We start from the raw sequence: 56,480 nt of genomic DNA on the forward strand, positions 1-56,480 counted from the left end.
AAATACGATGAAAGGACGGTAACACAGCAGGATATACTTAAAGAGCTGCTATTGCTGCCTGATTCTTTTTGGAATACCAACCAGCGGTCTTTTCATAAATTGAAGCCTTTTGCAGAGACGAATAGTATCCATGCGAACCTGCCCCACAAAGTTGTGGCCCAATTTTTAGAATTCAGCCCTGAGCCAATTGTCTGGAGTAAAAAGGATATAGGCCAAATGGTATATCTGGAAGCAATGGGTGCATTAAGCCTGTTCCTTACAGCTATGGATATGCTACGGCAGCTTAAACGTGCGGTTGATGAGGGAATCAAGGCAACGCTGGACTGGGAGGGCAACACGTTTGATATCAACAATGTCGCGGATATAAGAGAACACATTCTTCCATTAATAACCGAAGACCCTGATTATCTTGAAGATTATGAGGAGGTTTTAGATAAAGAAGTAAAAATATGTTTTTAAGATATCCGTTTTCGATGCTGCTTATTACTTATGCCTTAGTAAGTTCTTGCGGAAAAAGGCCAGACGAAAAACAGCCAGCCATAGCAGCTGAGGAAAGCCAAAACCCATTTGAAGATAAGGATAAGGACATCCCTCCTTCAAATGGGGCTTCGCTTTGGGATTGCGGGGAGTATATAGACAGGGCCAATCCACCGGACACCCTGAAAATACCTAAATAAAGACCATACGGCACTGCCCGCCGTTTAATGGCATAACCAAATCTAAGATAATGAGCTATACAAAGCACACTGAAATAACCGGTATTGAGGCCCCCCTGCGGATTGATGCATCTGCGGACGGAAAATGGCTTGCGGTAACTTCTTTTGATAAAAAACTAAGGCTTTATGATGCCGCAACTTTTGAATTGGCGAAAACCGTGCACCTCGCGACTTCTTTTCCAAACATATTAAAGTTTACCACAGACAGCAGCAGACTTGTGGCAGGAGGAAAAAGCACCTCTGTTTTCGACCTGTCACCTTCCCCAAAAGATGGACTGCCAACCCTGAAAAAACTAGCCAGCTTTGCAAAAGTTAAACAGGACCCGCAAAACTGCATTCCCGACCACGATGGCCGGCATTTGTGGACTGTCGGTGGTGAGCTTTACGCACCTTCAGACCATTTTATAAGGAAATGGGATATGGAAACAGGTGAGCTGAAAGAAAAATGGCCGCTCAAAGATCGTACCGATGGAATAGATATATCTCACAACGGCCTTTGGCTGGTGATAAGCCAGAATTACGGGAACGTGAAAATGTTTGAGCTGGCTACAGGGAATCTTATGTGGGATCATGGATCGGGAAGATCTTCGGCACAATCGGTAGCTTTTTCCAACGATGACAATATCGTGTATATGGGAATGTCTTCGCTATTGGGTGGCCCGGCTGAAATATACGCGATCCGGTCGGCTACAGGAGAACTGATACAGCCAATGCTGGCACTTCCATTCGAAAAATATTCGGTAAACCAGGTAACCGTCATGAAAAGCGGCAATTTGCTGTTGAGCCTGTTTTTCCAAAGAGAAGATAAAAGCATGGTACTGATCGTTGACCCGGTCTCAGGAAACATTGTCTGGCAAAGCGATAAATATGAAAGATGGAACGGCCGCCATGCAGTATCAGCAGACGAAAAATATATTTATTGCACATGGAAAAAGCCGGATAAAGTTTTAATATTTAAAATCAGCGGAGAATAACAGCTAAGAATAAGAATTTAAAAAAATAGTTTTAAAAACAACATTTTCACCTGCAATTTTGTCTGTAACAAATGGGGAGGAAAAAATTAATTTAAATATGTTATTAAGAAATGGACATTAAACATCTTGTTTTCAATAAAAGCGATGATACCGCTTCGACAGATAAAACTGCGATAAACTATCCCGATCCCGCAGAGGTAATGACTAACACGCAGTATTTTGATCAGAAAATTATCTTGCCAAGATATACTTTCCCCGGACATTTAATCAAAGAAGAATACAACGGTCTGGCTTTTCACTATATCGCGATACCTTCTTTTTTGGAGTATGCCGACTTTAGGCTGACTGCCGATAATAAATATGAGCTTCTAAGTTTTGACGGCAAACCTGTTGAGGAATTCTCCGAAGAATTCCTTAAAGAGTGCGTAAAGGGAATGGAAGATAATTTTGAAGGTGCTAAAGATATACCGGAATATCAGTCGCTCACCGAAAATGAAAGCCCTTACAATAACGATACCCGGTTAATCATTGGTAAAATAAAATGGTTTAAGAACACCTACCTTAGAGAAGCTACCGAGGAAGAGAATGAGGAATTTGAAGAGTTTGAGAGCGGGAATGATTATAGTTACGATCACGATGCCTATAAAACAGAATCGGACGGTTACAGAACAGATTTTAGCCTGCCTATACTACAAGATGAGAATGGTGATGTTCTTGAATTTGTAGGAAGGTTGGTTTCCAGTAGCTTAACAGGTACTTATTACTTGTTTTTTTCTCCTAAAACCAGGTTGATACGCCAAATTTTTCAATGGCACGGGCGGGTAAGAAAATACATTAGCTTAAAAGAAACAAAAGACCCGAATGAATTTGCAGCAGCAGTTAAGGAATTAGACGATCCGGCAGCGGTATTGGAAAATGCAGCACTTTTTGAACGGAAGGTGATTTTGCCAAAATATACTGTACCGGGCCACTTTATTAAAAAGGAATATAATGGACTTGATTTTCACTTTGTCATCACCCCGATTTTTAGCGATTATATTGATTTCAGGCTGATGGCCGGCAATAAGTATGAGGTTATTGGCCTCGACGGTACACCGGTGAGTGAGATCACTGAAGAATATATAAAGGGGGCAATTGCCGAAATGGATAGTGATTTTGATGAAATGGCTACGAAGCCTGCCTATTTTGTGGTTGATAAAACAGACAATAAGAGTAATCATATAAATAGTTTGTGTATCTGTGTGGGCACCGACCCTTCATGGGATCAGGGAACTTTTGAAAGGGAAAAGACGGATGAAGAGGGAGAATGGGATGAAGACCTGTCTTATGTTGATGACAGTAATGAGGAGCTTTGGGATAATGATTATATAACCGATTACACTTTACCGGTGTTTAAGGATGAAAATGGCGACACGCTTGCGTTTGTTTGCAAGCTTTATGCCGGTAGTGTCTTTGGCACATATTACTTGTTTTTCTCCCCTAAGACAAGATTGGTACGCCAGTTTTTTCAGTGTACTTAGCTTACACTGGAGGATATCGCACAAATATAATTGTAAAGAGAGAATGAATGGGGATAAAAGCCCGTTAAACAAAATAAACCTAATAGTATGAAAAATATCAAATTAGCCGAACTCGACAAATATGACGGCAACTCAAATTTTGAACTTATAGAAGGCAACATTTATAAAGACATCGAAGAGGACCACTATGTATTCGCACTTAGCTACGAACTTGAAGACGAGGAGGATTCACAATATCCTTTGGAAGACATACTGGATAAATTTTACCTGCATGTATCCGATTTTATTGATGAGGAGCGCTACAATACTTCGAAAGACGTAACCCTTGAACTGGGAGGAAACCTTAATAATGTGAAAGAAGCAATTAGTATAATCATAGGCAAGAGGGTTTATAATGAAGAATATGATGATGAAAAAGGCGTTACAAGGGTAAGGCTGGTAATTGAGTAAGGAGAGGAGATGAGAGACAGGAAGATAATAGATAATAGACATAGAGATGACAGATAACAACGACGAACAATACATTGCACATTACAACCTGAAGCAGGAGGCATTGGAAAATATTTTAGGCCCTTCGGCAGATGTTATAGGCCATGCCATGATACCTTTCGGGGTAATTGCCGGAATGAAGATAGGATCGGTGGATATGCATTATTTCCCGAACCACATCGGAGGTACCGGCTTTACTACCATGGAACTCATCGGTACCGATGGCAAAGGACCCAAACCCAACAAAAAAGGAACCTACGAATTGGTGGCTTTTACAAAGCAGCCGTTCAACGACATTAACCTGGATCCTCCCACGCCATTCAATATAATGGAAAGGCGTATCTGCGAAACGTTCACTCAGATCGCAGGAGCAGCGCAGGAAAAGGCATTCAACCCCTATGAGATATGCCAGATAAAAGGAAGTGACGGCAAGCCAAGGTATATCATTTTTGATGTGTACAAGGAATTTAAGATCGGAAAGAGCAGGCACCACCTGTTGCTTTGCCTTGAAATATTCGAGGAAGAGCTGGTTACCGTGGAGAACTTTGGCCACAAGGGATTTGTAGAGATGCTAAAAATGATAAAAATATACCCCTACAGCGACCTCGACAGGAACTGGGTGGGCATTAAAAAATAAACCATGATACAATTATTGATAAACGAACCTTCTGAAAATATCATTGACGACACCAGTTTTGGCGGGCTTCCCGTGAAAGAAGCAGGAACTGTACCGTTATGGCCCGGATGTTCGTGCGGGGCGGAATTGCAATACCAGGGAAAAATTAAAACCGATATAGGCTACGAACTGATATTTATGTACAACTGTGATGATTGGGGAGATAGCCCGGTTGTTATCGTAGATGCTGAAAACATTGAGTTTTATAGTCCCGAAAACGCTGAAGTTGCACTCAGGGCAACAGAATATGGTGTCAAAATCATCGAAACGGATGAAGAGGACTATGAGACGGCAAGGGAAAACTGGGAAGGGAACAGAAGGCAGGTATTAGGGCAACTTTACGGCGAACCTTCCTGGCTGCAGGGGGATGAAACGCCAAAATGTAGCTGCTGCAATAAAAAAATGAGGTTTGTGGCCCAACTGGAAGAAGGGCCCGACCATAAAACAGCTATGAATTTCGGTGGCGGCTCCGGATATTTATTTGACTGTAAAGAAGGAAGGACAGCGAAGTTCCTATTTCAGTGTTAGTAGCAAGGCTTAAAGAATAAACGACTATGGATACCATGAAACGCGACTACGTAAAAGCCAATCTTTCGCCGCTAAACAAGCAGCTGAACAAACACGGTGGGCTAGAAAATAAGATCAAATTAACCAAGCTCACTCCGGGGCAGGTTGACTTCCTGTACGAACTGATGACAGAACATCTTGAAGGTTATATAGAATATGCCCGCGAAGACATATTTGATTTTCACAGGGAAGAGATGCAGCGATTTATCAACAACCCCCCTTACGAAGGTTGGAAGTTGCCGGTAGAGATCCACGGCATTATACTGCCCGAAAATTTTGACGGTGCGTTTGAATGGGAATTGCAGATTGGCAGGACATGGTTCGGAGGGACGCAAAAGGGGCTTATAATGAAAGGCTGGGAAATAGATGACGAGTATATTGTGTAATAAAAAAGCTGTCTCAAAAGGTTTTATTCAGGACTTTTGAGACAGCTTTATTTCTACCAAAACAATGCAGGTTTCCCTTTTCGGAATATTATCCTGAAGTCTTCATAATGGTTGCCGTTGCCTATGGTATGGGTATCCCGATGTCCTGCGCCCAGCCTCAGCTTGTGTACCATGCCCGAGTAGCTGCCCACCCATAGCGTTTTGCCATCGTCTGAAAGGCACATCCCATTGATGGTCGAGCCAAGGAAGTGGCGCCAAAGATTTTTACCCTGTTTGTCGAACGCCTTTATGTAGCCGTTGGCGTCACCCAGGATGTAATAACCATCGGCCGCTACACCGGCATATACCCTCATGCTTTCGTCAATATCCACATAATCTTCGCTGTCCTGATAGGTCTCCAGATTTGAGGTAGCTACACCTATGGTGACCCCGTTATAAAAATGGCATGAATTGGTAATGAGCTGGTCGTCATTCGAAGCAAAAAGGCAAAAATGGGGATAGCTTGATTCTGGCCCTATCTCGCCGATCTGCTCACCCGATGCGTTTAATACCCGATGCGAACCGTCCTGGTCGGCCACTACGATATAGCGGTTGTCATTGGATATATCGGCATTTTCCATTGACAGGCTGATGCCCGGTTCCTCATCCTCTTCCAGTTCCTCATCTTCATCCGGTTCCGGGTGGATGAGTTTTTCACCTTCGGCGGACAAAAGATAAATCCCCTCAGGAGCTACAAGCACTACCGTTTTGCCATCGTTGAAAGGCAATAGCTGTGTCATTGTTGATTCTTTGAGTGCATCGAGCGTAAAAGTGGCGATTACCTCTCCGTCCCATCCCTGCACTGTGGTGAGTACACCATCTGTAAGTACAGCAAATACATTGCCCTGCTTTGATTTGCCCACTGCCTTTACAGAAGGATCCAGTTCCATGAGTTTGTCACCATCAAGGATATATCCCTGCGGCTCCTGGTTATAGGCCCTTACAAAAAAGATTATTTTTTCATCGCCGATAAAACTGAACAACTCAATATTCTGCTGATTGTTTTTAATGTAGGCCAGTAGCGGGCTGTCCGACGGAGGGAATGCCTCGCGAAAGGCCGCTACCGTACCAGATTCATTCGCTTCGTGCAGCAGGCGCACTACTTCGTCAGCCAGGTGTTCGCGTTCATCCACCGGCTCTTCACCTTCCCATTTGTCCCAGCCGTGTGTTTCGCCAAAGGCTACCATTTCGTTAATGCCCGTCCCGTAGGCCGCGCCTTTTTCATTCCATTCTTTTTGTATATCTGAATGTAAATCCATATTTTGTTTGTATTAATTATTTAATATACATCAGTTTGCCGGCTCAACCACAAACCCATTCTTCGAACGGATGTATTCTATTAGGTTTGGAAAATTATTGTACGCATCAACCATAATCCCTACAGGATCTTCAGTGGGAATGATGCCCATTTCGTCAGCCATCCATTTCCGGAAAGGCAGGAAATCGGGATGATTTTTCGAGTAATCCTTGCTGATGCGTTCGCACCGTTCTTTATTGAAAAAAGTATAAGGGTCTGTCATATACGATTCCCAACCCATTTTTAAGCTATGCGCATTATCGGCTAAGATAAAACTAATCTTAATGACCAGCGCAAGGCAATGGACACTGAAGAAGTCATGCAGGTTTGCCGCAACCACAGAATGTGTCCCCTGCTTCGAAATTCCTACTACGGGCTGGTTTGCCAGGTCTTTGCCTTCAATGCTGTTCCAAAAACAATAGGTTTCATGTATACCGTTGAAATAAAACGGGATAAATTCATTCATCACATTACTGTTGATTACCGCCTCAAGGTTTTGTTTCCACTCCTCCGGAGTACTTGTATTGATGAAACGTTCTGTTTTAGGGTCGGGAAATTCCAGTGTTTTGGGAAATTCATAGAATTTCACCAGTAATTCCGGCAGCTCCCCATTCGGGAAATTTGATGCTGTTTTTTGTATGTCCATACACTTATTTATCATTTAGCAGGGCGATGATCTCTTCGTTGCCCGTTTGCAATGCCAGTGTTTTTGGTGTCACGCCAAAGCGGCCCTTACGGTCCGGGTCGGCACCCCTTTCAAGCAGCAGCTTTACAGCTTCTACGCGCTTTGATCCTACGGCATCAAACAATGGGGAACACTTGTCCGCGTTCAGCACATCCACTTTAATCCCTGCATCAATGAGCTTTACAACAACTGCATTACGCCCTCCGCCTGCCGCGGCATGAAGCGCTGTCCTTGTGTTGCCGTGTCCGGGGCGTTTAAGGGGTGCCTTCTCGGCCAGCAACAATTCAACCACTGCCAGATACCCGTTTTGGCTGGCGTAAAAAAGCCCTTCGGCAAGGCCTTTATCCCTGTCTTCCTTTGTTGTATTAAGTGTCAACAGGTATTCAAGCGTTTCCATATGGCCGTTTTGTGACGCAAGGGCAATTGCTTCACACAGCAAGTCGTTTTCGTTATAAAGTGTTTTAACATCTTCAAGCCTGTTTCCTGAGGCTGCATTATCCATAGCTATGTTCATGTTGTTTAAATTTTAGGTTAATCCTATTGCGCCATATTTTTGGCCTTAATATTTGCCGCTATTAGCGACAATTTTTAGTTTAACGGTCATACTTTACCGCGGGAAGTGTTACAGGCGTTGGATTAGCAAGAACCCATTTCACGCCAAGTTCAGCCAGCCTTCTGGTATTCTTGTCTGTTTTTCGTTTTACCTCGCTGACGATTCTGGACAATTCGCTGATATCTTCAGCAGATAATGGCTTGCCCTGTTGCACGAACCCTAAAAAAGCATCTGCCATAACTTTGTAATCATCATCCCAGTTTATTCCGCCATTGCCTTCCAGTTCGTCCAGAATACGTCCCGAAATGCGGGTCACCTCGCCCTGCATCGTTTGCGCGGGGCCACTCGACGGGACCAGCAGTTCCCATAGCTCATTGTGCTGCTTTTGCCACGTTTCTGCCTTGACAGTTATAGGTGATTTACCGTCATGCAAAACCCGCCTGGGTACTGGCGTTACCTCAAAAAGGCTATAAAGCTCATCCAGCGCATCACTAAATTCCTGTACATGATCGGCATTAAATCTAGGACGATGAAACTCAAATTCTGTCCCGATTTTAGTCACCAGCCCTTTCATCTTCTCTGTTTTCGCGGCACCTGCATTCAGTAGTATCTTTGCAATTTCAACCGTATTCACGATGTCGATATTACGGCAAAAGAACAGGGTGAACTCTAAAGGTGAAGAGTCGCTTTCATCCGACCCATAGCTGAATGGGTAAGATGTTAACGCATCAGCTTTTGCGCCGTGCTCCAATAATATTCTTACATTTTCAACAGCATGGTTCTTTGCCGCACAATGCAGGGGTGTACCATTTTTATTATTGATACTTATATCAGCGCCAAGCTCAAGAAGGCTTTTAATGTTGGCAATATTATATTCTGAACGGTGCTGCAGCGGGGTGTAGTCATATTGGTTAACCGCTTCAATATCCAACCCTTTTTCAACCAGCCATTTGGCTAATTCGTGCGGGCATTCCGTAAAAGCCAGGGCTGTCTGTTTGCCATAGCCGCCACGTGCATCAATTTCGCATTTGTCAAATACACCAATTATCTCCTCCATATCTCCTCTCTTCAGGATGTCTGAAAAGTCTGTTGGCAGGGTTTTTCTTTTTTTTGCCATTTATCGTTAAATTGGGTGGTACTTATACCGTTAAAGTCCGGCCATGTATGATATTATGTAAAAACGCCCGTTTTTAAAGGGCGTTTTAGGTATTATCTGTTAGCTTATTGCTTCAGTAGTGCAATATTCTTAATGTGCGATAAGCTTTCGTACTTCGTAGCTTCGCTACCCCATTCGTTTGGCCTGGAAAAGGTAAAGGAAAGGGAATCGATGTGTATACTCCTCCAGTTGTCCGGGTTGTTGAAATCTAGGTCCCTGTGACCGTTGATGTGGTTGATCCTGAAAAGGCCCACCCTGGTCGTGCCAAAAAGGTCATCGGTCATGCGCACCACTTTCCTGTCCATCTGGCCAAGGCTGTAAATAGCATACACTTCCATCCCTTCAAGCTCAAATTCTACATCATCATGGTTTCCGGAAAGGATGAGCTCCCTTTGCCCGGGCGTAAATTCGGTATTATCATCCTTACCTTCCAGTGCTATAACGGTATTGTAAATACTTGGGTTAGCCTCTTCTTCAACTTCTTCTTCATATTCAGGCTCCTCTCTGCGGCCATTGTCGTAAACGGTTATCTCCTGCGTAATGGATGGGTCGAAGAGATCGAGCGTTTCCTTAATGTCCACTTCGCATTCCAGGAAAAATGTAATACCATTCCTTTGTGCATTCTCGGGGGTATCACCGCCCCATTCAGACAACGCTGCGGGCACGTCCATATCTTTAACCCAGTAACCGTAAGAAACCTCACCGCCGCCTTCTACCGTGCAGGGGAATTCCTTTACCCATTCACCGTTGCGCTCTGTTGTGGCACACCTATCGGCAGTCCTGGTCTCAGTTCCCAACTCGATCTTCTCCTCAACATTGTTAACGGTGCGCTTGGCGTAGAAGGTACCTTTAACACCTATTACAGTCACGGGATCTTTACCCGACTTAACGTTTACTGTTGCCTTGATCATCGGGTCGAAGTATGCCCATGGATTCTCTACATACAAAAATTCCAGTTTTACACCGGTGACGCCCACCATGCTCTTTATCTTGTCAAAAAATCCCATAATTATTTACAAAGTTTAATTTCTTTTCCGCTATCTGAATCCTCGAATTTTTTGAACAATTTGCCATCCACATACACCTCGTAGCCTGCTTTTACAGGTACTTTCACTTTTTCTCCTGCTTTGTATTTCGATGTAGAAGAAGAACCGTCCGCACGCACGCGCACCTCGATCTCTTTAGAACAGTTGTTGATAAGGTAAACGTCGAAGTAGCCGCCAACAGCAGTTACAGTTACCGGCGTTTCAGTTGTTGCGGCACTTACTGCCTGAGAAGCCATTACGGCAAACAGCACCATGGCTGAGATTTTTTTAAATGCATTCATTTTTTAAATTATTTTAAGGTTATAAATAGATTTTTAAAGTTGCCTGAGAGGGTGAACCTGCTAATATATTAATAATTACTTTCAGCACAATACCTGTAGTAAAAACTTGTTAATTATTTCATAACGGAATCAATTAACCAGGAATATGGCGTATAGCCGCTGGTACACTGTATCATCATATACCGGTTTCATAGGGAGTATCTCTTTGTTTTTATAAAAAAGCTCTTTTTCATAGTCCGACTTCAGATCCAACAGGTTTTTCTGAGGAATCGATAATTTTTTGAGGTCGGCGAGCGCTGTTTTGCGTTTGTCCTTTTCCATAATATCGAACAACCCGGTAAGAACCTCTATTGCCTTTACACCATCCTCGTTAAATCCCCAGTTGGCATGATGGTAAGCGCGGTAGTGCAGCTGGCGCACTGCATGTAGTCCTTCATAAGCCGGTGATTGTTTTTCATTCCATATTTTCCATCCGGCAGCAGCGGTTTCCGCATCAAAAAGGGTGTTAAAAGGAGGGTCCGGGAGCTTAGGGGCATTATCCTGCAATTGGTTGTTCCTGTAGCCCAACAGCAGCCCGGTAAGTTCAGGGAAAGCTTTCATATCAATTTTCCTGCTCCACTTTGCGCCGCGCTTCAGCATGTGCCCAATGATCTCAAACGCAACTTTCTCCAGCTCCGAAATACGCTTTTCATAATACCTTTCGTATAAATAAATCACATCATCAAGCAAATAGTCTCTTGATTTCCATGTAAGGTTAAGGTCGGCATCGTAACGAATAACCAGTTCTGAGGCAAAAAGCATTGTAAAGAGGTATACCTCATAATCCACACGGTTCCTCACGCCAAGAAATTGATGGATATGCAATATATTGGCCAATGCCGAAAATCCGTACGGTGCTCCCATATCAGGATCGGCACCACGGTCCAGCAGCATCCTTGCTATTTCCAGCTTTTCGGCATAATTCTTATTGGTAAAGTCGCCCGACAAGGCACGGTTGATCAGCGGGAATGCATTTTTACGTGCTGATGCAAATAAAAAAGACGCGCCGTGCACCTGATGCTCGTCCATCAATTTTGTAAATGAGGCTACATCGGCCTTATCAATTGCCGCCTGTAGTTCCTTGCTTAGTCCGGGTTCGAGTACTGTAACCATTAGTTTATTTTTAAATTCTTACCACTTCTCAAAAGGATATTTTTCATAAATGTCAGCCACCATCAGTTCGCACAAGCTTATGAACTTTTCGGTATCGAACCATTCGAACGGCTGCAGTTTCTTTCGCATCTTTTCATAATCTTCCGGTGTTGTGGTGTCATCGATATATTTGAAAGGCTTCAATGTTTTATTAACCGCTTTCAGCTTTTCCGGAGCGTTATCGTCGATATAGCTGTAATAGGTGCCTAATGACCTTCCATGCTCGTCTTCATAATAGCATTTGGTACAGGCTATTGCCAGTTCGGGATAATAATTTGGTTCCTCACCTGCTTTATATTTCGCCAGGATGTCTTTCACATCAGGAATGTTTTTAAACTCCCGCATAAAAAATTCTATGGCATTATACAGCATCTCATATTCATTGTCCGGCATGAACTCGGCCTTTATATCATCCTTGTATATTTTCGGAAGGTTGGGCAGGGCAAAAAGGCTCTCCGGTATGGTTTTCATTTCCGGGTTGTCTTCGATCGACAAGCCGATATTCTTGAGCTTTACGAAATTGCCGATAGCCTCAGGTACGGCGGTAAGGCGGGTATTGTAAAGGGAGAACCATGTAATTTCTGTGAGCGAGAAGATATCGCCAGGCAGTTCTGTCACCGGCATGTTGATGATCAGTTCTTTCAGGTTCGTTAATTTGCCAACGCCTTCCGGAAAAACAGACAAGCTCGTCCTGATGTTTAATTTCTGCAGGGAGAGCTGGTCGAAAACGAACATTGGAAATTCATCAAATTCTCCCCCGATCTTAATATCATAGATGTGGGGCATATCAATGCTGTCAAATCCGAAGCTTACTTTCCCTTTCGTACGGCAGGTAAGGCTCCTTACAGAAGATGCCATTTGAGGCACTACATCCCATACCAGCTGTGCTACACGCTCGCTGAGGTCGTCCCCAATATAAAGGCGAACTATATCGTGCTCATTAATGTCATACAGTTCATTAAGCAGGTAATATTTTATCTCTTCATCGGTCGCCTTTTCAAGGAAATACTCGCGCATATCCCTTACTGTATGGCTTGTCATGGAGAGGTACTTTGCAAACTGTAACGTGTTGAAGCCTTCTATTTTTTCGAGTTCCGGCAGGTCAATTGCCAGATTCTTCATGGCAGAATAATTGCTGTAATCCCTTTTCGATACCACCTTTAATGCCTGCTTCACCGGTTCCCCGCCAATTTTACCCAATAACACCTTAAAGTTTTTCTTCAGGTCCTTGCTGTACAGCGTGGTAACTACGGCAAGCAGCATTTCATCAACGCCTTCCGGTTTTTGTGTCGGGTTGGCCGCAAGGAAGTCGTATATCTTTCCTGCACCGAACCCCCTTATATGCGAAAATATTTCTTTGTAGTCCATTTTGTTTTATCAGTTTAGTATTACCATTTGGCAAATGGATATTCTTGGTAGACTTTGGCCGCCATCAGTTCGCACAATCCTATGAACTTTTCGGTATCGAACCATTCGAACGGCTGCAATTTCTTCCGCATTTTTTCATAATCTTCGGGTGTGGTGGTCTCATCAACATATTTAAAAGACTTCAATGCCCTGTTCACCTCTTTCAACTTTTCGGGCGAATCTTTCTCTACATCCTTATATAAATTTACTAACGCCCGCCCGTGCTCATCGTCATAATAGCATTTACTTGTAGCCATTAAAAGCTCTGGGAAAAAGTTGGGTTCCTCGCCGGCCTTGTATTTTTCCAAAAGTTCCTTTACCAAAGGGATTTCTTCAAAGTCCCCGATGTAAAAGTTCATCTCGTTGTAAACCTTTTGGTACTCGTTAGAAGGCATGTACTCGGCCCTGAAATCATCTTTATACGAGTCGGATAGGTTGGGCAATGCAAATACACTTTCCGGAATTGTTTTTATCCCGGGAGAGTTATATAGGCTCAGGTAGGTTAGGTTTTCCAGTTGCCCAATAGCTTCCGGTATTTCCGTCAGTGCAGTATTGCCCACCGAAAAGCTTTTAAGGCTTTTAAGTGTAAAAACCTCCTCGGGTATTTCGGCTATTGGCATATAAAGGCCCAGTTTCTCCAGATGCACAAAGCTGGAAATGCCTTTAGGCAAAACCTTTGCGTTACAGGTAATAGTAATTTCTTTTAACGACGGCCACCCGAACAAGAAAGATGGGAACTCATCAATATCAGCATCGAGTGTGATATGGTAAATCTGAGGCATATCGATGCTTTCAAAACCAAAGCTTAATTTCCCGTCCGTACGGCAGGTAATTCTTCTTATGAAAGGTGCAAGCTCAGGCACAACATCCCACATCAGCTGCGCTACGCGGGGGCTTAACATTTGACCCACAGACATATCAAGGCTGCTTTTGTCATTGCGGTCATACAATTCGTTAAGCAAAAAATATTTTATTTCGGCATCGGTGCCGTGCTCAAGAAAATAGTCGCGGCCTTCATTAAGGCTCATGGCTACTATTGCTGCATATTTTGCAAATACAGGGGCGTTGAACCCATCGACCTTTTCAAGTCCCGGCAGGTCGGCCAGCAGGTTTTTCTTACCCGTACCCGCATTATAATCCCGTTTTGAAATAAGTTTCAGGGCAGCCTTTACCGGTTCACCGCCCATTTTAGTGAGCAGGGCCTTAAAGTTCTTCCTTACATCGGCACTGTAACATGCCGTCCCTACTGCCAGTAGCATTTCGTCAATGCCTTCAGGCTTATTATCGGCATTTTCAATAAGGTAATCGTGTACCACCTGGTATTGCCTGGCTTCTGTTTTGTCAAATATTTCTTTGTAGTCCATTTTTTATGATCGGTTAGAGTGATGCGCCATATTCCCGTAGCCTGTTTTCAATAAAGCTGAGGTCATTGTCAGGGAAGGCTATCTGCAAGTCGCGGTAGGTTTTCACAAGGTTGTTCATTTCAGTACCGTATGTGGCAGCTTCTTCCTTATCGATGAAAAGCAGCTGCCAGTTCTCTATGCAGTACATTTGTAGGCAGGTTTCGTAATACTCCCGCAACGACAGTTTCAGGTGATGCACCTTTTCATCATTAAAAAGATACAGCTTGTCCTCAAATATAGAATTGTCGCTGGTGCCGTCAAAGTGAATGCAGGCGAACTGGTATTTTACATTGGTATTGTCAATAATACGCAGGTTCTTTATCAGCTCGTAGTCCTTATTGTCTTCATCAGTCAGGTCTTTCAGCCAGGGCTCACTGCCTAAAAAATTTCGTGGGCTTGTGAAGCTGTAGGAGCCAATGTTATCCTGCCTGTGTGTCAGGTTCGGGTGGTTGCGTTTATCTTTATCAAAAGAATATTGAAGGTTGTTGTCCCATGATACTTCGATGAGCTCTTTAAACGAATCATCAAGGCTAAAAGTAAAGTCACGTTCGTAATCAGGCTCATCATCGGGCTCGCCGTTGAGCACATACAGCTGGATATTGATATGGGCGGGGATAATTTCAAGATAACCGTCGCCGCAGCTTTCTATGCCGGTTTTTGGGTTGTTTTGCAACTGGGTTTTAAAGTCTTCGTATTTTTGGGTAAGGCCGTACATGATGATTAGCTGGTTTAATTTAACTGCAAGGTATTATTTAATGTGCAATTTAGATTTATAAATGATTATTCGGCTATGCCTGTCGAAAATTTGTTAACAGGTTAAAGATATTCGTTTCGGGATCACTAGTCACGCACATACGGTATTTCAAACCACGCCATGACCCCGGTTATGATGCCTTCCCGTGAAGTGTTCAGTAATTTAACAGGCTCCGGCCCTGTATACACATTGGCAAGCCGCTCTACCGTTATATTTACCGAACCCGATTCTAATATAGCCTTTCTTTCGCCAGGCTCCAAAGGGCCTCCGGTATTGCTTACCTCAAATAACAGCCTTTCGTCTTTCATCAGGAACCGTACTTCAACCGACCGTTCAGTAACCACTGACTCCATGGCACGCTTTACCGCATTGGTAATCAAGGGCAGGGTAAGCATCGGCGGTATATAGATGGCCTCACTGTCAATATCATCTTCGTCAACTGTGAAGCTAAAGCTCCCGGGATGCAGCAGCTGCTGTACGGCAAGGTAATTGGTTATCATCACGATCTCTTCATCCAGCGCTATATAATCCCCCGTGCTGTTTTCCAGGATCTGGCGTGTCAGGCGTGCAAACTTAGAGAGGTACGTTGCGGCAACATCCGGTTTGTCTTCCCTGATGAGGGTTTGTATACTGCTGATGGATGATGTTATAAAATGGGGGCTCATTTGCGTGAGCAGCAGTTGCTGGCGCAGGGTGTTGCTCTTTTTGGAAAGCAGCATATTTTTCTTTTTAAAGAACCGGAATAATAGTACCGTAACCAGCACCAGGAAAACCGCTACCAGTACCGAAATCCATATCTTCACGCTTTTCCGGAAGCTTTCTTGCTCCTGCTTTGCCCTCTGGAGTTCCCGCTGTTGTTTCAGCAGCTTGTTTTGGGTTTTGATCCTTTCAGTCTTAAAATTGAAAGCCATATTTCCGGCGGTGCTCTTTTTTTGGGTATCATAATATTTTTCCTCCAGCGCTTCATGCTCCCTCAGGTAGTTGTATGCCCTTTGGAAATCCTCCATGGCAGAATACACTTCACTCAGGCAAAATGCGGCAGTAGAAAGCATATCATTATTTCTGGCCGCCTTTGCATCTGCATATACTATTTTTAAATGGTATTCCGCTTCTTTGTATTTTTTGTTGGTTGTGCATATTTTGGCATAATAAACACGGCTTATGTCCACATCTCCGGGATCGTACTGTTCTGCTGCCTCAAGGGCTTTCAGGAAATAGCGTTCTGCCGTTATGAAATCCGGATCGCCCCCAAACGGATCGCTGTAGCAGAATCCCAGCGAACTGTATATATTGTCGAGGTCACCATATTTCTGTAATTTTTTTGCCAATGCCAACGATTCTTTAAACATCGGTATAGCGCGTGATGTATTCCACCCGTTCCAGAGATCGCCCGCCCGCCACAACGCATGTTCGAGCAGTGTGTCGTTTTTAACTTTCCTTAGTACTTCAACGGCTTTGTCAGCATAGCCCATTGCTTCAAGAAATTGCCCATGTTCTTTTTTGCAAACCTCAAGGGTCATATAGCACTTCGCGAGGAGCAGCCCTGGCGGGTATTTTTCAAGGATCTTTACGGCTTCCTCCCCAAGCCCGATAGCCGTTTCATAGTTTGCCGTCCGGGAGTAAAGAACAGATAAATTGAAAAGGCTGCACCCCAGATTTTGGTCGAGCTTTTGCTTCCTGGAAAGGGCGATCGCTTTTTGGTAATATGCTTCCGCCTGCGGGTATTCTTTTTTTTCGAGGTAACGGTTGCCCAACTGGTTTAGTGAATCAGCCTGAGCTTCAAACTTCGTTTTTATAATATCTGCCTGCGCCGTTGAAACCTGCGGAACAAAAAGCATGAGGCAGGACATCAGGAAGCATATGGCAAGGCATCGCTTCATGCAGGCTTATTTTTTATTTTGTAAGGGATGGCAAATCGGCTGACGGCCCCTCTTGCAACACCATTTTCCATGATAGTGGCTACCTCAATATCGCCCGGCACCGCATTGAGCCTTTCCGATGTGATTTTTGTAGCCATAGACCGGTGGCCTTTCCTTGTCTCCCCTGTGAGGCCTTTTCCGTTATCCGATACTTCAAAGTAAAGCTTCCGCAGGTTTTTGTAGAACCGGATGTATATCATTCCGCCTTCCTTCTTTTCTGAGAGCCCGTGCTTTACGGCATTCTCTATAAAAGGCTGCGTGAGCATAGGAGGGATATACAGTGTTTCGGTATCGATGCCCTCATCAGCCTTAATTTCAAACTCAAAATTATTATTGTAGAGCAATTGCTCGATAACCAGGTAGTTGGCCGTCATGTTGATCTCTTCCTTAAGGCTGATGTACATCAGGGACGAATTTTCAAGTATTTGTAGTGTGAGTTCCGAGAATTTGGACAGATAGCCTACCGCTTCGTCGTTTTTGTCTTCATAAATAAGGCTTTGGATAGTATCCACGGAATTAAAGATAAAGTGTGGGTTCATTTGTGTAAGCAGCAATTTCTGTTTCAGCTCATTGTTTCGGTTAACCGTAATTGCCCTTTTTTGCCTGAAGTAAAAATAAAGAAATATCAGTACGGTAGCCAGTACAATGATAGCAAAAATAAAAAAGAACAGGAAAGCATTTTTTCGGGAATCAGCCTGCTCTGCGGCTATCTTTTTCGTTTCTGCCTCTGTTTCCAAAAGCTTGTTCTGGAGCATAAGCTGTTCGGCATCATATTTTGTAGATACCGCATCGGTGCTTGTAAGCGTTACGGCATCTTCTAATTCCCTGTCTGCAATGACGGCCTCCAGCTCGTAATTATAAGCCTGCTCGTAATTTCCCTGTGCCAAGTACAGCCTTGCCATGCTTTTGTTGGCAAGCATATACTCCTCACTGTCTTCATGATCGGGCCGCAGGTTGATGCACTTTTCAAGCCATGATTGTGCCTGCCCATAGTTTTTGAGGGAAAGGTACAATTCTCCTAAATGGCGCTGTATAGACATTTCTGTGTCTACATAGGGATTTTTATTAAGGTCTTTGAGGGCTTCCAGGTAGTATTTTTCGGCGGCGCGGGGCCTGCCCAGGGATGCATGGCAAAGCCCAGCTTTATCTTTTATGTAGGCCCGTGCGTTATAAAACCCTGTGCCGGGCGTTTCATCAAGGGCATCTGCCAGCTGCTTTAAAGCTTCGGTATAATTGCCCCGTTCTGTAAAAAAGTCGGCATAGATTACCTTTGCTGTTGCAGCCGGGCCTTTTTTATGTGGGTTCTCCCTGAATAATGAAAGCGCTTTACGGTGATATAAGGCTGCTTTTTTATAGTCTTTTTTATACAGGTACACCTGTGCCATCACACTGTAGCACTGCGCTATACCTATAGGATTTTCCGTTTTTTGCCATGATTCCAGCGCCATCATGATATTATAAAAAGCATCGTCGTACTCGCGCGACCTTATATAAGCCTGTGCGACCCGGTAATAAGAATTCACCCGGATCTCCGATTTGGCATTCATCAGCCTTGCATCAACATAATTCTGTTCGAAAGCCGCTTTCCGGTTCTGGCCCAGCCTGCTAAAGGAGTCGACTGCCCGTTGCAGGGAGTCTATTTCCTTAAAGTCCTGGGCATAGAGCATGCTGCCCGCGCAGCAAAAAACGCAGGATAATAGCAGGCTCCATTTTTTTATACAGGGAAGGCTCACTGATCGTAAGGTATTACCACTTGCTGTAGCTCTCCAGGATAGTTAGGAACTCCTCCTTTTTGCGCACGGCCAGTGGTATTTTCGATTTGTCTTTCATCACTATTGTAGCGCCGCCATCGGCCTTTATCAAGTGGTCGAAATAAAGCATGTTGATAAGGTGCGACTGGTGCGACCTGAAAAATCCCTGTGGCGTGAGCATTGTTTCGTAATCCTTAAGGGTGTTGGACACCACAAGGTTTGGGGCGTTTATGAAGTAAAATGTAGTATAGTTTTTATCCGATTCGCAATGCAGGATGTCCTGCACGTTTACAGAATATACTTTTTCGGCGGTCTTAAGGATAAGCTTTTGCAGGTTTCTCGGGCGCTCCATGTTAGAGAATAGTGTGCTCAGCTTCAGGTCGAGCACTTCCTTGTTTACGCTTTCCTCTGCTTTTTTTACGGCTTCAATAAGGTCGGCGGGCTCTACCGGTTTCAAAAGGTAATCTATCGCGCTGAAGCGGAAAGCCGTAATGGCGAACTCCTGGTAACCGGTAATAAATATTACCTTAAAATTGATAGGGCTCAATTCCCGGAGCAGGTCGAAACCTGTTCCGTCGGGCATCTCCACATCCAGGAATACGAGATCCGGCAGGTACTTTCGTATTGCTTCCATACCTGATTTTACATCCTCGGCTTCGGCAATAACGGCCACACCGGGACAGTGCTGCTTGATTGTAGTAATATTTTTAGCCCTTATTTTTGCAATGTCATCAATGACTATGGCTCTTAGCATAATTTGATTTGTTTACTGTTATCGTTCTGTCGTCCGCGGTATTAATTTGCCCTTGTATAGCCTTTCCCCAGCTTTTCATTTATCAGCTTGTCGCGCTCTTTTTCTGCTTTCTGCAAAGAGTCAAAAGCCTTTACATTCTTTTGCCCTGACGTTCCTGTTTTTCCATAGGTTATGTTCAGGGTGGTGCCTTCTTGTGCTACCTGCCAAAACTTATCGCTTTTTTCATCTTTATAGGTCAGGAGTACTGCCTCGCCTTCTTCCACTTTAATTTCCGGCTTGTAATAGGATGACAGGTTGAATGCCGCTGTTTCATAGCGCATTTTTTCCCTCAGGTGATGAAGGTAGGCCGCATTGGCAACTTCAAACTCCAGGGTGTACAGGTCTTTTTCAAGCTTCCTTTTTACCGGTTTGGATACCATGATCTTATTGGCAGCTTCGATCACTTTCAGTGGTTCATTGTCAAAACGTATATAATGCTGGCCATCGCTTATTCCGCCGCCCGAAGTCCTCAAGCCATATTGCCGGAAGAGTTCTTCATTGTTCTTTTCCCTGTAGGCGACGTTTTCGCGCTTATCAGCTTCTTCTTTGGTAATAATGAGCCGCCTTCCATCATGGTAGAGCTGCAGCATATCATATTCTTCCTTTAGCGGGTGCTCTTTAACTAATTTCTCCCATTCTTCTTTAGGTATAGGCAGCTTGTCAAAATAACGCCTTCCAATAAGCCCCGTTTCCAGCAGTATTTGCAACGCAAAGTCTTTTGAGCCGATATCGCTGCCGGCATCCGGGTGTATTACCCTCACTTCGGCAGTTACCTTTGTATTTTCTATTTTTTTTATCGTGATCCTGTATAGTGTCGACATGATAATGGTTTTATATATCCGTCTGCTAATATATAAAAACAAAAAGCCGGATAACCGTCAAATGAAAATTCGTACGCATTTTTTGATAGTTCGTAGAGTACTGAGCGCTTAGGCAAAAAAAACCGCCCGGTTGGGCGGCTATGTTAAGGAACTGTCTAAACCTTTAAAGACTATTTCACCACATAGGTACATAGCTCTAATTGCTTCAAAATTTATAAAGTTGTTCTCAGTTATAGTTAAACATAGTATTGAAGCTATGCTTCAATACTAGTGTGTACTTATGCACCTCTGAACACTATGAAGATCTATGTCTATGTGGTTAATTAAATCTTAGACATTTTCTAATTCAGGAATTGCTTCCGGTATTCTACAGGGCTAAATCCTGTTTCTTTCTTGAAAAGCCTCGAAAAATAAGGCGGGTTCTCAAACCCCAGCAGGTAGGCCGTTTCACTCACTGTTTTTTCAGAGCCCTGAAGCAGGTTCTTGGCTTCGGATACGAGGAAAATATGAATGAGTTCCAGTGCCGTTTTCCCTGTTTCCTGCCGCAGCAGGTCGCTCAGGTAGCGCGGCGAGGTATTAAGCGCATCGGCCATGGCTTTTACGCTCGGCAGGCCTTTGTCCCGTAGCTGGCCATCCTCAAAGTAGGATGATAATATGCCATTGAAACGGGAAACAGTTTTGCCCGACAGCTGTGTGCGGTTGATAAACTGGCGCTTGTAAAACCGTTGCGAGTACTTCAGGATCGAATTGATATGCGTGAGCATGATGTCGCGGCTGTACTCGTCTTCATTGTTATTATATTCTGTCTGCATCTTGTAAAACAGGTCCCATACTATCTGCTCTTCGCGTACCGAAAGGTGCAGCGCTTCATTGGCCTCATAGTCAAAATAGCCGTATTTCTTTATTTCCGAATGCAGCGGGTGCCCATTCAGGTAGTCCTCGTGCATAAAGATGATGAAGCCGTTCTCCTCGAGTTCAACATCCTTCATCTGCATTACCTGGCGTGGCTTTATAAACGACATCGATCCGTTGTCATGGTCATACTCCGTGCGGCCGTAAAGTATAATCCCTGCCTTCATTTTCTTGAACATGATCATGTAAAAATCGCCTGTAAACTCGGCCCCGCTAAGGCTGCATTTGTCTACCCTGCTGCATTCCACAAGGCTTATAAGCGGGTTTTCGGGTGGCGCGAAACCGTTGAGCCGGTTAAAATCGCTGATGCTCTTAAAATGTTCCATAGGTTAAAATGGTAAAAACACCTGCGCGATATGGCGCAGATGTTATTGTAAAGGTATTTAAAATCATTTAAGTTTGATATGAACTGAAGATCCTGTTTGTCACATCGAGCGCAGTCGAGATGCAAAACAATCAAATGCCGCATTTCGACTGCGCTCAATATGACATTTGATTGTCTTCTTCATGATTAAGGTTACTCAATTATTTACCATGTGCTGCCACGGCAACCTCATTCCATTCTTCCCATGTGGCAAGACGGTCTGCATAAACCTGTTTTACCCAGGGTAATGCTACTTTACCCAGGAACAGGCGTAACGGCGGGTTTTGTGCATCTGTAAGTTTAAGGATCGCGCCTGTGGTAGCTTCGGGCTGGCCAAAGATATCGGTATCGCTCATACCTTCCTGAAAAGCAGCTTTTACGCCGTCGTAAGCGCTTATCGGCTGGCTTTGCACGGCTGATGCGCCTGCCCAGTCGGTAGCAAAGCCATTTGGCTCAACCAGCGTTACTTTAATTCCGAAGTCCTTCACCTCACTTGCCAGTGTTTCGGTCAGGCCTTCCACGGCAAATTTCGAAGCATTATAGATGCCCAGAACCGGCAGCGTAACAACTCCCAGTACGCTCGATACCTGTATGATATGCCCGTGGCCCTGTGCCCTCATTATTGGCAGTGCCGCCTGGGTTATCCATAGCAGGCCAAATACATTGGTCTCTATCTGGTCACGCGCTTCCTGTTCGGTCGCCTCCTCAATAGTACCAAAAAGCCCGTAGCCTGCATTGTTGATCACCACATCCAGCATGCCGAAATGTGCTGCTGCCTTGTTAACAGCCGCAAAACTTTCATCACGGTTATTTACGTCCAGCTGTAACGGGAGCACCGCATCGCCATATTGGGCAACAAGCTCGTTAAGGGTTTCGATATTCCTTGCGGTAGCGATCACTTTATCGCCGCGTTTCAAAAAAGCTTCTGCCCATAGGCGTCCAAATCCTCTTGAAGCGCCTGTTATAAAAATTGTTTTTGACATTGTTTTGTATCATTAAAGTTTGATGGTACAAAGCTATGGCAGGGGAAGGGGGTGCGGCTTATACAAAAGTGCGTAATGAAGATACATTTTACGGCAAACAAAAACCGCCCCTACATATTTTGTAGCGGCGGCCGTAGTTTTACGCTGGCATTGCGGTCATTATACGCCTGGTACCTCCCAGATGCCTTCGGCTACGCGGCGGATGATCCTTTTCTTTTTATCAGGGGTCATCGGCACTTTTGTCCAAAAGGTAAGTACCGCATCATATCCTCCGGACAGTCTTTTTTCCTCTTCGGTAAAAGGGTAGGGGTTAGTGGCTATGGGCAGTGTTGTTTTTGCCAGTCGTTCTTTTATGCTTTTAAAATAATCAGTTTTGCTACGTAGCGAAGACCCTGCAGATCCGCCCAGTATCAGGATTTTCTTTCCGGTGAAGTCAAATCCTTTGCGTTCATTTTCGCTGAAATATTCATTAAGGAAAGCGGCTTCCTCGTCGGTAAGTGAAGGGCTATTGTCCAGCCCGCACTTCTCGATATATTGTGCATACATGCCCATAGAGGCCATAAGCAATAAAAGGTGGAAGTAGTTTTTCATAGGTGTGGAATTTGTTACTATAACTGCGTTTCATAGGATTTATTTTGCAAATGGGGTTAATTAACACCTTATTGCATCCCTGACATCTATGAAAGAACACCATTTATTTACTAACTGGCTAAATTTGAATTAACCACATAGATACATAGGTTTTATAGTGATCTATTTATCCTGAAGGGTACATATCCGCACATAGTGAAGCGAAGCTTCAGGCCCGGTATCACTTTGTTGGGCTTTAGATCACCTTATATGACTATATGCCTGTGTGGTTAATATTGATCTTTTCAAAAAATTCAGACAGTTATTTAAAATAAATCCTGCACAGCTCATCCAGCAACTCATTGTAATTCGCGTCTGCGAAGCTGCTGTTATATGCCTGCCTGAGCGCTTCCGCATCATCAAAAACAGAACCGGCTATATTTTCATAGATAAACAGCAACTCATCGGCTTTATCATTAAATTTCCCTGAGGGGAAAACATTCTTATAATTTTCCACAAGCGTATAGACACGTGTTACGATATTCCCGTCATCGCCCATGACGGCACAAAACCCTGCCTCGCTATCAATAAGGAATTTAAAACTATCCTCCGCGGACTCCCATATATTGTCTTCGCAGGTGTCGGCAGGAAAACCATACTCCAGCGCTTTTTCATAATGTCTTGTGGCTCCCCAGTAATCGTTCTTTGACAGATAGATCATGGCGCCTATCTGGTTATGGTAGATGTGCTTGTTGTCAGGGTACTTTTCAAGCATTTCCTTAGACATCGTGAGGGCGTTTTCGTAGCTACCGGCCTGTATTGTTTTTGAAAGGGTAAGGAATTCATCGCTTTCGGTCTGTGAGCTGAATTTTGGGATCATAGGATATGGAGTGTTTTTTATTAAATACGAGTTAAGGGTTATAATATGAAATATGTACTGAAGTATTATATATCGTCAGGATTAAGCCATAATTCATCAGGTTTAGTAATTAATCTTGCGTTTTGGTAAGCTGCGTCTAATGGCAGAATTGTTTCTGGGGTATAAATACCGTGTTCAAGATCTAATACTAATGCAAAATCCGGACTCTTAGTAAATGAACCGGATAGATATATTGGCATAAGTAATTGTATTTTTTTTTCCTGAGGTCTATACATCGGGACAACTAATTTATAATTTCTTTTTGCTATAGCTATTGCGTAGTTTATTGAATTATCAAGTTTTCTAGCCAGTTCGGTTGTATCTCGATCTCGATCTTCCATTGGAAATCTTTCTCTGCGTTCTTCAATGATATGAGTAAATTTGTCATAATTTCTGTCGATATCTATATCAGGATGAAAAATTACTTCATTTATATTTGTAAAAAAAGTAGCCGGTTCAGGTAAATCATCTTGCTTAACTATTCTTTTACTATCAACATTAAATCCAATTTTACCTAAGTCAGTTAAACTACTTAATATATAAGGATCGCGGTAATATAAATCATCTCCCTCCTTAACAATATGTACAATAATGAAAATCTCATGAAAAAATTTATCAAGTAAGCCTGAATTGAAAACTATATATTTCCCATCGTCACTTCGCAGAATCTTAACACCATCATTTTCTGCCTTTAGCTTTTCAAAAGTGTTCTCAATATACGCTTTAAGAATTGGATGAGGCAGCCCTGATTGGTGAGATTTATAATCCCATTTTTCAGGAATACATTTTGTTTTTAAATCTTCAAGAAATTGTAACCCATCTTGCCAATTTTGAAATTGTATATCACCTAATCGAAACATTAGATTATCCTTAATTTCCTTTTCAAGCTCTTTAGTTGTCGTAAAATGAATTCCAGTCCAGTTTTTCTCTATTCGCGGTCTTTGATAATAGGCAATTATACTTTCTCCTAATTTATCCTTCTTTCCTAATTCAAAAATTGCATACAATGCATTTTCTGAAGTAGTAATTTTTCCAAATTTATTTTTATAAATAACCTTACCATTCTCCGTAAAGTCGTCAACAACTGCATTAAGTTCATGAGCCCTATATTCACGCTCATCAGTGTTTAATAACTCATTAACTTCTTGAACGAATGTTCGTAGGTTTGTTACAAATCCGAAATTTGTGACTCCATGCCTTTTCTCTTTATCGTATTTCATAAGGTGATGTTAAATATAATTTATAAAAATAGTTAATAAATTCATATTTAAACATTAATCAAACAAAAAAACCGCCCCTACAATTGTAAAGGCGGTTTGTTGTTATTCTGCGATAGCATTTCCTTTGCTATCAAAAAAGTGGTATTCTAAATACGTGTAAGCGTCACGTGGTATGACTTTCACCCATTTCTTATGCTCAAAAAACCATTTTGAGCGAATGGATGGAAATCCTTTTGTTAGGTAAGCTGCCACAAAAGGGTGTGCGTTGAGCACAATTTTCTTTTGGGTCTTCATAATTCTTTCAAGGTCGGCCGTTATGCGGTCTATTACCAGTATCGGGGCTTCGATCTCCGCATTTTCATTGTTCGGATCTTCTTCCCTTGTCTTGATATTCACCTCGGGCCTTACCCGTTGACGAGTGATCTGGATGAGTCCAAATTTACTCGGTGGCAGGATCTTGTGTTTTGCTTTATCGTCGCTCATTTCGTCCCGAAGGTATTCGAAGAGCTTTTTGCGGTTGTCGGGGTTAGACATGTCTATAAAATCCACGACAATTATTCCACCCATATCCCTGAGCCTTAGCTGGCGCGCAATCTCTGCGGCAGCGATCATGTTGACTTCAAGGGCGGTATCTTCCTGGCTAAGGGCCTTATTCGAGCGGTTGCCGCTGTTCACGTCGATAACGTGCAGGGCTTCCGTGTGCTCAATAATAAGGTAGGCGCCTTTGCTCATGGATACCGTTTTTCCAAAAGAGGTCTTTATCTGCCTTTCGATATTGTATTTCTCGAAGAGTGGCAGGTCCCTGTTTTGGTAGTACTTAACGATATTCGCTTTTTGGGGAGCTATCTCCTGCAGATAGTCCTTTGTTTGGTAGAAGAGGTCCTCGTCGTCCACATAGATGCCCGTAAATGTGTCGTTGAACACGTCGCGCAGTATCGAGGAAGCCTTATTGACTTCTCCCAAAACCTTGCTTGGGTGGTGGGCGCTCGGGAGGCGCTTGCACATTGCAGACCATTTGTCCAGCAAATTCTGCAAATCGCGGTCCAGCTCTGCTACCTTTTTCCCTTCGGCTACCGTACGTACGATAACGCCGAAACCTTTTGGCCTGATCGATTGAACAAGGCGTTTAAGGCGGTCTTTCTCTTCTTTAGATTCTATCTTTTGTGAGATGGAGATCCTGTCGGAGAACGGTACCAGCACCACATACCTGCCGGCCAGTGAAAGCTCAGAGCTTATCCTTGGGCCTTTGGTCGATATGGGTTCCTTGACTACCTGTACAAGTACGGATTGGTTGGCGCTAAGCACATCGGCTATGGCCCCGTCTTTGTTGATCTCTTTTTCAAAAGGAAAGTTTTTAAGGGAATAATCTTTTACTTTACCTGCGCTTACAAGTTTCATGAATTTAAGCATGGAAAGGAGGTTGGGGCCAAGGTCGTGGTAATGCAAAAATGCATCTTTCTCGAAACCTACGTTAACAAAGGCCGCATTTAGGCCGGCAACAGGTTTCCGTATCTTGGCGATAAAAATATCACCTACAGAAAACTTGTTCTGGTCTTCCTTTTCCTTGTGTAATTCAATTAGTTTTCCATCTTTTAATAAGGCAAAATCTACTGCGTCAGAACCAGATCGAATGATTAATTCTTTATTCACACTGTACATTTTTATCCGCGAGGCCAAAGTTTACAGCTTACAGTTTACGGTTTACAGCCTGTGCTGCAACTGTTAACTGTTAACTGTCAACCGTTAACCGGAAGCAGATGGATTAAACAAAATTTAAACAGGTATTTTGTGTACCCGGAGATCGCAGTTTCAGTTTTCAGTGACAGTATTCAGTGCAGGAGTGCAGCTAAATCTGAAATCTAAACTCTAAAATCTGAGATCACATTTCAATGAACGTTTGGAAAAAAGAAAAAGTAGTATAAAACTACTTTTTCTTTTTGTGACGGTTAGCTCTCGCTCTCTTTTTACGTTTGTGAGTTGCTACCTTATGTCTTTTTCTTTTTTTACCACTTGGCATAGTGTCTAAGGGTTAGGGTGGTTAATAAATAATTACTTTGCTTCAGTATTCGTTTTTACACCGTCAACAAATATTTTTGCAGGTTTAAATGCAGGTATGTTGTGTGCAGGTATTTTGATTGTAGTGTTTTTAGATATGTTCCTGCCTGTTTTTTCAGCACGCGTTTTGATAATAAAACTTCCGAAACCTCTTAGGTAAACATTGTCACCTGTTTCAAGCGAGTTTTTTACTTCTTCCATAAAAGACTCAACTGTTGCCTGAACATCTCCTTTTTCTAGGCCTAGTTTTTCGGAAATTTTCGCTACGATGTCTGCTTTCGTCATTTTCTTTCTAATTTATTATTGTGTGTATTTTTTTAAGTGTGCAAATATAACAATTAAAAAAACAATAATTCAAGGTTAATCTATTAAAATTTAATAACATAAACTTTACTTTTGCTGTACTGCATAATTATGATGGAATTTTCTAAGTCTTTAATTCAATGGTATTTACAAAACAAGCGCGATTTGCCCTGGCGTAAAACTATTGCACCGTACCAAATATGGCTCTCAGAAATAATGCTCCAGCAAACGCGGGTAGCACAGGGAACGCCCTACTTTTTGAAGTTTATCGAAGCCTTTCCAACCGTTAATGACATGGCTGCCGCGCCCGAAGAGCAGGTGCTCAAACTCTGGCAGGGGCTGGGCTACTATTCCCGCGCCAGGAACCTCCATGCCACGGCAAAACAGGTGGCTTTTGAAATGGGAGGGGAGTTCCCGGACAGCTACCAGGGGCTGCTACAATTAAAAGGCGTGGGCGACTATACCGCAGCTGCTATTGCTTCTATCGCTTATGGGGAGCCTGTCCCTGTGGTCGATGGTAATGTGTACCGTGTACTGGCACGCTATTTTGGTATCGAAACGGATATTTCATCATCGGGTGCCAAAAAGCAGTTTACAGAGGTTGCGGCAACGCTCCTTCCGAAAGGCCGGGCATCCGAATTCAACCAGGCCATGATGGAATTCGGTGCCCTGCAATGCGTGCCTAAAAACCCCGACTGTAGCATCTGCATCTTCAATGCTGAATGCGCCGCTTTCCTTACAGGCCGGGTAAACCAGCTGCCCGTCAAACTCAAAAAAACTAAGGTGACCAACAGGTTCTTCAACTATCTTATTATAAAAGATGCTGCGGGACACACTGTGGTGAACAAGCGCACAGCCAAGGGCATCTGGCATAATTTGTACGAATTCCCGCTGATCGAAACCGAAGGTGAGGTTTCTGAGGAGAAGATGAGTGAAATAATAATGAGGTATTTTAATGAACCAACCCGCCCTTCGGGCACCCCTCCAGAGGAGGGGAAAGCCACTCATGCCGAAAGAGCCGTTGGTTTTACGCCAAAGCGCATCACCCTACTGCACCCGGAGCGCATATTGCACAAACTTTCGCACCAGCACCTCAGCATCCGCTTTTGGGAAGTGGAGGCCGGCGTTGCATTGGATAAGGCCATCAGTAGGGGAGAAGCCATGAAATACCCTTTTCCCATCGTGATCTATAATTTCATGGAACGCTATTGGGCACTAAATGCGAACGACCTGTTTTCTGCTAACCTGGATTAAGCCTTAATTACCCCAGCGCCTGATGCCGGACGGGTCCTCATACTTTATGCCTGCATGAAAATTTTACCCAATGCAATTAATAAGTCAGGTTTATATAGTATATTTGAGTGAACAAACACCAAAGCCATGAACGGTACACTGAATAAAGTCCTGCTGATAGGGCATTTGGGCGACGATGTAAAGATCCATTATTTCGAGGGAGGCAACTGCATTGGGCGCTTCCCCCTGGCTACCAATGAGGTCTACATCAATAAGCAGACGAACGAGAAGATCACTTCAACGGAATGGCATAACCTTGTGGTACGCAACAAGGCCGCCGAGATATGCGAAAAATACCTGAGCAAGGGCGATAAAATATACGTCGAAGGCCGCATCAAGTCGCGCCAGTGGCAGGCTGAAGACGGTACTACGAAATATACCACCGAAATACAGGTGACGGAATTCACTTTCCTGACCACCAAAAAGGAGCTGGACCATAACAAGCAGCATTTTTCTGCCGTGGCCGAACCCGCAAAACCCAACTATGATATACAAAATGTGCCGGGCCCTGATACCGACCTGCCGTTTTGATTGTTTAACTAATACCCGGAATTTTGGACCCCGATCCCTCGAGTTTCACAGCAATAGATTATAACCTTGTCATAGGATTCACAGCGATCGCTATCCTGCTTCTTTGCTCTGCGTTCATTTCGGGTACCGAGGTTGCCTTATTCTCCCTTACCCCGCAGGATGTTGAGAAAATAAACGATAAAACCCCAAGCAAAGGGCGCATCATTTCTTCCCTGCTCGAAAAGCCTAAAAAGCTGCTGGCTACCATTACGATAACCAATACTTTTATCAATATTGCCATCATTGTCCTGTTCTTCAGGCTCAATGCTTTTTCGGCAATACACATCCCGTGGCTGCGCTTTTCGGTAGAGGTAACGCTTATAACGCTGCTCCTGTTGCTTTTTGGCGAAGTGCTTCCCAAGATATATGCCGGGCGCAATAACAGGCGCTTTTCAAAAAAAGCTGCCCTTCCGCTGATGGCCTTGAGCAGCGTGCTTTCGCCGTTAAGCATTCCTATGCGCGAAATCACGATCAGGCTGCACAAACGCTTTGGCGAACAGAAGAACGGGCTCTCGGTAGACAGGCTCTCGCAGGCGCTTGAGCTTACCGATTATGGCGATGCCACTATCGAAGAGCAAAAAATACTTGAAGGGATTGTGACCTTCGGGAATACTGAAGTGACCCAGGTCATGACGCCACGCATCGATGTATTTGCACTGGATATGACGGCGCCCTTCACCGAAATACTCCCGAAGATCATCGATATGGGCTTTTCTCGCATTCCGGTATACAAAGACAATATCGACAGCATAGAAGGCGTTCTGTTTACCAAAGACCTCCTGCCCCACATTGATAATGATGGTTTTGAATGGCAAACGATCATCCGTGAGCCGTTCTTTGTTCCCGAAAATAAAAAACTGGACAACCTGCTGAAGGAATTCCAGGGCATGAAAAACCACCTCGCTATTGTGGTTGATGAATATGGCGGGACATCGGGCGTGATATCCCTGGAAGACATCCTGGAGGAGATCGTGGGCGATATCAGCGATGAGTTTGACGACGAGGATATCATCTACTCAAAAATAGACGACCGCAATTATCTCTTCGACGGGAAGGTGAGCCTGAAGGATTTTTACAGGATTACCGATGTGGAGGAAGACGATTTTGAGGCAGCTAAAGGCGAAGCCGAAACACTGGCAGGGTTCCTGCTGGAACGCTCGGGCAATTTTCCTAAAAAAGGGCAAAAAATTACCTTTAAGGGTAATATCTTTACCGTCGAATCGGTAGACAGGAGAAGGATCAAACAAATTAAGGTTACGCTTCAATGAAAAGTATAAAGAAAATATTGGCTGTCGGAATGCTGCTTTCACTTGGTGCAGCGGCTATAAGTTGTGGAGAAGAAACCGTGCCGAAGCCCCAGGCTTACCTGAGGCTGGAATATCCTATGGGCAAATACATTGCGTATGATGGGGGCTGTCCGTATACTTTCGGCTACAATTCACTGGCACGTATTAAGGACAAAGGCAACTGCAACCTGGTAATCGAATACCCAAAAATGAAGGCAACGTTATACCTTACCTATAAAAACGTTGAGGGAAATAACCTTGAAGCCCTTTTGCGCGATGCCCAGAAGCTCACCTATGAGCACGTAATAAAAGCGGATGAGATCAAAGAACAGCCCTACCTGAACCCTTCAAAAAAAGTTTATGGGATGTTTTACCAGGTAGGCGGCGATGCAGCTACCAATGCCCAGTTCTATGTAACCGACAGCACGCGCCATTTCCTTACGGGCTCCATGTATTTTTATGCCAAGCCCAACTTCGACTCCATAATGCCGGCAGCAAGCTACATTAAAGACGACATGCAGAATATCATGGAAACGCTTAGTTGGAAGTAGGATTATTAGCCACGAATTACACGAATTACACCAATTTATTTGTTCTGCAAAGTAAGAGTGATGGGGCATTATGACTCGGGTCATTGAGGAGGAACGACAAAGCAATCTTTCCTTCGTACAGAATTGTTGGAGCAGAAAGATCGCTTCGTGCCTCGCGATGACTATCCGGGCTATACCTGTTTTTGGAGACGTACACTATAAATTCTTGTAATTCGTGGCAAAAAAAAAGCATCCGTTAAGGATGCTCTTCTTTGATATTTAAATGTATTACATACTTCCGGCCTTGTCATGCCCGCAAGAGGTTTTTGCGCCTTCAGAGCAGCATCCGCCTTTTTTCTCGCCACAGCCTTCTTTCGCTTTTTTGCCTTTCGCTTTTTTCTCTTTTTTAGTATCTTTCTTTTTCTCTTTTTCCTGTTGTACAGAATAGAACGCTTTATCTCCTGATGATTTTACATCAGATACTTTATAAGCGCCGTCAGCAATTTTCTCAACGGTCTCAACAAGCTTTTCAGGGGTTTGCTTTGCAGCATCGAAAGATACGGTAGCCGTTTTCTTTTCGAAATCTACTTTAGCATCCTCAACACCGTCAAGGCCGGCAAGTTTTTTCTCTATAGTGGCGGCGCATCCTTCAGGGCATGTCATGCCGTCTATCTTAAAGCTGGTAGTCTCAAGGTTGGCAGCAGTTTCTTTGCTCATTGTACTGTCGGTAGCCGTACTGTCTTTCTCAGTGCCTTCAACATTGCCGTCTTTAGAATTGTTTTTACAGCTTGTGAATAATACTGCCGAAAGTGCGATAAGCGATAGTGTCTTTACAAAATTCATGGTATATCTCTTTATTTGAATTAATAATTCCTTTTTAAACAGGTTACAAATTTATACAAAACGGTTTGTAATGAGAGATATTGTACAGGATTATTTTTGCTGGCACCTATCTTGTGACAGATAAGTCGCAGGAATTGTTGAAATCTGCTAACTCATGTTATAAAAAGGCTACCGCGGAGATGCACAGAGGAGGGACAGAGATACACAGAGGTTTATTTGAGATAACACCTTTGGTGTGAGACCGCAGAGCGTGACGGTATATATACCCAACTCTGTGAACTCGCCTGAACGCGCAACTAAAAATTCTTTGCGGATCTCTGTGTCTTCTTTGCGGAACTTTGCGGTATAGCTTCCGATTTTGTAAAACAAAAAGGCTCCCGCAATGCAGGAGCCTTCTCTATCAAAAACAATTATTATTCTTATTGGAAATCAGCAGCAGTTACGCCTTCGTTGATTTTGGCCTCAGTTACTGTAAGGTCAAGTTCAATGCCTACATTCATGTTGATTTTGTGGGGAAGCTTAATGCCTTTCACTTCTTTGTAATTATCATAATAAGTGAACATAGGAACTTTTTGTCCTTCAGGTCCTTCCTGCTCATGAGATTCGGCTATCTTCAATCCTGTAGCCACTTCATAATAATAAGCGTCTGTGCCTTTTTTAATCACATAAGCATCTTTACCATTGATAGCTTCTATGGCAGTAACGCTTACACCTGGAGCAGTTGCCATTGTAAGTTCCTCGAATGGTACGGCAGTTTCTTTAGATTCTTTGAAATCAGCTGCCTCCATTGGCATTTTTTGCCCCTGCTGTACAGAATAGCCGCTTGTTTCGCCAACTACCTGCTTGAACAAAGAGCCCATACCTGCAACAGTGATTTCTACCGACTGTTTTTTGTCAGAAGATACTTTGCTTGTAAATACAACCGCCATGCCTTGTGCCGAAGCGGTAGATTTTGTCATTACAGTTTTAACAGCTTTAAGCGCTTTTTCGCCGCCCACTGCTTTAATGTAACTATCAAGAACAGTTTTTACAGTAACACCCGCCGGTACCGGCTTGTTTACAACCGGTTTTTCTGTTGGCTTACCAAATTTGTCAAAGTAGAAGATAGGCATGCCGCTCTTCTCAAGGCCAGGCAATACGTCTGCTGCTTTACCCACAACCACAACCCTTGAGTTGTCGGCAAGGAAATATTTCTTAGCAGCATTCCTGATGTCCTCGGCAGTTACTGCGTTGATATTTTTAATGTAGTTCTCAAAGAAATCTGCAGGAAGCCCCTGCGTCTGCGTAAGCAAAGCATAACGTGCTATCGTGCCCGGTTTTTCCATGTTCATTACAAAGCTTCCAATGTATTTTGCTTTGGCATTCTTAAGGTCTTCCTCGCTAACAAGGTCGTTCCTCATTTTCTTAACCTCATTGAATATCTCAACAACAGCGCTGTCAGTAACCGTATTCCTCACGGAAGTAGAAGAAGAGAAATCGCCTACATACTTGTCGCCGCCTATAGAAGAGTAAGCGCCGTATGTCCAGCCATGTGCCTCACGAAGGTTAAGGAAAAGCCTTCCTTCGCCACCACCACCAAGGATCTGGTTGGCAAGAAGTGTAGCAAAGTACTCTTTGTCGGTCATTTTAAGGTTGCTTATGTTTACAACCGAGATTTCCGACTGTACTGCATTCGGCATGTCAACAAAGTTGATCTGCGAGAACTGTACGTCTTTAGGGTCGCTGTAGCTTACGTTAGGCGCAGTAGCTCCTGTCCATCCGCCGAAAAGTTTCTCTACCTGTTTTTTAACGTCTTTCAGTTTAACGTCACCTACCACAACAAGGTAAGCTTTGCCCGGTACGAAATACGTAGCGTAGTTATTTTTAACGTCAGCAAGCGTTACATTGTTCAGGGTTTCCTCGCTAAGGTATTCGCCGTTAGGGTGGTTCCTGCCATAAGTAAGCACTGCATTTACGCGACCTGCTACCGATGTTACACTTTTCTCGTCAGACTTAAGCCCTTCAAGGATCTGGGCTTTCTGTTTGTCAAATTCTTCCTGTGTGAAAACCGGGTTAAGGGCGCCATCGGCCATTAGCTCAAGTATCCTTGAAGAATATTTTGAAAGGCCGCTTCCGTAAGCTGACTGTGATCCGAAGCCAATATTAGCTCCTAAAAAGTCAACTTCCTCGTTAAAAGCGTCTTTCGACATTTTTTTAGTACCGCTTCCCATAAGCGCCGATGTCATGTCGCTAACGCCTTTTTTGGCGCCTTCGGCATAAGGAGCATTGTCCATGGTAAGGCTGTAGGAAACGCGCGGCAGTTTGTGGTTTTCAACAACCAGTACTTTAAGCCCGTTTTTAAGTGTGAATGTTTCCGGTTTGCCAACATTAACCACAGGCGAAGGCCCCGGCTTTGGCATTGGTATTACTTGTCCCTGCATGCTGGAAATAGATAAAAACACGCCGGCTATTAGATATATTACTTTTTTCATGATGTTGTTTCTGTGCTTAGTTTTGTGCTTTGTCTTTAGCTCCTACATAGTCAAGGGTCAGCCTTTGGTTCGGGTTAAGGTATTTCTTAGCCGCGTCCATGATATCCTGCCTTGTTATTTTACGGTAGATGTCGATCTCTGTGTTGATAAGGTTTACATCGCCATAAAGAAGGTAGTAAGAAGCAAGGTTCTCAGCAATACCCTCTACGCTGGCATTGTTGCTAACATAACGGCTTTCAAACTGGTTCTGAAGTTTTGTAAACTCCCTTTCAGAGATAAGCTCTGTCTGTAATTTCACGATCTCAGCATCAGCTTCTTTCATGATATCATCAGCAGTAAAGCCCGGCATTGGGATGCCATATACGATATATAGGCCTGCATCTTCCTGAGTGTAGTTGAACGCGCCTATCTGCATTGCCATTTTCTTTTCGTCAACGATCTTTTTGTACATCCTTGAACTTTTTCCGTCGCTAAGGATAGAAGAGATCATGTCAAGCACCCTTGCATCTTTAGTTTTCATTGATGGTGTCCTGTAAGCAGTCACTACCATTGGCAGCTGTACGTTAGGATCTTCGTAACGCGCTTTGAAAGCCTGTGTTATTGGCTGCTCTGTAAATGTCTGGCGTGTTATAGGTGTTCCTTTTGGTACAACAGAGAAATACTGGTTGATCCATTTTTTAGCCTGTGCAGGGTCAAAATCTCCTGCTACTACAAGAACGGCATTGTTAGGGATATAGAATTTTTTGTTGAATGCCTGGAATTCCTGAAGGGTAGCAGCATCAAGGTGGTCCATAGAACCGATGGTTGCCCAACGGTAAGGGTGTACCTTAAACATATTCCTTTTTACTTCAGCAATAAGGTTTCCATAAGGCTGATTGTCTATACGAAGCCTTTTTTCTTCTTTTACAACTTCATTCTGCGTGTCAACACCTATCTGGTTGATCACCGGGTGAAGCATCCTTTCTGCTTCCATCCAGATGCCAAGCTCAAGGTTGTTTGAAGGGAATACCTCATAATAATAGGTTCTGTCGTCAGAGGTGTTGGCGTTATTGTTACCACCGTTGGCTGTAACTATTTTAAACCACTCACCGCGTTTGATGTTCTCTGTGCCTTCAAAAAGCAAGTGCTCAAAAAAGTGTGCAAAACCAGTTCTTTCCGGGTTCTCATCTTTAGAACCCACATGATACATTACAGAAGTAATGATTACCGGGGCCGATTTATCCTGGTGAAGGATAACATGCAGTCCGTTGTCCAAATTGTATTCTTCGAATGCCACTTTCTGGGCAGAAGCTGTTCCGCCAAGCATAAGGAGGGAACCCAAAGCGATTAACGATCTTTTCATAAAAATTAATAATTATTTTGATTTAGGTATTGGTGTGCAATTTCGGGATTTTGTTACAATAAAATTATATTTTTTTTAGGAAATGATTTTGAAGAGCCTCTTGCTGTGATTTTTCTTCAATTTTTTTTGTAGCGGGTTGCCTGATAAATAATAAGTTGTATATTTGCGCACTTAAAAATAATTAATAAACCATATTGTTATGTACGCAATCGTAGAGATAGCAGGGCAGCAATTTAAAGTTAGCAAAGACCAAAAGGTATTTGTTCACCGTCTTGAAGGTAAAGAGGGCGACGCGGTTACATTCGCGAAAGTCCTTATGCTTGATGTTGACGGGACAATCACCCTAGGCGCCCCGGCTATAGAAGGTGCTTCAGTAGAAGCCAAAGTGCTGCAGCACTTAAAAGGAGATAAAGTAATCGTTTTCAAAAAGAAAAGAAGAAAAGGTTACAAAAAGAAAAACGGACACCGCCAGTCTTTAACGCAAATCCAGATCTCCGGTATTACAGGAGCGGGTGCTGCGCCAAAGAAAAAGGCTGCTGCTAAAAAAGCAGACGTGGCTGAAACAACTGAAACTGCAGAATAATATTAACAATTAAAAAGAAAACATCATGGCTCACAAGAAAGGTGTCGGTAGTTCCAAGAATGGTAGGGAATCAGAGTCGAAACGTCTAGGCGTTAAGATATATGGCGGCCAGGCTGCTATTGCCGGAAACATAATCGTAAGGCAAAGAGGTTCTAAGCACAACCCGGGCGAGAACGTGTATATGGGCAAAGACCATACGCTTCACGCAAGAGTTGACGGCGTAGTGAAATTCCAGAAGAAAGGCGACAACAAGTCTTTCGTTTCTATAGTTCCATTCGAAGCTTAAGAATTTTCTCTTAGTATAAAAAAACCCACTCAGCCGAGTGGGTTTTTTGCATAAACTATTTCCTGATAGCCTGCTGTATTATGTCCTGCCATTTTTTTATCAAAATCCATTCGTCATTTATTTGCATAGCTACTTCAGGATTATAAAATTCCAGTACCACATCGAGCTCTTTTGCTCCGGCATGTACCAGCACCAGCTCCAGTTTCTCGGCTGCTGCAGGATCCGGATCTCCTTTACTATAGGCCTCCCTGATAGCTGCAAGGTGTACTTTTTCCAGTGAGTTTGCACCATCGCTCTTTTTTACGAAGAAAATACAGCCAGCGTTTTCATCAATCCCGATAGCCGTATTTTGCCACAGGTCGTATTGCGTAATTTTGCAGTAGTGCGATTCGGCAAGGCCCATTAATGCCTGTAAGAGTTGTTGTTGCTTTTTCTTTTTTTTATTGTTTGCCAGCGCTAAAGGCACAAGGCAGAGTACCAGTATGGCAACCCCTATAATTGTTGTCGATAAATCCATTTTTCTGTTTTTATAAATAATAGTAATCGGGGAACTGCCGTTTGCAGACCCGTTATTCAAATTTGCCCGCAGGCACTATAGAAAAAAAGGATTTACCAGAAAGAATGGAAGGGGTAAATGATATCAACGTTTGTAAAAAAGAGCAGGTTTTGCGATCTTTTTACATATTGCGAAAATGATTGGCGCAACAGGCGTTCTGCCATTTGGGGAAATTCGGCCAGCCCGCTGAAAGAAAGCTTTAGGAATTTGGGTTGCCAGGCTTTTGCAAAAATCTTCGCTAGGGCAGGCTGAACGATATGGTGCGATAATTCGGCTGTTATTTTTGAAATATTTTCCGTTTCAGTAACCGATGATTTTACCTGAAGCGCCCCCGATTCCGAAAAACCATTACCGGCCATGCCAATCGCGAAGCAATACAGGATTGCGATGGCTATTACTATGGTATTTTTAAATCTGATCTTCACAGGGGTAAAGATACCAATTTTATTTTTGGCTTAAAAAAGCAACACTGATGAGGCTGTTTTTACAGATAACCACAGATTTATTGCGGCACAATCCTTTCAAACAAATTCTCTTTCCGCAATTTTAAGAGACATGTAAGATTTACCAATTTCAGGAATTAGTGTAATTCGTGGCTTTTTTTATGATGCGTTTGCCTTGGAAAAAAATCACGGAAATATTGTTTTTCATAATCGTTTTCTTAATTTCGCCCACGCTGCAAGTCTAATTGTAGTATCAACCAAATTTTATTAACCAATTTAAACGATCTGAAATGAAAAAAGTGTACCAAATGTTGCTAGTGGCTCTTGTAGTAGTGTCATGCAACAAAACAGCAAAAACAGAAGATGCAAATGCTGAGACAACTGATGCTGAAACTAAAACAGAAACCCCTGCTGTAGCTTATGTTTTTAACGAAGCTGACTGGGTAGAGACTGATCTTAGCGCTACAAAGAAAGAGTACCCTATCCTGGTAAAGCTGCCTAAAACAGCAAAAATTGGCCCGAATGATATTAGCCCTGAAGATATTACGGTTACCATTAACGAGAATACAGCGATAGACATCAATTCTACTTTTGAAAATACCACTGCTGAAGCTGTAAAAAGATTTAAGGCTCAAAGTACCGGAGCAAGCACAAAAATGCTAAAAGAAGATGCGGACGGTTTTATCTATGAAGAACTTGCTACAGAAGGTTTTGATGCCCAATACAGGTTTTACTTTGTACTGAAATCTAAAGGTGAGGGCTGTTATGTATTCCACAACCAGGCTACAGGCGTAGTTGGCGGCACAAAGGAAGCCGCGGAAAAAATGTATGAAGCCATAAAAAGTTCTGCTAAAGTAAAATAATTATCCTCTGCGATAAAAATAATAAGGGCTGTCTCAAAAGGATAGCCCTTTTTGTATTTTACAGATTGCCACAGAGTCTATTGCTTCACGCCCTTTTAAATAAACAAATCAACCCATCAACCCATCAACCCTTCAGCACCTCCAAAAAATCCTCCCGTAATATCTCCCGCGCACCCAGGCTTTCCAGATGGTCGTTGTGCACCTGGCAGTCCAGCAGCCTGTAGTTTTCCTGTTGTAGTTTCTTCGCCAGCGCGATAAAGGCCACCTTGCTTGCATTAGGCATTTTCGAGAACATGCTCTCCCCGCAGAAGATATGCCCCATGTCAATCCCATAAAGCCCGCCCACAAGATCGTCGCCATGCCATACCTCCATTGACTTGGCAAAACCCAGCTCGTGCAGCGTGCAATACGCTTCGGTCATAGCATCGGTTATCCAGGTGCCCTGCTGGCCATCGCGTTTTATGTCGCGGCAGTTAGCAATAACATCAGCAAACGCGGTATTGAAAGTTACCCGGAACATATTCCTGTTTAGTATGTTCCGCATGCTTTTGGAGATTTTCAGTTCGTCAAAATGCAGCACCATACGCTCCGGAGGGCTCCACCATAATATTGGCTCATCGTCTTCAAACCACGGGAAGATACCACTGCGGTAGGCCAGCAGCAGGCGCTCGGGCGAAAGGTCGCCGCCAATGGCAACGATGCCTTCCGGCGATGCCTCGTCAACAGGGGGGAAATACAATTCGCGCGACAGAAAATACATTCGTTATTTATATAGTAAGTAACCCTTAAATTATTAATTAACCAAATAGATACACAGGATTTATAATGTTCTATTGCTATTGAAGGAGACATATTCGCACATAGTGAAGCGTAGCTTCATGCTTTGTGTCACTTCACAGGATCTAAAATCACCTTATAAGGCTATGTGCCTATGTGGTTAAATATTCGTCTTTTTAAAATTTAGACAGTTACTAAGATTGTCCAAATTTAACAATTGAAAATTAAAGTTAAAACAACCGTGGCAGTAAAATGATTTTCTACCTTCGCTTTACAATTGCTAAACGAATCCCTGCTATGAAATATTTCCTTTTTATCCTGTTTTTTTGGGGAGCATCTGCTACGGCCCAAAATTTTATCGACATGGAAAAAGACACCATACAGATGCAGGAGGTTGTAGTGACCAGTGGGAAAAAGCATAAAATGAAAACCCTGCAGCTCACCGGGCCGTGCTATTCGCCCGAGCCGTTTAAGGATGCTGATGAGATCCTGACCCTTGTCGAAAACCTTCCTGCGGGCTCGCTGGAATCGGTATCGTTTTATTTTAACGGGGTTTTTGAAGGGACAAAAAAGCGGGAAGAGCAATCAACCTTTGGCGTACTTATTTACACCGTTGATGACAACGGGCAGCCCGGGCAACGAATTGCTTACGACAAAAAAGCCCTTATCATGGATGAGAAGGCCAAAGGCAAAGTAACTATAAATATCGCGGGCCTCGACCTGCAAAGCCAGCATAAGTTATTTATTGGGCTCGTAAAGGAATCCGGCCCGGCCGTGATCGACGATCTGTTTTTCGACTGCCTGTGCAACGGCCATGATAAGTACATGACCCTCGCCCGAACTTCCGAAACTGCTCCCTGGGAAAGAAGATGGGTATGTGCCGCAATACGGGTTGATGTGAGGGTGGTACTGGATAAATAACAAAATCCCGAAGCTTTACACCACGGGATTTTTTGTATCTGTAATTCAGTATTCAGTGCAGCTCAATCTCAAATCTACAATCTGAAATCTGAAATTAAAAAGGCAAATCGTCGTGCTCTTCTTCTTTATAGTTGCTTGCCGGCTGGAAAGAATCGTTTGCTGTCGGCATCGGCGGCTGTTGTGCCTGGTAGCCTCCGCCTTGTCCCTGTGGTGCGTCGGCTTGTGCTTTTTCTATCCTCCATCCCTGGATCGAGTTGAAGTATTTTGTCTCTCCCTGCGGGTTCACCCATTCGCGTCCCCTTAGGTTTATGGAAACTTTTACAGGCTCTCCTGCTTTGTAGTTGTTCAGCAGGTCGCATTTGTCCTGTGTGAACTCTATCATTATGTGCTGCGGGTACTGCTCATCTGTAGTAACCACCATTTCCCTTTTCCTGAAACCGTTAGCGCCAAAGGCTTTGGTCTCGTCGATCATCTTGATTCTTCCTGAAACTTCCATAATTTGTCTGTTATTTTCTGCCGCGAAGGGCAGCTATCGTTAGTAAATAATTAAAAATCTTTCTTTGCCAGCAGCACTTTCCACGCCTGTGCTACCTCGTTATTGTCGAGCAGTTCCTTTGCCATCCTGAACTTTTTCCCTTCATCGTCAGCGCTCAGTACGGCTTTGGTTTCAAAGCTGCCTTTTACAAATATAGCAACTTCTTCGTCAGTAGGCAACGTTTCTACATTACCTAATTTTCCAAGGTCGTTGCCATTGAAAACACCGCTATGTATTACATAATCCGGAATGGCATCTACACCTATACCCAGTGTGGTAAGCGGTTTTTCAACCTCAAAAAGGCCTGCATTGGCGCGGCTGTACCAGTTGCCGCCCATACGCGCCACAAGGTCGATCTTGTACTGGTCGATCCCGCCCTGGCCGGGCGTCATGATATCCTCATTAATGTGCATTTTCAACACCTCGCAAATGATCAGGTTGCCTGCACCGCCTTCGGTACCAAGGTTTACGATATTGAGCACTTTGCATTCAAACTGTACCGGCGATTCTTTCACGCGGTAAGGCTTTACAATATCTGATGGCAGCATGGTAAGCCCGGCTTTCTCAAACTCGTTCACGCCGTCGGCATATTCCGTGCTCGACAGTGATGCCTGCTGCACGATGTCATAGTTCACCACATTGATCACCACTTCACGGTTCAGTTCGGCATTAATGAGTGTGTGCTTTACTGTATTATCGCGCACCCTGCGTGCCGGTGAAAACACCAATATCGGCGGGTTCGAACTGAAGGCATTAAAAAAACTGAAAGGCGAGAGGTTGGGCACGCCGTTCCTGTCTAAGGTGCTTGCAAAGGCAATAGGCCTGGGGCCAACTGCTCCCTGCAAATAGCCCTGGAATTTGGCCGTGGGCATTTCTTTTGGGTCAATACTGAACATCCGGTTTGTTGTTTTTACAAAGATAATCGTTTGCGGCAATGCCCCGAATTTTTAACTATGGTAAAACCCATAAAATATCAACAGTTAAATTGCGTTAATTACCCACGCCAAAGGTGCTTAAAAAAGTTATTTTTTAAAAATTTAAGCAGTTACTTACTATCTTTAAGCCTCAAATTTTAATTGTATGCAAATTACCGATAAAAGAAGCCTTACCCGCTGGTTCATAATTATAGCTTCTTTTCTTATAGTCATCCTCATTGTTTGGAATACGTATTTCATGTTCCAGACCTTTAAACATGAAGAACGTGCAAAAATGGAGCTTTGGGCAGACTCGATGCAAACCATAAATAATGCCGATCCCGAAACGGATGACATATCACTGCCTTCAAAGATCGTGCGAAGCAACGAGACCATACCCATGATACTTGTAGAGAACCTGAACGGAAAGGATGTTATTAGTAAAAATCAAAATCTCCCTGACGAAATAGCGAACGATACAACAGCGGTACGGCAAATGCTTGAACAATTTAAAGAAGCAAATGCGCCGATCGCCATGCGCGGTGCACTTAATAATGTACAATATATTTATTATGGCAATTCTACCCTGCTTAATCAATTGAAATATTACCCGGTAGCACTCGTCCTTATCATTGTACTTTTCGGCGCAGTAGTTTATAACTTTTACCGCGCGACCAAAATGAGCTCGCAAAACCGCCTTTGGGCCGGTATGGCAAAGGAAACGGCACACCAGATAGGCACGCCGCTGTCGTCGCTTTTAGGCTGGATAGAGATTATGAAGGCTGATAATGTAGATGAGACGACCATTGAAGAAATAGAAAAGGATGTAAATCGCCTGCAGACCATAGCCGAACGCTTCTCTAAAATTGGGTCGGAACCCCTATTGGAAGAAAGGGATATTGTGGCGGAGACCGAACACGCATTCGATTACCTCAGGGCAAGGTCTTCCAGCCAGGTAGAATTCAATTTCCGTTCGCCAAACCACCCCGTTATGGTAATGCTCAACCCCGAGCTGCACAGCTGGACCATAGAGAATTTGGTTAAGAATGCCATAGATGCCATGAAAGGGAAGGGCAGGTTGGATGTGGTTGTAGAGGAGCGTGAAAAATTCGTAAAGATAAAAGTGTCGGATTCCGGGAAGGGGATACCCAAATCCCAGTTCAGTAAGGTATTTGAACCTGGCTTTACTACCAAAAGAAGGGGATGGGGCCTTGGCCTCTCCCTTACCAAACGCATTGTGGAAGAGTACCACAAAGGCAAGATAAAAGTTTTAAGCTCTGAGGTAGGGAAGGGCACTACAATGCAGGCTAGTTATAAAAGGATGTAAAATAAAAAAGGCCGGGATAATTTTCCCGGCCTTTGTGTTGTATTATGGCGTGCTGGTATAAACATACGTTATCGTTGCACCGTTCAGTGTCGCCTCTGTTTCAAGGCTTGTAGCGTTCAGTTTTTTAAGGGTGTAAGTATCCGTTGTCCCGTCAACTGTAGTGGTGAGTGTTTCGGTAGTAGCAGAATAAGTCCCGTTGTCTACGGCCGGGTCTTCCTGGCAGTCATAATAATCCACATCCCTAAATCCATTGCCGTCAAGGAACTGGATGTAATCTTTGCCGCAGGGCATATTCCCGGTATAGTCTACAGTCTGGCCGCCCAGCTTGTAGGATACGTAAAACCATCGTTGCTTAAGGTGGTCCAGGTTTACCGCCGGCTCCGATGGGCCATTGTCATCATTAGAACAACCGGCCAGGCAGAGCATTGCGATAGCCAATCCGAATAATTTTTTCATAGAGGTTTGTATTAGGTTATATGCAATAATATAAAATATTCCGGCAATCTTTGGTTAATGTTATGATAATAAAAAAAGCCGGAAAATATTCCGGCCTGATCGTATTTTAAAGATTTGCGCTTATGGCTTTTGCCAGCTCCTCAAATGCTTCCTTTTCCATTTTTACTTTGTTTGAGAAACGCATCTCATCCATTTCGTTAAGGGGGATAAGGTGAACATGTGCGTGCGGTACTTCCAGCCCTATTACAGCCATACCTATGCGTTTGCAGGGCACGGTTTTCTCTAATGCCTTTGCCACTTTGCGGGAAAACTGCATCAGGCCCAGGTAAAGCGCTTCATCCATGTGGAATATCTTATCGATCTCCTGCTTAGGTATACAGAGCGTATGGCCTTTCGCATTTGGGTTCACATCAAGGAACGCAAGGTAGTTGTCGTCTTCAGCTATTTTATAAGCCGGGATTTCGCCGTTTATTATTTTGGTAAATATGGAGCTCATGCTGGTAGATTAATGTTCGTCCCTTGATATTTCAAGCACATCAAATTTCAGGGTACCGTTAGGCACCTGTATCTCTGCGGTCTCGCCTACAGATTTGCCAAGCAATCCCCTCCCGATAGGCGATGTTACCGATATCTTTCCTGTTTTAAGGTCGGCTTCGCTTTCGGCAACAAGGGTATATTTCATTTCCATGCCGTTGGCCTGGTTTTTTATTTTTACGGTAGAAAGTACCAGTGCTTTCGTCAGGTCAAGCTGCGACTCGTCTATAAGGCGTGCATTAGATACAACCTCTTCCATTTTGGATATTTTAAGCTCAAGAAGGCCCTGTGCTTCCTTGGCGGCATCATATTCGGCATTTTCAGAAAGGTCGCCCTTATCCCTGGCCTCGGCTATAGCCTGGCTTGCTTTCGGTCGCTCTATGCTTTTAAGCTGGTCCAGCTCGTCCCTCAATTTTTTTAGTCCCTCTGCTGTGTAGTAAGATACTGTACTCATAACTTCATCGTTTATATAAATAGAAAAAATCCCATCAGGACGGGATTCTTTTTACAAAGATAGTATTTTTATGTTAATTCAATTTTTAATTGTGCAATAGCATACTCCAAAGTTAATTAAATTAACTTTGTTTCATAATTCTTACGACAAAATTTTACGCTATGAAAAAATATATTTTACTGTTCATCGCCATCGCTTTCCTTTCGGGATGCGATAAGGATACTTACAACAATAACAATAAGTACCTGCCTAATTACAACTTCTCTATAGATATTGACACCAACCTGCCCCTTTACACACCGCTGCAGTTTACCGCAAACCCGGTACGCATCTCGCAGGCCGGTATAGGCATCAATGGCATTATAGTCATGAATACCGGCAGCGGCTATACTGCCTTCGAAGCCAGCTGCCCTAACCAGGCGCTGAGTTCGTGTTCAGGGCTTACCCTGGACGGCATAAATGTGGTATGCAACTGTGATAATGTATCCTACAGCCTGTTCACCGGGCTTGCCAGTACCGCGGTGCAATACCCGCTGAAGCCCTACAGGGTACAGGTTGTAGGCCAGAATATGATACGGGTATACAACTAACGATGCCGCGTATCGTACTCGAAACGGTTATCGCTGCGCCCATTGTGGTTGCCTTCGACCTTTCCCGTAGTATCGACCTGCACAAGAGATCAACCGCACATACTGGCGAGCAGGCTATTGCCGGCAGAATGTCCGGGCTTATTGGGATGGGCGAAAGTGTTACCTGGAGGGCGAAGCATTTTGGCCTATGGCAAAAGCTAACGTCGAAAATAACAGCCTTTGACCCACCTCGTTTTTTCGTTGACGAAATGGTACAGGGGGCTTTTAGAGGATTTCGTCACGAGCACATTTTTACAGAAGAAAACGGCCTCACCTTAATGACCGATATATTCGACTACCAAAGCCCATGCGGAATTTTTGGCCGCATAGCCGACACCCTCTTTCTTGAAAGGTACATGCGAAACCTCCTCACCGAACGCAACCGCATTATAAAAGAGTTTGCTGAGGATGAAAACAAATATTGTAAAGTCTTACAGGCATCTGTTTAGCCAATAAAATCCATAAATTTTTTCACACAACGCCTTGTACACCCTGTATAATTTCTTTGTGTGTCCTGCCGGAAATATCGCAAGTCTTACGATCGTTTTTTACAAACTTTCATGGTTTTATTCCAAATATTCAGACATCCTGAACGAATATTCATTTGCCAAAAATAATGCCTTTCTGCTCCCTATTTTTGTCCTCGAATTAAACACAAAACAAAATTTTAGTAACCAGGTAAAAAACAAATTATGAAAACAGTATCAAGAATGGCCTGAGTTGTAGCAGTGAAAATGGAGTGATATTCATTACGGCAAGCAGGCATTACTATCTTATTAGTAAATTATTAGTAAGAAAATAGTGATTTATAATAATAATTGTATTTTAGACAAATAAATAGTTAACCAATTAAAAAAAAACAAATTATGAGAATCGTATTAAGAATTTTTGGAATTATCGCAGTACTTGTAGCTGTTGGAATGGGAGCACTTACTGTAAACAGGAATTTTGAAGATGCCAAGGATGCCAAAGAGATGGCAACTACAATTGAACAATACCAAAAAGATGTAGCTACTATGAAGGAGCAGGTAAAAGCCATGTCAGGGGATGAGGCTACTGCTATGAACGAGGAGATAGCCAAAGCTGAAAAAATGCTTGACATACCTTCGCCGGGGACATTTACCTTTATAGGTGTACTTATGGCTGTACTTGTAATTGTGAGCCTTATTTCAGCAGTATTCTTATTCAAGGCGGGCCACAAAATTGCCGTGATACTTCTTGGCGTAGCAGTTATAGCCGGTCTTGCAGCTATCGTGATATCGCCAAACATCAGCACCGAATATGGCCCTGCGAGCAACCGCACACTATCCATCGTAGTTACTATACCTGCAGTAATTGCCGCCTTCTTTGCCTTCGTAATGCGCAACGGTAAAAAACCGGCCCAGGTTAACAATATGGCCTAACCATCTTAGCAAATTATTAAATCAACAAACCAAATCTGATGAAAAAAATGATTGTACTGGCCCTAATGCTGTCATTTGTCCTGCAATCCTGCAAAGACAAAGAGGTAGCCGCCGCTGACACGGCAGGAACTGAAGAAACAGCTGTAGCCGAAACTGCGAAGACCCCTGTCTATGTTGTAAATGAGGCCGACTGGGTAGAGACCGACCTAAGCGGAACATCATCCCTGACACCTATTATCGTAAAGCTTCCAAAGGGCGCTGTACTTGAAAAAAATGGCAACGGCGGGGTAGATGTAAAAATAGCCGATGACTATGTTATTACCGTATATGCGCAGGCTGTAAGCAGCATGGAAGAACTGATCAAAGGCAATAAGGATTTAACAGTAGGCCGTACGCAGCAATATGTTGATATAAAGCTGCCAAAGGACGAGCCAACAGGATTTGTGTACACCTATACCATGAAGCCTGAGGCAAACGGTTTTAAGTACAATCCGGAATCCCACTTTTTCCATGCATTGAAAACTGCCGGTGGTGCATTCTTCAGCCTGTCAGACGGTAATTCCAGCACCATGGATGACAACAAGGTATATACCGAAGAAGCTGCTCTAAAAGCGTATGAGATAATTAAGAAATCAGCAAAAGTCAAAGGATAACCTTTAAAAGCCATTTATAACAAACCAACCAATTTAGTTTTTTGCTGAGGCTCCCGAAAGGGAGCCTTTTCTTTTTGGTGTAGTGTGCTATGGTGAAATGGCCGATCACATAAGAGTAAGCACGCCCTAGTGTAGCTGCCCCCCTCCTTCGGAGAGGGGTTGGGGTGAGGTCTTTGAGCAAAACATTGCTAACTAAAGTCCGATTCTCCATAAGAATAAGCCAGCCCGGGTGTAGCTGCCCTTCTCTTTGGAGAGGGTAGGGTGAGGTCTTTGAGCAAAACATTACTTACTAAAGCCCGATTCTCCATAAGAGTAAGCACACCTGAGTGTAGCTGCCCCTCTCCTTTGGAGAGGGGTTGGGGTGAGGCCTTAAGAGAGAGTTGTGTTCTTCGAAAACGATTTAAGTATGAGTCCTATTAGCAAAAAAAAAGCAGGAGCGTTAAGCCCCTGCTCTAATAATAGTAAGTTTTTTTAGTTGTGGTTAAAACTTAAGTGTAGCCCCGGCTAGGAAATTAATACCTGCCTGAGGGTAATAGTAAGGATCGCCATACATATAGCCATTGGATACATATTTTTCATCGAAAATATTATTCACAAGGCCGTTTACTATTATGGATTTAAATATCGCTTTCGGCTTAAACTCATAGCTGATATTAAAGTCGGTAGTGGTATAAGCTTTCAGTTTCGCATTATCCGATTCCATATTGTCCATAAATTGCTCGCCCACATATTTTGTAGCCAGCATGGTCTGGAAATTGTTATGGTGATAGATCAGCTGGCAGGCACCGATAACACCCGGTGAGAAAGCGATCTCGGTCTTGCCAAGGTTTTGTACACCGCCATCCGTCTCATTAAAAAAGTCGATGTTCTTGTTATCGCTTATGGCAATATTCGGACGTAATGTAAACCTGTCGGTCAGCGCAATTGTGGCATCGGCCTCAAACCCCATCCTATAGCTGTCGCCGCTATTAGCATACACAGGGGCGCCCACACCATTTAATGCACCCGTAAGCACCAACTGGTCTTTGTAACGCATGTAATACGTGTTTATATTCACACTGGTATTGCCTGTTTTAAAGCGCCATCCCAACTCAAAATCGTTAAGGCTTTCCGACTTGGTGCTGCCGTTCTCATAATCATCACGCCTTGGTTCCTTGTTGCCGCGCGCATACGAGAAGTAGATGGTGTTCTTGGTGTTTACGGTATAGGTAAGCCCTGCTTTCGGATTGAAGAATTTAAACGTATCATCTACCGGGCCTGATAAAATACCCTGTGCCTTGTAGTTTACTGTGCGGTATTGCAGGTCGCCGAAAAGGTTCAGTTTTTGCGTGATGCTGTAATTGGCCTTGGCAAATACGTTCAGGTCGGTTTTTGCGGCATAATCGTTATAATAATGATCGCCCGGCTGCGTACCCTGCGAGTACCTTGCCCATATCACCTGGCCGAAATGGTCGCCTTCATACTTGTTGTATGCCCCGCCAAAAACCACATCGAGCGCGCTGCCTTTATAGTTGGCAGAAAAAGTGGTGCCGTAAAAATTGTTGTCCAGCCATTTGCGGGTTATAAGGTCTTCTTCGGTTATGGTCACGCCATTCACTACCGCAGGCTCCAGCCCATAATCTGCATAGGTAGCATTGTCGTTATAGTTCTCGTAATAGCCTTTTCCTTTAGTATAATGGAAAGCCAGGTTGGTGCTCCACACATCGCTCAGGCGCTCGTTCCAGTGCAGCTGGTAATGGTCCTGTTGGTAGTTGTCGGTCTCATTATCATAAAAACGGGTGTTGCCCTCGGCATCAGTATACATACCGGAGTAATTGAACTGCCTGTCGCTCGCCAGTGTTGCGGCATCAATACCGTTCCAGGCCTGATAGGTTTTTTCATTTCCGCCAAATACCAATGCCTTTATCAAAGTGGTAGTACCAACATACGTTCCCTGCAAAAAGTAGGACTTCAGGTCTGATGAGGCACGGTCGATATACCCGTCGGATGCGATGTTCGATAAACGCCCTGCCAGCTCAAAACGGTTTCCCATAAGCCCGGTGCTGAATTTAACCGTGTGCTTGCGCGAATTAAAGCTGCCGAACGAGTTGGATATCTCACCGCTGGCATCGTGCTTAAAAGCATCGGTAAGCACGTTAAGGCTTGCGCCAAAAGCACCTGCACCGTTAGTAGACGTTCCGACACCGCGCTGTAACTGGATATTCTCTGCCGAAGAAGCGAAGTCGGGCATGTTCACCCAAAAGGTCCCCTGCGATTCGGCATCGTTGTACGGTATACCGTTGATGGTAACGTTTACCCTTGTAGCATCGGCGCCACGCACACGGATACCGCTGTAGCCTATGCCATTGCCCGCATCGGACGTTGTAACGACCGAAGGGAGGTAATTGAGCAACGCCGGGATGTCCTGCCCGAGGTTTCGCGGGGCAAGTTCTTCTTTGGAAACATTGCTGAAGGTAACCGGTGTTTTGCTTCCGGCGCGTACGGCCTGCACGAGTACTTCGTCAAGTTTGTAATCCTGTGGTTTAATGGTGTCCTGCGCAACAGGCTGCTGCGCGAAAGCAGAAAATGAGCAGATTGAAAAAGCAGCGATCAGTGCAACTTTGCAACTTTCCGACTTTGTAACTTTGCAACTTTTTAAAATAGAAATTTTCATCCGTAAAATGTTTTACGAATAAAAGGGGTAATTATTCTTTGTTATAATTAATAAATGTTCCGGCATTATGCTGCGGCGTGCACTCCGCAATATGTTGCCTGTTTCCCTTGGCGGCATTACCCGCCCAGGTTCTTTGGGTATGATCTCAGCCCGATTATTTAGGGCACCCCTTTGAGACGGGGCAAATGTAAGGAAAAAGATTATTAGATCATTCGATTTTTAGATTTTTGGACAGAACTGATTTTACGGGTAGTCTTGCAGTCTAATATCTAAAAATCCAACAATCTAAAAATCCGGTCTCCTCCGCGATTGCTTTATATCCGATTGCCTCCTTTTATTCTCAATGCGTTTTTTGATGACCGACCTTGGGATCCTGGTAGGCTTCCTTGGCTTGACTTCTTTGAGAGCGTTGTCCATCATCATCAGGAAACGCTTTATCACGATGTCTTTGTTACGAAGCTGGCTTCGGTCTTCGTCGCATTGCAGTATTAGGATGTTTTCATTGGTAAGCTTGCTGGCAAGGCGTATTTCGGCAAGGGCTTTCTCCTCATCGGTAAGTGACCTCGAATTGGGCAGGTTAAAGCTCAGCACCACTTTAGATGACACTTTATTTACGTTTTGCCCACCGGCCCCGCTGCTGCGAACGGCCTTAAAGTCGAGTTCCTGTATGATGGTTTCCCTGTTCATTTTAATTTCAGATTTTTGATTTCAGATCTCAGATTGAGCTACACTCATTTCGACTAAACTAAATCTCGTTTTTTTATTCATAATTCCACTTCTAAATCTGAAATCTACAATCTAAAATCTGAAATATCTATTGCGGTTGGTGTGCCGGTTTCAACAAATCATTAACGGTTTTCACAGGGTTGAAGGTCTCTATGGGCACTTCAGTGAATACGGTTATCCATCCTGCCATAGCGCCGTTCCAAAGTCCCGGGAGTTCATAGCCTTTAAGGTCTTTGCCCATTTTGTTTTTATAAACGATAAATCCTGTAGAAGGGTCGATGAATTCATTCAGGTCGAATTTTTCTCCTTTATAGTTCTTAAGCCCACACACAAGGTCTACCGGGTTAAAGTGGCTCGATGCTGCCAGGATTTCCTTTTGTGCAGTATTTTCCAGGTCGATCTGCGAACTTTCCACGATCTGGAGCGAAAGGCTTCCGTTGTCTCCTTTTACCCAGAAAGGGCCGCCACCGGGTTCGCCTTCGTTCTTTACCATCCCGCAGATGCGTATCGGACGGTTGAATATTTTTTTAGCAAATTCCAGTCGGTGTTCCGGGGTGAATTTCATGATCTCCTCCGGTATGTCGATGGATAGTTTCGCCATAGCAAATGCGAACATATTCTTAAGTTCCTGCTCGGTTACACCGCCCTGTTCTATTTGAGTAAGGCATGCAAAAACCTGCTCCTGCAACTCCAGCAACTGGCCGGCAAGCGCTTTTTTATAAAGGGCAATGGTCTCAATATTATTATGGCTCACATTGTCGATGTTCTTCACAAAAACAATGTCGGCATCCAGTTCGTTCAGGTTTTCAATAAGCGCTCCGTGCCCGCCCGGCCTGAAAAGCAGCGACCCGTCCTCATTGCGGAAAGGCGCATTATTCATATCCACCGATATCGTGTCGGTTTGCTTATGCTGGTACGAGAAACTGAAATTAATTGTAATGCCATATTCTGCTTCCACCTTTTTCTTTGCATCCTCAATGGCGTCAAGGAAACCGTCCAGATGCTCTTCGGATATGGTGAAATGCACATCGGCGGCACCTTTTGAGGTGGCATAAGCAGCGCTTTCTTTTAAATGTTCATAAACAGGGGTAGCTGTAAAGTCGCCATATTGGTGGAATGGCAATATGCCCTTAGGCTTATTCGCATAGTCGAAAGCCTTATGGGTAAGCATGGTTTTTACAAAGTTAAAATAGCGCAGGTCTTTCGGCAGGCTGGCATAGTCCGGGTTCTCTTTCACCACTTTCAGGATCTCATTGAAAAACGGAAATTTATCAATACCAATAAGGAAAACCTTCAGCGCTTCGTCCTTACGGCGATTAATATAAGCATTTATCGTTTCTTTCTTTGCATCGAATTCAGCCAAAAACTCGCATACGAATTTAAACATACGGCTGGCAGCGCCCGAGGCAGGGACGAATTTCATAAGTTTCAGGCTGTCTTTTCTCTGGTCAAAATAAGCAGCAAGTTCCCTGGCCTTTGCTTCATAAAGGTCAACGATACCGTCACTCAGTACGGCGGGTTTTTTAAGTACCATTTTAGCTATGCCATTCCTGAAAGTAACAAGGTGTGTCCTCACTTTTTCTATAGGGATGCCGCAACGGTCCATTTGTACAAAATCATTTACGGTAAAGCCCAGGTCAAGGGTCTTCTCCAGTGCGGCCAGTGTGGTTTTGGCAGTAGCTAAAAGACCTTCGCCTTCACCAGGAATTACAATATATTCAGTACCCTTTTTTTCCAACTGGTGCACAAGCTTATCCATATCTGCATCGCCTGCTTTACCGGCAAGGATATATAAGTTGGTATCAGGTGCAACGTTTTCCAGCCCATTTGTAAAAGACTCGTTCCGGAAAACAAATTCACGGGCATCGTTGCCATCAGGGTCAATAAAGGTATGCAGCGCTTCCGCCATTTTTTTACTGTTCCCGGCACTACTGCTGTATAGGGTAATAGTTACTGTATTCGACTTTTGTTTTGTAATGTTTTCTTCCATGACAGGTAGCCGATGATGGCGATTACTGTTAAAAATATATTTAAAATACTCGTGAGGGTATAGCCTTTAATAAAAAACAGCGGCACAGCAATGATGTCTCCGGCTATTAAAAAAAGCCAGTTCTCTATCTTGCGTTTCGCCATAAGCCACATCCCTACAAAGAACAGGCCTGTGATAAATGTATCTATATAAGCCCATTGGTGGGTAAATTTATCAAAATAAATATATACTACTGAAATAAATGCGACAGAAGCTGTAAAAATTATCAAAGATTTAATCTTGTCGTCTTTCGTCATCGTGGTTATTTGCAGCAGGTCATGGTGCTGGCTGTCCTTCCTGCTCCACAATATCCATCCGTAAATGCTCATGTAGAAGTAGTAAGCATTGATTATTGTCTCGCCATATAAATTCCACTGGAAAAGCAGATACACATAAATAATGGTACTCACGAGGCCTGTAGGATAAACAAGCACATGGTTTCTTGCCGAAAAGATAACACTAAGGATTCCGAAGAGTATCGCAATAAACTCAAGCGTTATGTGCAGTGTACTGTAATCTTTATACTGCCCGAAAAGCAGATCGTAAAATTCGTCCATTACCCGTTCCCGTTATTATCAAGGCAGTATGCAAGCGTAAAGCCTTCGATCTCTTCGAAATAAAAGGAATATACATAGTCTATTTCCCCGAAAGTTACTCCTGCCTTGCCGGTGATATCCTTCATTTCAAAAGGATGCACGGCGATGTGCTGCTTAAAGCTGAGCTGTTTGCGCGATATCATTTTATATACAGCTTCCTTTACACACCATATAACAATGAGCTTCCGCATATACTCTTCCAGGTGAAGCGGGTCGAGATAGGCAAATTCAGGTTCAATAAATTTGTCGGCAATAGTTATCACTTTCTCTCTTTGCAGCTCAATGTCAATACCGGTATTCCTGATCCCGATAATAACCGCCGAAAAAGCATACGAATGGGTAATGGAGATATTCGTGCCGTCTTTCAGGTGGGGCTTGCCGTCAGGGCCATAATACAGGTCAAAATCGCTATAGCCCACTTCCTGCATCAGCCTGCGAACGCTCAAAAGCGCTTTGCGGTGCTGTTCCGATTTCATTTTGTCCATTTTGGCTACGCACCCGTTGTTGAGGTGCACGCCTTCGGCCAGCTCTTCGAGGGTTTCGGCTATTTTCCAGATAAGCAGTTGCGTACCAGGGGCTATTGTGACAGATCTGTATAGAGGCATTGGTAGTTAATTAATGAGCAAACAGCAATAGCAATATTGTTTGCAACTGTATATTATTTAATTTTTAAAGTGCCTGATTAAAAACCAATTCACTAAATTTGTAAAAATTTTTATAACACAAATATACGATATTCATGAGTACTAAAACATTGCCTTTTGTGGCTTATAAAGTTAAAGACATTTCGTTGGCCGAATGGGGAAGAAAAGAAATTACCCTTGCTGAGGCAGAAATGCCGGGATTGATGGCACTTCGTGAAGACTATGGCGCATCGCAGCCGCTTAAAGGCGCGCGTATTGCAGGATGCCTTCACATGACCATACAGACAGCTGTACTTATAGAAACCCTTGTTGCACTTGGCGCAGAGGTTACCTGGAGTTCATGCAACATTTTCTCTACACAGGACCATGCCGCTGCTGCCATTGCCGCCGCCGGAATATCGGTATATGCCTGGAAAGGCATGAATGAGGAGGAATTTGACTGGTGTATCGAGCAGACCCTTTGGTTTGGCGAAGACCGTGAGCCTCTTAACATGATCCTTGACGACGGTGGCGACCTTACCAATATGGTATTCGACCGTTTCCCTGAACTTGCTGCAGGCATTAAAGGCCTTAGCGAGGAGACTACTACAGGAGTACACCGCCTTTACGAAAGGATGAAAAACGGTACGCTTGTTATGCCGGCTATTAATGTGAATGACTCCGTTACAAAATCGAAATTCGATAATAAATACGGCTGTAAAGAAAGCGCCGTGGATGCTATCCGCCGTGCTACCGACCTTATGCTTGCGGGCAAAAGGGTTATCGTATGCGGTTATGGCGACGTAGGTAAAGGTACTGCCGCTTCTTTCCGTGGTGCAGGTTCTATCGTGACTGTTACCGAAATCGACCCAATATGCGCGCTTCAGGCTGCCATGGACGGTTTTGAGGTAAAAAGGCTGGACACTGTTATCGCTACTGCCGATATCATCATCACTACCACAGGTAATAAAGACATCGTTGTGGGAAGCCACTTCGAAAAAATGAAAGACAAGACTGTGGTTTGCAACATCGGCCACTTTGATAACGAGATCGACATGGCATGGCTTAATAAAACCCACGGCGCAAGCAAGATCGAGATCAAGCCGCAGGTTGATAAATATACTATCAACGGTAAAGATATCATTATCCTTGCCGAAGGCCGCCTTGTAAACCTTGGATGCGCTACCGGCCACCCAAGCTTTGTAATGAGCAACTCGTTCACGAACCAAACGCTTGCTCAACTGGAGCTTTGGGCTAACGCTGATAAATACGAGAACAAAGTATACATGCTGCCTAAGCACCTTGACGAAAAAGTTGCAGCGCTTCACCTTGCCAAGCTAGGCGTGGAGCTGGAAACACTTCGTAAAGACCAGGCTGATTATATTGGTGTGGAAGTACAGGGACCATACAAACCGGAGTATTACCGTTACTAAGATTTTCGGATCATTAGATATTAGACTACAAGACAATATGACCCTCGCTTATGGCGAGGGTTTTTGTTTTTATGTTATTACCATGCCGTGTCCAATCCGGATTATGGTAATAATAAAATCTGATTTTTTCAATTTCAAAATGGAAACTGAAGATGTTGCCGTCTGAAATTCAATCGAAATCGATATTATACTTAAATTAGCGCCCGAACAATTCTGAGTAATAAGGAAATATATAAAAAGATCTATGAATATTAAGAAAATAACAGTTGCGCTACTTTCACTATTGGCTATGTTCTCAGGTTGCGGGCATGGCAGCACTGCTAAGAGGAATAGCGAGCTTGCTCAAAATTTGGATCAGGAACAGAGCAATGATCCGTTATCGGCATACCAACATCTGTATCCTTTTAAGAACGGATTTGCAATGGTAGTAAAAGATAAAAAATATGGTTTCATAGACAAAAAAGGAAATATTACAATACCGTGCCAATATGACAATGCGCATGATTTCAGCAACGGATTTGCGATGGTCCAAAAAAATGAAAAGTACGGATTTGTTGATGTTACAGGTAAAGAAATAGCGTCGTTAAAGTATGACTTTGCGACCGATTTCCAAAATGGCAGGGCAATGGTAAAGCTGGATGGAAAGTGGGGATTTATTGATGAAAAAGGTATGGAAATTATACCCGTAACCTGCGATAGTGCCAGCGATTTTATGGAAGAAGTAACAGCTATAAAAGAAAAGGGCAGTTGGTTTATCGTGGATAAAGTGAATAACAGGAAACCTGTCCGCCATAACTGTACCAGCCTCTCTTCATTCAATGACGGACTTGCGTCCATCGAGATAGGCGGGAAAAGCGGCTGTATAGATAAGCAGGGAAATATCGTAATTCAGCCCAAATACAACTATGTGTTTTTTTTCAGCGATGGCCTGGCAATGGTCGAACTGGATGAAAAGCACGGTTTTATCAACCGGAAAGGCGAAGAGGTTATTCCTTTATTAT

60 protein-coding genes (2 of these 60 running past the window's edge) are annotated in these 56,480 nt (G+C 43.6%); 23 read left to right on the top strand and 37 right to left on the bottom strand.

Annotation, left to right across the window (positions count from 1 at the left end; translation table 11 throughout):
- The 8 genes from AAEO56_RS11090 to AAEO56_RS11125 all read left to right on the top strand — a co-directional run.
- A protein-coding gene (locus AAEO56_RS11090; protein ID WP_341697123.1) for a hypothetical protein crosses the window boundary here: on the top strand, nt 1-459 show its 3' portion. Its footprint begins 225 nt before the window's first position; the window shows 459 of its 684 coding nt (coding positions 226-684); its start codon lies beyond the left edge, outside the window; its stop codon occupies nt 457-459.
- Complete coding sequence (locus AAEO56_RS11095) at nt 450-677, top strand: hypothetical protein (RefSeq protein WP_341697124.1); 228 nt, start codon at nt 450-452, stop codon at nt 675-677. The genes AAEO56_RS11090 and AAEO56_RS11095 overlap by 10 nt, the downstream gene beginning before the upstream one ends.
- Nucleotides 678-727: 50 nt before the next feature.
- Complete coding sequence (locus AAEO56_RS11100; RefSeq protein WP_341697125.1) at nt 728-1,690, top strand: WD40 repeat domain-containing protein; 963 nt, start codon at nt 728-730, stop codon at nt 1,688-1,690.
- Between the two features lie 110 nt (nt 1,691-1,800).
- On the top strand, nt 1,801-3,210 hold the full coding sequence (locus AAEO56_RS11105) for a hypothetical protein (RefSeq protein ID WP_341697126.1): 1,410 nt from the start codon (nt 1,801-1,803) through the stop codon (nt 3,208-3,210).
- 87 nt (nt 3,211-3,297) lie between these two features.
- A complete protein-coding gene (locus AAEO56_RS11110) occupies nt 3,298-3,660 on the top strand; it encodes a hypothetical protein (protein WP_341697127.1) in 363 nt (120 codons plus the stop codon).
- Nucleotides 3,661-3,706: 46 nt separating this feature from the next.
- Nucleotides 3,707-4,336, top strand: a complete 630-nt coding sequence (locus tag AAEO56_RS11115) for a hypothetical protein (RefSeq protein WP_341697128.1) — start codon at nt 3,707-3,709, stop codon at nt 4,334-4,336.
- Nucleotides 4,337-4,339: 3 nt separating this feature from the next.
- Complete coding sequence (locus tag AAEO56_RS11120; protein ID WP_341697129.1) at nt 4,340-4,903, top strand: hypothetical protein; 564 nt, start codon at nt 4,340-4,342, stop codon at nt 4,901-4,903.
- A 35-nt stretch (nt 4,904-4,938) separates the two neighbouring features.
- A complete protein-coding gene (locus tag AAEO56_RS11125) occupies nt 4,939-5,328 on the top strand; it encodes a hypothetical protein (protein ID WP_341697130.1) in 390 nt (129 codons plus the stop codon).
- Between the two features lie 53 nt (nt 5,329-5,381).
- Here AAEO56_RS11125 and AAEO56_RS11130 read toward each other — a convergent pair whose 3' ends face one another.
- The 21 genes from AAEO56_RS11130 to AAEO56_RS11230 all read right to left on the bottom strand — a co-directional run bounded on the left by AAEO56_RS11130 (nt 5,382) and on the right by AAEO56_RS11230 (nt 27,732).
- Complete coding sequence (locus tag AAEO56_RS11130) at nt 5,382-6,626, bottom strand: WD40 repeat domain-containing protein (protein ID WP_341697131.1); 1,245 nt, start codon at nt 6,624-6,626, stop codon at nt 5,382-5,384.
- Nucleotides 6,627-6,656: 30 nt separating this feature from the next.
- A complete protein-coding gene (locus AAEO56_RS11135) occupies nt 6,657-7,310 on the bottom strand; it encodes a hypothetical protein (protein WP_341697132.1) in 654 nt (217 codons plus the stop codon).
- 4 nt (nt 7,311-7,314) lie between these two features.
- Complete coding sequence (locus AAEO56_RS11140; protein WP_341697133.1) at nt 7,315-7,863, bottom strand: ankyrin repeat domain-containing protein; 549 nt, start codon at nt 7,861-7,863, stop codon at nt 7,315-7,317.
- Nucleotides 7,864-7,942: 79 nt separating this feature from the next.
- Nucleotides 7,943-9,019, bottom strand: coding sequence for an ankyrin repeat domain-containing protein (locus AAEO56_RS11145; RefSeq protein ID WP_341697134.1), 1,077 nt, complete (start codon nt 9,017-9,019; stop codon nt 7,943-7,945).
- A 104-nt stretch (nt 9,020-9,123) separates the two neighbouring features.
- On the bottom strand, nt 9,124-10,065 hold the full coding sequence (locus tag AAEO56_RS11150; RefSeq protein ID WP_341697135.1) for a hypothetical protein: 942 nt from the start codon (nt 10,063-10,065) through the stop codon (nt 9,124-9,126).
- A gap of 2 nt (nt 10,066-10,067) precedes the next feature.
- Nucleotides 10,068-10,385 carry a hypothetical protein gene (locus AAEO56_RS11155; RefSeq protein ID WP_341697136.1) on the bottom strand — a complete coding sequence of 106 codons (318 nt, stop codon included), beginning with the start codon at nt 10,383-10,385 and terminating at the stop codon, nt 10,068-10,070.
- 129 nt (nt 10,386-10,514) lie between these two features.
- Nucleotides 10,515-11,537, bottom strand: coding sequence for a hypothetical protein (locus AAEO56_RS11160; RefSeq protein WP_341697137.1), 1,023 nt, complete (start codon nt 11,535-11,537; stop codon nt 10,515-10,517).
- A gap of 18 nt (nt 11,538-11,555) precedes the next feature.
- The gene (locus AAEO56_RS11165) at nt 11,556-12,944 is read right to left on the bottom strand and encodes a leucine-rich repeat domain-containing protein (protein WP_341697138.1); all 1,389 of its coding nucleotides are present in this window, start codon (nt 12,942-12,944) and stop codon (nt 11,556-11,558) included.
- A gap of 20 nt (nt 12,945-12,964) precedes the next feature.
- Complete coding sequence (locus AAEO56_RS11170; RefSeq protein ID WP_341697139.1) at nt 12,965-14,347, bottom strand: leucine-rich repeat domain-containing protein; 1,383 nt, start codon at nt 14,345-14,347, stop codon at nt 12,965-12,967.
- A 13-nt stretch (nt 14,348-14,360) separates the two neighbouring features.
- The gene (locus tag AAEO56_RS11175) at nt 14,361-15,101 is read right to left on the bottom strand and encodes a hypothetical protein (RefSeq protein WP_341697140.1); all 741 of its coding nucleotides are present in this window, start codon (nt 15,099-15,101) and stop codon (nt 14,361-14,363) included.
- Between the two features lie 125 nt (nt 15,102-15,226).
- Entirely contained in the window at nt 15,227-17,020 is a 1,794-nt protein-coding gene (locus AAEO56_RS11180; protein WP_341697141.1) for a tetratricopeptide repeat protein, read from the bottom strand.
- Nucleotides 17,017-18,792, bottom strand: a complete 1,776-nt coding sequence (locus AAEO56_RS11185; RefSeq protein WP_341697142.1) for a tetratricopeptide repeat-containing sensor histidine kinase — start codon at nt 18,790-18,792, stop codon at nt 17,017-17,019. Before AAEO56_RS11185 ends, AAEO56_RS11180 begins: the two co-directional genes overlap by 4 nt.
- A gap of 13 nt (nt 18,793-18,805) precedes the next feature.
- A complete protein-coding gene (locus AAEO56_RS11190; RefSeq protein ID WP_341697143.1) occupies nt 18,806-19,564 on the bottom strand; it encodes a LytR/AlgR family response regulator transcription factor in 759 nt (252 codons plus the stop codon).
- A 41-nt stretch (nt 19,565-19,605) separates the two neighbouring features.
- Nucleotides 19,606-20,424: a WGR domain-containing protein gene (locus AAEO56_RS11195; RefSeq protein WP_341697144.1), complete on the bottom strand. Its 819-nt coding sequence runs from the start codon at nt 20,422-20,424 to the stop codon at nt 19,606-19,608.
- Between the two features lie 341 nt (nt 20,425-20,765).
- On the bottom strand, nt 20,766-21,662 hold the full coding sequence (locus AAEO56_RS11200) for a helix-turn-helix domain-containing protein (protein ID WP_341697145.1): 897 nt from the start codon (nt 21,660-21,662) through the stop codon (nt 20,766-20,768).
- Between the two features lie 199 nt (nt 21,663-21,861).
- Nucleotides 21,862-22,683 carry an SDR family oxidoreductase gene (locus tag AAEO56_RS11205; protein WP_341697146.1) on the bottom strand — a complete coding sequence of 274 codons (822 nt, stop codon included), beginning with the start codon at nt 22,681-22,683 and terminating at the stop codon, nt 21,862-21,864.
- Nucleotides 22,684-22,842: 159 nt separating this feature from the next.
- On the bottom strand, nt 22,843-23,274 hold the full coding sequence (locus tag AAEO56_RS11210; protein WP_341697147.1) for a hypothetical protein: 432 nt from the start codon (nt 23,272-23,274) through the stop codon (nt 22,843-22,845).
- A gap of 301 nt (nt 23,275-23,575) precedes the next feature.
- A complete protein-coding gene (locus tag AAEO56_RS11215) occupies nt 23,576-24,133 on the bottom strand; it encodes a hypothetical protein (RefSeq protein WP_341697148.1) in 558 nt (185 codons plus the stop codon).
- 65 nt (nt 24,134-24,198) lie between these two features.
- A complete protein-coding gene (locus AAEO56_RS11220; RefSeq protein WP_341697149.1) occupies nt 24,199-25,392 on the bottom strand; it encodes a DUF3825 domain-containing protein in 1,194 nt (397 codons plus the stop codon).
- A 102-nt stretch (nt 25,393-25,494) separates the two neighbouring features.
- Nucleotides 25,495-27,051, bottom strand: a complete 1,557-nt coding sequence (locus AAEO56_RS11225) for an Rne/Rng family ribonuclease (protein WP_407934963.1) — start codon at nt 27,049-27,051, stop codon at nt 25,495-25,497.
- A 390-nt stretch (nt 27,052-27,441) separates the two neighbouring features.
- Nucleotides 27,442-27,732: an HU family DNA-binding protein gene (locus AAEO56_RS11230; RefSeq protein WP_108777444.1), complete on the bottom strand. Its 291-nt coding sequence runs from the start codon at nt 27,730-27,732 to the stop codon at nt 27,442-27,444.
- A 132-nt stretch (nt 27,733-27,864) separates the two neighbouring features.
- Between AAEO56_RS11230 and mutY the strand changes: the two genes are divergently transcribed.
- The 4 genes from mutY (at nt 27,865) to gldD (ending at nt 31,450) form a co-directional block, all read left to right on the top strand.
- Nucleotides 27,865-29,004, top strand: a complete 1,140-nt coding sequence (mutY, locus tag AAEO56_RS11235; protein WP_341697229.1) for an A/G-specific adenine glycosylase — start codon at nt 27,865-27,867, stop codon at nt 29,002-29,004.
- A gap of 126 nt (nt 29,005-29,130) precedes the next feature.
- On the top strand, nt 29,131-29,574 hold the full coding sequence (locus AAEO56_RS11240; RefSeq protein ID WP_341697151.1) for a single-stranded DNA-binding protein: 444 nt from the start codon (nt 29,131-29,133) through the stop codon (nt 29,572-29,574).
- 23 nt (nt 29,575-29,597) lie between these two features.
- Nucleotides 29,598-30,881 carry a gliding motility-associated protein GldE gene (gene gldE / locus AAEO56_RS11245; RefSeq protein ID WP_341697152.1) on the top strand — a complete coding sequence of 428 codons (1,284 nt, stop codon included), beginning with the start codon at nt 29,598-29,600 and terminating at the stop codon, nt 30,879-30,881.
- Nucleotides 30,878-31,450 carry a gliding motility lipoprotein GldD gene (gene gldD / locus AAEO56_RS11250; protein WP_341697153.1) on the top strand — a complete coding sequence of 191 codons (573 nt, stop codon included), beginning with the start codon at nt 30,878-30,880 and terminating at the stop codon, nt 31,448-31,450. Before gldE ends, gldD begins: the two co-directional genes overlap by 4 nt.
- Nucleotides 31,451-31,717: 267 nt before the next feature.
- Here gldD and AAEO56_RS11255 read toward each other — a convergent pair whose 3' ends face one another.
- The 3 genes from AAEO56_RS11255 to AAEO56_RS11265 form a co-directional block, all read right to left on the bottom strand.
- Complete coding sequence (locus AAEO56_RS11255; protein WP_341697154.1) at nt 31,718-32,272, bottom strand: heavy-metal-associated domain-containing protein; 555 nt, start codon at nt 32,270-32,272, stop codon at nt 31,718-31,720.
- A gap of 419 nt (nt 32,273-32,691) precedes the next feature.
- Nucleotides 32,692-34,743, bottom strand: a complete 2,052-nt coding sequence (locus AAEO56_RS11260) for a M16 family metallopeptidase (protein WP_341697155.1) — start codon at nt 34,741-34,743, stop codon at nt 32,692-32,694.
- A 16-nt stretch (nt 34,744-34,759) separates the two neighbouring features.
- Nucleotides 34,760-36,085 (bottom strand): M16 family metallopeptidase, encoded by a 1,326-nt coding sequence (locus tag AAEO56_RS11265; RefSeq protein ID WP_341697156.1) that lies wholly within the window; start codon nt 36,083-36,085, stop codon nt 34,760-34,762.
- Nucleotides 36,086-36,284: 199 nt separating this feature from the next.
- Here AAEO56_RS11265 and rplU point away from each other — a divergent pair, with 199 nt between their 5' ends.
- Entirely contained in the window at nt 36,285-36,668 is a 384-nt protein-coding gene (rplU, locus tag AAEO56_RS11270) for a 50S ribosomal protein L21 (protein ID WP_341697157.1), read from the top strand.
- A 25-nt stretch (nt 36,669-36,693) separates the two neighbouring features.
- Nucleotides 36,694-36,954, top strand: a complete 261-nt coding sequence (gene rpmA / locus AAEO56_RS11275; protein WP_341697158.1) for a 50S ribosomal protein L27 — start codon at nt 36,694-36,696, stop codon at nt 36,952-36,954.
- A gap of 55 nt (nt 36,955-37,009) precedes the next feature.
- Here the strand turns inward: rpmA and AAEO56_RS11280 are convergent, their stop codons facing one another.
- Nucleotides 37,010-37,471 carry a hypothetical protein gene (locus tag AAEO56_RS11280; protein WP_341697159.1) on the bottom strand — a complete coding sequence of 154 codons (462 nt, stop codon included), beginning with the start codon at nt 37,469-37,471 and terminating at the stop codon, nt 37,010-37,012.
- 92 nt (nt 37,472-37,563) lie between these two features.
- Nucleotides 37,564-37,935 carry a hypothetical protein gene (locus AAEO56_RS11285; protein WP_341697160.1) on the bottom strand — a complete coding sequence of 124 codons (372 nt, stop codon included), beginning with the start codon at nt 37,933-37,935 and terminating at the stop codon, nt 37,564-37,566.
- 308 nt (nt 37,936-38,243) lie between these two features.
- Between AAEO56_RS11285 and AAEO56_RS11290 the strand changes: the two genes are divergently transcribed.
- Nucleotides 38,244-38,816, top strand: a complete 573-nt coding sequence (locus tag AAEO56_RS11290; protein WP_341697161.1) for a hypothetical protein — start codon at nt 38,244-38,246, stop codon at nt 38,814-38,816.
- Nucleotides 38,817-38,940: 124 nt separating this feature from the next.
- Here AAEO56_RS11290 and aat read toward each other — a convergent pair whose 3' ends face one another.
- Nucleotides 38,941-39,576 carry a leucyl/phenylalanyl-tRNA--protein transferase gene (gene aat / locus AAEO56_RS11295; RefSeq protein ID WP_341697162.1) on the bottom strand — a complete coding sequence of 212 codons (636 nt, stop codon included), beginning with the start codon at nt 39,574-39,576 and terminating at the stop codon, nt 38,941-38,943.
- A 314-nt stretch (nt 39,577-39,890) separates the two neighbouring features.
- Between aat and AAEO56_RS11300 the strand changes: the two genes are divergently transcribed.
- Complete coding sequence (locus AAEO56_RS11300; RefSeq protein ID WP_341697163.1) at nt 39,891-40,514, top strand: hypothetical protein; 624 nt, start codon at nt 39,891-39,893, stop codon at nt 40,512-40,514.
- 94 nt (nt 40,515-40,608) lie between these two features.
- Here AAEO56_RS11300 and AAEO56_RS11305 read toward each other — a convergent pair whose 3' ends face one another.
- Together AAEO56_RS11305 and AAEO56_RS11310 are read right to left on the bottom strand one after the other, a co-directional pair.
- Nucleotides 40,609-41,010, bottom strand: coding sequence for a DUF3127 domain-containing protein (locus AAEO56_RS11305; protein ID WP_341697164.1), 402 nt, complete (start codon nt 41,008-41,010; stop codon nt 40,609-40,611).
- A 50-nt stretch (nt 41,011-41,060) separates the two neighbouring features.
- Nucleotides 41,061-41,945: a flavin reductase family protein gene (locus tag AAEO56_RS11310; protein ID WP_341697165.1), complete on the bottom strand. Its 885-nt coding sequence runs from the start codon at nt 41,943-41,945 to the stop codon at nt 41,061-41,063.
- A 184-nt stretch (nt 41,946-42,129) separates the two neighbouring features.
- Between AAEO56_RS11310 and AAEO56_RS11315 the strand changes: the two genes are divergently transcribed.
- Nucleotides 42,130-43,290, top strand: a complete 1,161-nt coding sequence (locus tag AAEO56_RS11315; protein ID WP_341697166.1) for a sensor histidine kinase — start codon at nt 42,130-42,132, stop codon at nt 43,288-43,290.
- Nucleotides 43,291-43,332: 42 nt separating this feature from the next.
- Here AAEO56_RS11315 and AAEO56_RS11320 read toward each other — a convergent pair whose 3' ends face one another.
- From AAEO56_RS11320 to greA, 3 genes are all read right to left on the bottom strand, one after another.
- Complete coding sequence (locus AAEO56_RS11320) at nt 43,333-43,746, bottom strand: hypothetical protein (RefSeq protein ID WP_341697167.1); 414 nt, start codon at nt 43,744-43,746, stop codon at nt 43,333-43,335.
- Nucleotides 43,747-43,852: 106 nt separating this feature from the next.
- The gene (locus AAEO56_RS11325; protein ID WP_341697168.1) at nt 43,853-44,242 is read right to left on the bottom strand and encodes an HIT family protein; all 390 of its coding nucleotides are present in this window, start codon (nt 44,240-44,242) and stop codon (nt 43,853-43,855) included.
- Nucleotides 44,243-44,251: 9 nt separating this feature from the next.
- Nucleotides 44,252-44,734: a transcription elongation factor GreA gene (gene greA, locus AAEO56_RS11330; RefSeq protein ID WP_341697169.1), complete on the bottom strand. Its 483-nt coding sequence runs from the start codon at nt 44,732-44,734 to the stop codon at nt 44,252-44,254.
- A 161-nt stretch (nt 44,735-44,895) separates the two neighbouring features.
- Between greA and AAEO56_RS11335 the strand changes: the two genes are divergently transcribed.
- The 4 genes from AAEO56_RS11335 to AAEO56_RS11350 all read left to right on the top strand — a co-directional run bounded on the left by AAEO56_RS11335 (nt 44,896) and on the right by AAEO56_RS11350 (nt 47,419).
- Complete coding sequence (locus AAEO56_RS11335; protein WP_341697170.1) at nt 44,896-45,324, top strand: Rieske (2Fe-2S) protein; 429 nt, start codon at nt 44,896-44,898, stop codon at nt 45,322-45,324.
- Nucleotides 45,325-45,326: 2 nt separating this feature from the next.
- Entirely contained in the window at nt 45,327-45,812 is a 486-nt protein-coding gene (locus AAEO56_RS11340; RefSeq protein ID WP_341697171.1) for an SRPBCC family protein, read from the top strand.
- 417 nt (nt 45,813-46,229) lie between these two features.
- Nucleotides 46,230-46,766 (top strand): hypothetical protein, encoded by a 537-nt coding sequence (locus AAEO56_RS11345; protein ID WP_341697172.1) that lies wholly within the window; start codon nt 46,230-46,232, stop codon nt 46,764-46,766.
- A 38-nt stretch (nt 46,767-46,804) separates the two neighbouring features.
- Complete coding sequence (locus AAEO56_RS11350) at nt 46,805-47,419, top strand: hypothetical protein (RefSeq protein ID WP_341697173.1); 615 nt, start codon at nt 46,805-46,807, stop codon at nt 47,417-47,419.
- Between the two features lie 481 nt (nt 47,420-47,900).
- Here the strand turns inward: AAEO56_RS11350 and AAEO56_RS11355 are convergent, their stop codons facing one another.
- From AAEO56_RS11355 to AAEO56_RS11375, 5 genes are all read right to left on the bottom strand, one after another.
- Nucleotides 47,901-50,072: a TonB-dependent receptor gene (locus AAEO56_RS11355; RefSeq protein WP_341697174.1), complete on the bottom strand. Its 2,172-nt coding sequence runs from the start codon at nt 50,070-50,072 to the stop codon at nt 47,901-47,903.
- 285 nt (nt 50,073-50,357) lie between these two features.
- Nucleotides 50,358-50,759, bottom strand: a complete 402-nt coding sequence (arfB, locus tag AAEO56_RS11360; RefSeq protein WP_341697175.1) for an alternative ribosome rescue aminoacyl-tRNA hydrolase ArfB — start codon at nt 50,757-50,759, stop codon at nt 50,358-50,360.
- Between the two features lie 127 nt (nt 50,760-50,886).
- A complete protein-coding gene (locus AAEO56_RS11365; RefSeq protein WP_341697176.1) occupies nt 50,887-52,788 on the bottom strand; it encodes a DUF4301 family protein in 1,902 nt (633 codons plus the stop codon).
- The gene (gene pnuC, locus AAEO56_RS11370; RefSeq protein WP_341697177.1) at nt 52,749-53,384 is read right to left on the bottom strand and encodes a nicotinamide riboside transporter PnuC; all 636 of its coding nucleotides are present in this window, start codon (nt 53,382-53,384) and stop codon (nt 52,749-52,751) included. The genes AAEO56_RS11365 and pnuC overlap by 40 nt, the downstream gene beginning before the upstream one ends.
- Nucleotides 53,384-54,028, bottom strand: a complete 645-nt coding sequence (locus tag AAEO56_RS11375; protein WP_341697178.1) for a 4'-phosphopantetheinyl transferase family protein — start codon at nt 54,026-54,028, stop codon at nt 53,384-53,386. Before AAEO56_RS11375 ends, pnuC begins: the two co-directional genes overlap by 1 nt.
- A 134-nt stretch (nt 54,029-54,162) precedes the next feature.
- Between AAEO56_RS11375 and ahcY the strand changes: the two genes are divergently transcribed.
- Nucleotides 54,163-55,479, top strand: coding sequence for an adenosylhomocysteinase (ahcY, locus tag AAEO56_RS11380; RefSeq protein ID WP_341697179.1), 1,317 nt, complete (start codon nt 54,163-54,165; stop codon nt 55,477-55,479).
- Between the two features lie 244 nt (nt 55,480-55,723).
- Nucleotides 55,724-56,480: the 5' portion of a WG repeat-containing protein gene (locus tag AAEO56_RS11385; RefSeq protein ID WP_341697180.1), read on the top strand. It continues 398 nt past the right edge of the window; the window shows 757 of its 1,155 coding nt (coding positions 1-757); its start codon is at nt 55,724-55,726; its stop codon lies beyond the right edge, outside the window.

This window comes from Flavobacterium arundinis (genome assembly GCF_038289855.1).
GTDB classification, from domain to species: Bacteria; Bacteroidota; Bacteroidia; order Flavobacteriales; family Flavobacteriaceae; genus Flavobacterium; species Flavobacterium arundinis.

Excerpts from the sequence above, each read along its gene's own strand:
- AAEO56_RS11095 (WP_341697124.1), top strand. The coding sequence starts at position 450 with ATGTTTTTAAGATATCCGTTTTCGATGCTGCTTATTACTTATGCCTTA.
- AAEO56_RS11100 (WP_341697125.1), top strand. The coding sequence starts at position 728 with ATGAGCTATACAAAGCACACTGAAATAACCGGTATTGAGGCCCCCCTG.
- AAEO56_RS11105 (WP_341697126.1), top strand. The coding sequence starts at position 1,801 with ATGGACATTAAACATCTTGTTTTCAATAAAAGCGATGATACCGCTTCG.
- AAEO56_RS11110 (WP_341697127.1), top strand. The coding sequence starts at position 3,298 with ATGAAAAATATCAAATTAGCCGAACTCGACAAATATGACGGCAACTCA.
- AAEO56_RS11115 (WP_341697128.1), top strand. The coding sequence starts at position 3,707 with ATGACAGATAACAACGACGAACAATACATTGCACATTACAACCTGAAG.
- AAEO56_RS11120 (WP_341697129.1), top strand. The coding sequence starts at position 4,340 with ATGATACAATTATTGATAAACGAACCTTCTGAAAATATCATTGACGAC.
- AAEO56_RS11125 (WP_341697130.1), top strand. The coding sequence starts at position 4,939 with ATGAAACGCGACTACGTAAAAGCCAATCTTTCGCCGCTAAACAAGCAG.
- AAEO56_RS11130 (WP_341697131.1), bottom strand. The coding sequence starts at position 6,626 with ATGGATTTACATTCAGATATACAAAAAGAATGGAATGAAAAAGGCGCG.
- AAEO56_RS11135 (WP_341697132.1), bottom strand. The coding sequence starts at position 7,310 with ATGGACATACAAAAAACAGCATCAAATTTCCCGAATGGGGAGCTGCCG.
- AAEO56_RS11140 (WP_341697133.1), bottom strand. The coding sequence starts at position 7,863 with ATGAACATAGCTATGGATAATGCAGCCTCAGGAAACAGGCTTGAAGAT.
- AAEO56_RS11145 (WP_341697134.1), bottom strand. The coding sequence starts at position 9,019 with ATGGCAAAAAAAAGAAAAACCCTGCCAACAGACTTTTCAGACATCCTG.
- AAEO56_RS11150 (WP_341697135.1), bottom strand. The coding sequence starts at position 10,065 with ATGGGATTTTTTGACAAGATAAAGAGCATGGTGGGCGTCACCGGTGTA.
- AAEO56_RS11155 (WP_341697136.1), bottom strand. The coding sequence starts at position 10,385 with ATGAATGCATTTAAAAAAATCTCAGCCATGGTGCTGTTTGCCGTAATG.
- AAEO56_RS11160 (WP_341697137.1), bottom strand. The coding sequence starts at position 11,537 with ATGGTTACAGTACTCGAACCCGGACTAAGCAAGGAACTACAGGCGGCA.
- AAEO56_RS11165 (WP_341697138.1), bottom strand. The coding sequence starts at position 12,944 with ATGGACTACAAAGAAATATTTTCGCATATAAGGGGGTTCGGTGCAGGA.
- AAEO56_RS11170 (WP_341697139.1), bottom strand. The coding sequence starts at position 14,347 with ATGGACTACAAAGAAATATTTGACAAAACAGAAGCCAGGCAATACCAG.
- AAEO56_RS11175 (WP_341697140.1), bottom strand. The coding sequence starts at position 15,101 with ATGTACGGCCTTACCCAAAAATACGAAGACTTTAAAACCCAGTTGCAA.
- AAEO56_RS11180 (WP_341697141.1), bottom strand. The coding sequence starts at position 17,020 with ATGAAGCGATGCCTTGCCATATGCTTCCTGATGTCCTGCCTCATGCTT.
- AAEO56_RS11190 (WP_341697143.1), bottom strand. The coding sequence starts at position 19,564 with ATGCTAAGAGCCATAGTCATTGATGACATTGCAAAAATAAGGGCTAAA.
- AAEO56_RS11195 (WP_341697144.1), bottom strand. The coding sequence starts at position 20,424 with ATGTCGACACTATACAGGATCACGATAAAAAAAATAGAAAATACAAAG.
- AAEO56_RS11200 (WP_341697145.1), bottom strand. The coding sequence starts at position 21,662 with ATGGAACATTTTAAGAGCATCAGCGATTTTAACCGGCTCAACGGTTTC.
- AAEO56_RS11205 (WP_341697146.1), bottom strand. The coding sequence starts at position 22,683 with ATGTCAAAAACAATTTTTATAACAGGCGCTTCAAGAGGATTTGGACGC.
- AAEO56_RS11210 (WP_341697147.1), bottom strand. The coding sequence starts at position 23,274 with ATGAAAAACTACTTCCACCTTTTATTGCTTATGGCCTCTATGGGCATG.
- AAEO56_RS11215 (WP_341697148.1), bottom strand. The coding sequence starts at position 24,133 with ATGATCCCAAAATTCAGCTCACAGACCGAAAGCGATGAATTCCTTACC.
- AAEO56_RS11220 (WP_341697149.1), bottom strand. The coding sequence starts at position 25,392 with ATGAAATACGATAAAGAGAAAAGGCATGGAGTCACAAATTTCGGATTT.
- AAEO56_RS11225 (WP_407934963.1), bottom strand. The coding sequence starts at position 27,051 with ATGTACAGTGTGAATAAAGAATTAATCATTCGATCTGGTTCTGACGCA.
- AAEO56_RS11230 (WP_108777444.1), bottom strand. The coding sequence starts at position 27,732 with ATGACGAAAGCAGACATCGTAGCGAAAATTTCCGAAAAACTAGGCCTA.
- mutY (WP_341697229.1), top strand. The coding sequence starts at position 27,865 with ATGGAATTTTCTAAGTCTTTAATTCAATGGTATTTACAAAACAAGCGC.
- AAEO56_RS11240 (WP_341697151.1), top strand. The coding sequence starts at position 29,131 with ATGAACGGTACACTGAATAAAGTCCTGCTGATAGGGCATTTGGGCGAC.
- gldD (WP_341697153.1), top strand. The coding sequence starts at position 30,878 with ATGAAAAGTATAAAGAAAATATTGGCTGTCGGAATGCTGCTTTCACTT.
- AAEO56_RS11255 (WP_341697154.1), bottom strand. The coding sequence starts at position 32,272 with ATGAATTTTGTAAAGACACTATCGCTTATCGCACTTTCGGCAGTATTA.
- AAEO56_RS11260 (WP_341697155.1), bottom strand. The coding sequence starts at position 34,743 with ATGAAAAAAGTAATATATCTAATAGCCGGCGTGTTTTTATCTATTTCC.
- AAEO56_RS11265 (WP_341697156.1), bottom strand. The coding sequence starts at position 36,085 with ATGAAAAGATCGTTAATCGCTTTGGGTTCCCTCCTTATGCTTGGCGGA.
- rplU (WP_341697157.1), top strand. The coding sequence starts at position 36,285 with ATGTACGCAATCGTAGAGATAGCAGGGCAGCAATTTAAAGTTAGCAAA.
- rpmA (WP_341697158.1), top strand. The coding sequence starts at position 36,694 with ATGGCTCACAAGAAAGGTGTCGGTAGTTCCAAGAATGGTAGGGAATCA.
- AAEO56_RS11280 (WP_341697159.1), bottom strand. The coding sequence starts at position 37,471 with ATGGATTTATCGACAACAATTATAGGGGTTGCCATACTGGTACTCTGC.
- AAEO56_RS11290 (WP_341697161.1), top strand. The coding sequence starts at position 38,244 with ATGAAAAAAGTGTACCAAATGTTGCTAGTGGCTCTTGTAGTAGTGTCA.
- aat (WP_341697162.1), bottom strand. The coding sequence starts at position 39,576 with ATGTATTTTCTGTCGCGCGAATTGTATTTCCCCCCTGTTGACGAGGCA.
- AAEO56_RS11300 (WP_341697163.1), top strand. The coding sequence starts at position 39,891 with ATGAAATATTTCCTTTTTATCCTGTTTTTTTGGGGAGCATCTGCTACG.
- AAEO56_RS11305 (WP_341697164.1), bottom strand. The coding sequence starts at position 41,010 with ATGGAAGTTTCAGGAAGAATCAAGATGATCGACGAGACCAAAGCCTTT.
- AAEO56_RS11310 (WP_341697165.1), bottom strand. The coding sequence starts at position 41,945 with ATGTTCAGTATTGACCCAAAAGAAATGCCCACGGCCAAATTCCAGGGC.
- AAEO56_RS11315 (WP_341697166.1), top strand. The coding sequence starts at position 42,130 with ATGCAAATTACCGATAAAAGAAGCCTTACCCGCTGGTTCATAATTATA.
- AAEO56_RS11320 (WP_341697167.1), bottom strand. The coding sequence starts at position 43,746 with ATGAAAAAATTATTCGGATTGGCTATCGCAATGCTCTGCCTGGCCGGT.
- AAEO56_RS11325 (WP_341697168.1), bottom strand. The coding sequence starts at position 44,242 with ATGAGCTCCATATTTACCAAAATAATAAACGGCGAAATCCCGGCTTAT.
- greA (WP_341697169.1), bottom strand. The coding sequence starts at position 44,734 with ATGAGTACAGTATCTTACTACACAGCAGAGGGACTAAAAAAATTGAGG.
- AAEO56_RS11335 (WP_341697170.1), top strand. The coding sequence starts at position 44,896 with ATGAAAAAATATATTTTACTGTTCATCGCCATCGCTTTCCTTTCGGGA.
- AAEO56_RS11340 (WP_341697171.1), top strand. The coding sequence starts at position 45,327 with ATGCCGCGTATCGTACTCGAAACGGTTATCGCTGCGCCCATTGTGGTT.
- AAEO56_RS11345 (WP_341697172.1), top strand. The coding sequence starts at position 46,230 with ATGAGAATCGTATTAAGAATTTTTGGAATTATCGCAGTACTTGTAGCT.
- AAEO56_RS11350 (WP_341697173.1), top strand. The coding sequence starts at position 46,805 with ATGAAAAAAATGATTGTACTGGCCCTAATGCTGTCATTTGTCCTGCAA.
- AAEO56_RS11355 (WP_341697174.1), bottom strand. The coding sequence starts at position 50,072 with ATGAAAATTTCTATTTTAAAAAGTTGCAAAGTTACAAAGTCGGAAAGT.
- arfB (WP_341697175.1), bottom strand. The coding sequence starts at position 50,759 with ATGAACAGGGAAACCATCATACAGGAACTCGACTTTAAGGCCGTTCGC.
- AAEO56_RS11365 (WP_341697176.1), bottom strand. The coding sequence starts at position 52,788 with ATGGAAGAAAACATTACAAAACAAAAGTCGAATACAGTAACTATTACC.
- pnuC (WP_341697177.1), bottom strand. The coding sequence starts at position 53,384 with ATGGACGAATTTTACGATCTGCTTTTCGGGCAGTATAAAGATTACAGT.
- AAEO56_RS11375 (WP_341697178.1), bottom strand. The coding sequence starts at position 54,028 with ATGCCTCTATACAGATCTGTCACAATAGCCCCTGGTACGCAACTGCTT.
- ahcY (WP_341697179.1), top strand. The coding sequence starts at position 54,163 with ATGAGTACTAAAACATTGCCTTTTGTGGCTTATAAAGTTAAAGACATT.